General features: G+C 62.6%; 58 protein-coding genes (2 of these 58 running past the window's edge). 32 read left to right on the top strand and 26 right to left on the bottom strand.

Going from position 1 to position 55,965, the window contains the following annotated elements; translation table 11 throughout:
- The 4 genes from RA302_RS10375 to RA302_RS10360 form a co-directional block, all read left to right on the top strand.
- Window positions 1-115, top strand: partial view of a hypothetical protein gene (locus RA302_RS10375; protein ID WP_019747719.1) — the end only. Its footprint begins 422 nt before the window's first position; 115 of the gene's 537 nt are visible here — the last part of the coding sequence; the start codon falls outside the window, past its left edge; it ends in the stop codon at window positions 113-115.
- 147 nt (window positions 116-262) lie between these two features.
- Window positions 263-913 carry a serine/threonine protein kinase gene (locus tag RA302_RS10370; RefSeq protein WP_256063552.1) on the top strand — a complete coding sequence of 217 codons (651 nt, stop codon included), beginning with the start codon at window positions 263-265 and terminating at the stop codon, window positions 911-913.
- Window positions 903-1,826: a hypothetical protein gene (locus tag RA302_RS10365; RefSeq protein ID WP_020969176.1), complete on the top strand. Its 924-nt coding sequence runs from the start codon at window positions 903-905 to the stop codon at window positions 1,824-1,826. The genes RA302_RS10370 and RA302_RS10365 overlap by 11 nt, the downstream gene beginning before the upstream one ends.
- Before the next feature lie 86 nt (window positions 1,827-1,912).
- The gene (locus tag RA302_RS10360) at window positions 1,913-2,797 is read left to right on the top strand and encodes an aldo/keto reductase (protein WP_029537905.1); all 885 of its coding nucleotides are present in this window, start codon (window positions 1,913-1,915) and stop codon (window positions 2,795-2,797) included.
- A 22-nt stretch (window positions 2,798-2,819) separates the two neighbouring features.
- Here RA302_RS10360 and RA302_RS10355 read toward each other — a convergent pair whose 3' ends face one another.
- Both RA302_RS10355 and RA302_RS10350 read right to left on the bottom strand, forming a co-directional pair.
- Window positions 2,820-3,563: a 3-hydroxybutyrate dehydrogenase gene (locus RA302_RS10355; RefSeq protein WP_060938853.1), complete on the bottom strand. Its 744-nt coding sequence runs from the start codon at window positions 3,561-3,563 to the stop codon at window positions 2,820-2,822.
- Entirely contained in the window at window positions 3,560-4,936 is a 1,377-nt protein-coding gene (locus RA302_RS10350; RefSeq protein ID WP_338480502.1) for an MFS transporter, read from the bottom strand. The genes RA302_RS10355 and RA302_RS10350 overlap by 4 nt, the downstream gene beginning before the upstream one ends.
- Window positions 4,937-5,089: 153 nt before the next feature.
- Here RA302_RS10350 and RA302_RS10345 point away from each other — a divergent pair, with 153 nt between their 5' ends.
- Window positions 5,090-6,037: a LysR family transcriptional regulator gene (locus tag RA302_RS10345; protein WP_338480500.1), complete on the top strand. Its 948-nt coding sequence runs from the start codon at window positions 5,090-5,092 to the stop codon at window positions 6,035-6,037.
- On the opposite strand, the gene RA302_RS10340 is transcribed toward RA302_RS10345, so the two are convergent.
- The 3 genes from RA302_RS10340 to RA302_RS10330 form a co-directional block, all read right to left on the bottom strand.
- A complete protein-coding gene (locus tag RA302_RS10340; protein ID WP_019747714.1) occupies window positions 6,006-6,722 on the bottom strand; it encodes a GAF and ANTAR domain-containing protein in 717 nt (238 codons plus the stop codon). The two genes, RA302_RS10345 and RA302_RS10340, sit on opposite strands and share 32 nt — an antisense overlap.
- A 50-nt stretch (window positions 6,723-6,772) precedes the next feature.
- A complete protein-coding gene (locus RA302_RS10335) occupies window positions 6,773-7,315 on the bottom strand; it encodes a hypothetical protein (protein ID WP_019747713.1) in 543 nt (180 codons plus the stop codon).
- 99 nt (window positions 7,316-7,414) lie between these two features.
- Window positions 7,415-9,157 (bottom strand): glycerol-3-phosphate dehydrogenase/oxidase, encoded by a 1,743-nt coding sequence (locus RA302_RS10330; protein WP_029255014.1) that lies wholly within the window; start codon window positions 9,155-9,157, stop codon window positions 7,415-7,417.
- 108 nt (window positions 9,158-9,265) lie between these two features.
- On the opposite strand from RA302_RS10330, the gene glpK reads away from it, so the two are divergent.
- Both glpK and RA302_RS10320 read left to right on the top strand, forming a co-directional pair.
- Window positions 9,266-10,756 carry a glycerol kinase GlpK gene (gene glpK / locus RA302_RS10325; RefSeq protein WP_019747711.1) on the top strand — a complete coding sequence of 497 codons (1,491 nt, stop codon included), beginning with the start codon at window positions 9,266-9,268 and terminating at the stop codon, window positions 10,754-10,756.
- 171 nt (window positions 10,757-10,927) lie between these two features.
- Window positions 10,928-12,343 carry an MFS transporter gene (locus RA302_RS10320; protein WP_019747710.1) on the top strand — a complete coding sequence of 472 codons (1,416 nt, stop codon included), beginning with the start codon at window positions 10,928-10,930 and terminating at the stop codon, window positions 12,341-12,343.
- Here the strand turns inward: RA302_RS10320 and RA302_RS10315 are convergent.
- The gene (locus RA302_RS10315; RefSeq protein ID WP_020907047.1) at window positions 12,340-13,236 is read right to left on the bottom strand and encodes a LysR substrate-binding domain-containing protein; all 897 of its coding nucleotides are present in this window, start codon (window positions 13,234-13,236) and stop codon (window positions 12,340-12,342) included. The genes RA302_RS10320 and RA302_RS10315 overlap by 4 nt on opposite strands.
- Before the next feature lie 84 nt (window positions 13,237-13,320).
- Between RA302_RS10315 and RA302_RS10310 the strand changes: the two genes are divergently transcribed.
- Window positions 13,321-14,235, top strand: a complete 915-nt coding sequence (locus RA302_RS10310) for a CoA-transferase (protein ID WP_019747708.1) — start codon at window positions 13,321-13,323, stop codon at window positions 14,233-14,235.
- Window positions 14,232-15,017, top strand: a complete 786-nt coding sequence (locus tag RA302_RS10305; RefSeq protein ID WP_211917052.1) for a CoA-transferase — start codon at window positions 14,232-14,234, stop codon at window positions 15,015-15,017. Before RA302_RS10310 ends, RA302_RS10305 begins: the two co-directional genes overlap by 4 nt.
- Here RA302_RS10305 and RA302_RS10300 read toward each other — a convergent pair.
- On the bottom strand, window positions 14,998-16,179 hold the full coding sequence (locus tag RA302_RS10300; protein WP_060938877.1) for a PLP-dependent aminotransferase family protein: 1,182 nt from the start codon (window positions 16,177-16,179) through the stop codon (window positions 14,998-15,000). The genes RA302_RS10305 and RA302_RS10300 overlap by 20 nt on opposite strands.
- Window positions 16,180-16,359: 180 nt before the next feature.
- Entirely contained in the window at window positions 16,360-17,763 is a 1,404-nt protein-coding gene (locus RA302_RS10295) for an NAD(P)H-quinone dehydrogenase (protein WP_020969166.1), read from the bottom strand.
- A 154-nt stretch (window positions 17,764-17,917) separates the two neighbouring features.
- Here RA302_RS10295 and RA302_RS10290 point away from each other — a divergent pair, with 154 nt between their 5' ends.
- Window positions 17,918-18,388 carry a gamma-glutamylcyclotransferase gene (locus tag RA302_RS10290; RefSeq protein ID WP_003940753.1) on the top strand — a complete coding sequence of 157 codons (471 nt, stop codon included), beginning with the start codon at window positions 17,918-17,920 and terminating at the stop codon, window positions 18,386-18,388.
- Window positions 18,389-18,401: 13 nt separating this feature from the next.
- On the opposite strand, the gene RA302_RS10285 is transcribed toward RA302_RS10290, so the two are convergent.
- Genes RA302_RS10285 through RA302_RS10270 form a run of 4 tightly spaced genes read right to left on the bottom strand, consistent with a single transcriptional unit; the run spans window position 18,402 to window position 22,550 of the window.
- Window positions 18,402-19,478 carry a hypothetical protein gene (locus RA302_RS10285; protein ID WP_019747704.1) on the bottom strand — a complete coding sequence of 359 codons (1,077 nt, stop codon included), beginning with the start codon at window positions 19,476-19,478 and terminating at the stop codon, window positions 18,402-18,404.
- Between the two features lie 55 nt (window positions 19,479-19,533).
- Window positions 19,534-20,682, bottom strand: coding sequence for a M20 family metallopeptidase (locus tag RA302_RS10280; RefSeq protein ID WP_003940741.1), 1,149 nt, complete (start codon window positions 20,680-20,682; stop codon window positions 19,534-19,536).
- Window positions 20,679-21,839 (bottom strand): M20 family metallopeptidase, encoded by a 1,161-nt coding sequence (locus RA302_RS10275; RefSeq protein ID WP_020969164.1) that lies wholly within the window; start codon window positions 21,837-21,839, stop codon window positions 20,679-20,681. Before RA302_RS10275 ends, RA302_RS10280 begins: the two co-directional genes overlap by 4 nt.
- A gap of 12 nt (window positions 21,840-21,851) precedes the next feature.
- Window positions 21,852-22,550, bottom strand: coding sequence for an enoyl-CoA hydratase-related protein (locus RA302_RS10270; RefSeq protein WP_019747702.1), 699 nt, complete (start codon window positions 22,548-22,550; stop codon window positions 21,852-21,854).
- Between the two features lie 67 nt (window positions 22,551-22,617).
- Here RA302_RS10270 and RA302_RS10265 point away from each other — a divergent pair, with 67 nt between their 5' ends.
- Entirely contained in the window at window positions 22,618-23,415 is a 798-nt protein-coding gene (locus tag RA302_RS10265; protein WP_020907041.1) for a purine-nucleoside phosphorylase, read from the top strand.
- Window positions 23,412-25,004 (top strand): phospho-sugar mutase, encoded by a 1,593-nt coding sequence (locus RA302_RS10260; protein ID WP_338480484.1) that lies wholly within the window; start codon window positions 23,412-23,414, stop codon window positions 25,002-25,004. Before RA302_RS10265 ends, RA302_RS10260 begins: the two co-directional genes overlap by 4 nt.
- On the opposite strand, the gene upp is transcribed toward RA302_RS10260, so the two are convergent.
- A complete protein-coding gene (upp, locus tag RA302_RS10255) occupies window positions 25,001-25,624 on the bottom strand; it encodes a uracil phosphoribosyltransferase (protein ID WP_338480482.1) in 624 nt (207 codons plus the stop codon). The two genes, RA302_RS10260 and upp, sit on opposite strands and share 4 nt — an antisense overlap.
- Window positions 25,625-25,705: 81 nt before the next feature.
- Between upp and RA302_RS10250 the strand changes: the two genes are divergently transcribed.
- The 5 genes from RA302_RS10250 to RA302_RS10230 are packed head-to-tail and all read left to right on the top strand — an operon-like array spanning window position 25,706 to window position 28,941.
- Window positions 25,706-26,020 (top strand): type VII secretion target, encoded by a 315-nt coding sequence (locus tag RA302_RS10250; protein ID WP_338480480.1) that lies wholly within the window; start codon window positions 25,706-25,708, stop codon window positions 26,018-26,020.
- On the top strand, window positions 26,017-27,009 hold the full coding sequence (locus RA302_RS10245) for a C40 family peptidase (protein ID WP_042951361.1): 993 nt from the start codon (window positions 26,017-26,019) through the stop codon (window positions 27,007-27,009). Before RA302_RS10250 ends, RA302_RS10245 begins: the two co-directional genes overlap by 4 nt.
- Before the next feature lie 8 nt (window positions 27,010-27,017).
- Window positions 27,018-27,359 carry a hypothetical protein gene (locus RA302_RS10240; protein WP_024487457.1) on the top strand — a complete coding sequence of 114 codons (342 nt, stop codon included), beginning with the start codon at window positions 27,018-27,020 and terminating at the stop codon, window positions 27,357-27,359.
- Window positions 27,356-27,655, top strand: a complete 300-nt coding sequence (locus tag RA302_RS10235; RefSeq protein WP_338480477.1) for a YbaB/EbfC family nucleoid-associated protein — start codon at window positions 27,356-27,358, stop codon at window positions 27,653-27,655. Before RA302_RS10240 ends, RA302_RS10235 begins: the two co-directional genes overlap by 4 nt.
- A gap of 47 nt (window positions 27,656-27,702) precedes the next feature.
- A complete protein-coding gene (locus RA302_RS10230; RefSeq protein WP_020969158.1) occupies window positions 27,703-28,941 on the top strand; it encodes a hypothetical protein in 1,239 nt (412 codons plus the stop codon).
- Between the two features lie 15 nt (window positions 28,942-28,956).
- Here the strand turns inward: RA302_RS10230 and RA302_RS10225 are convergent, their stop codons facing one another.
- Genes RA302_RS10225 through RA302_RS10215 form a run of 3 tightly spaced genes read right to left on the bottom strand, consistent with a single transcriptional unit; the run spans window position 28,957 to window position 31,744 of the window.
- Complete coding sequence (locus RA302_RS10225) at window positions 28,957-30,042, bottom strand: adenosine deaminase (protein ID WP_019747695.1); 1,086 nt, start codon at window positions 30,040-30,042, stop codon at window positions 28,957-28,959.
- 9 nt (window positions 30,043-30,051) lie between these two features.
- Window positions 30,052-31,347: a thymidine phosphorylase gene (locus RA302_RS10220; protein ID WP_338480474.1), complete on the bottom strand. Its 1,296-nt coding sequence runs from the start codon at window positions 31,345-31,347 to the stop codon at window positions 30,052-30,054.
- Window positions 31,340-31,744, bottom strand: a complete 405-nt coding sequence (locus RA302_RS10215) for a cytidine deaminase (RefSeq protein ID WP_019747693.1) — start codon at window positions 31,742-31,744, stop codon at window positions 31,340-31,342. Before RA302_RS10215 ends, RA302_RS10220 begins: the two co-directional genes overlap by 8 nt.
- A 253-nt stretch (window positions 31,745-31,997) precedes the next feature.
- Between RA302_RS10215 and sdhC the strand changes: the two genes are divergently transcribed.
- The 4 genes from sdhC to RA302_RS10195 are packed head-to-tail and all read left to right on the top strand — an operon-like array spanning window position 31,998 to window position 35,393.
- Window positions 31,998-32,402 carry a succinate dehydrogenase, cytochrome b556 subunit gene (gene sdhC / locus RA302_RS10210; RefSeq protein WP_020969155.1) on the top strand — a complete coding sequence of 135 codons (405 nt, stop codon included), beginning with the start codon at window positions 31,998-32,000 and terminating at the stop codon, window positions 32,400-32,402.
- Between the two features lies 1 nt (window position 32,403).
- The gene (locus RA302_RS10205) at window positions 32,404-32,859 is read left to right on the top strand and encodes a succinate dehydrogenase hydrophobic membrane anchor subunit (RefSeq protein ID WP_003940699.1); all 456 of its coding nucleotides are present in this window, start codon (window positions 32,404-32,406) and stop codon (window positions 32,857-32,859) included.
- A gap of 15 nt (window positions 32,860-32,874) precedes the next feature.
- Window positions 32,875-34,626: a succinate dehydrogenase flavoprotein subunit gene (gene sdhA, locus RA302_RS10200; protein WP_019747692.1), complete on the top strand. Its 1,752-nt coding sequence runs from the start codon at window positions 32,875-32,877 to the stop codon at window positions 34,624-34,626.
- Window positions 34,626-35,393: a succinate dehydrogenase iron-sulfur subunit gene (locus tag RA302_RS10195; RefSeq protein ID WP_003940925.1), complete on the top strand. Its 768-nt coding sequence runs from the start codon at window positions 34,626-34,628 to the stop codon at window positions 35,391-35,393. Before sdhA ends, RA302_RS10195 begins: the two co-directional genes overlap by 1 nt.
- A 58-nt stretch (window positions 35,394-35,451) precedes the next feature.
- On the opposite strand, the gene RA302_RS10190 is transcribed toward RA302_RS10195, so the two are convergent.
- On the bottom strand, window positions 35,452-36,474 hold the full coding sequence (locus RA302_RS10190; RefSeq protein ID WP_020969154.1) for a LacI family DNA-binding transcriptional regulator: 1,023 nt from the start codon (window positions 36,472-36,474) through the stop codon (window positions 35,452-35,454).
- Between the two features lie 75 nt (window positions 36,475-36,549).
- Here RA302_RS10190 and RA302_RS10185 point away from each other — a divergent pair, with 75 nt between their 5' ends.
- From RA302_RS10185 to RA302_RS10170, 4 genes are read left to right on the top strand one after another with little or no spacing between them, the layout of a single operon-like run.
- Window positions 36,550-37,341: an SDR family oxidoreductase gene (locus RA302_RS10185; protein WP_047890271.1), complete on the top strand. Its 792-nt coding sequence runs from the start codon at window positions 36,550-36,552 to the stop codon at window positions 37,339-37,341.
- On the top strand, window positions 37,341-38,381 hold the full coding sequence (locus RA302_RS10180) for a Gfo/Idh/MocA family oxidoreductase (RefSeq protein ID WP_182262353.1): 1,041 nt from the start codon (window positions 37,341-37,343) through the stop codon (window positions 38,379-38,381). The genes RA302_RS10185 and RA302_RS10180 overlap by 1 nt, the downstream gene beginning before the upstream one ends.
- A complete protein-coding gene (locus RA302_RS10175) occupies window positions 38,378-39,244 on the top strand; it encodes a TIM barrel protein (RefSeq protein WP_020969151.1) in 867 nt (288 codons plus the stop codon). Before RA302_RS10180 ends, RA302_RS10175 begins: the two co-directional genes overlap by 4 nt.
- Window positions 39,241-40,242 carry a Gfo/Idh/MocA family oxidoreductase gene (locus RA302_RS10170; protein WP_134998752.1) on the top strand — a complete coding sequence of 334 codons (1,002 nt, stop codon included), beginning with the start codon at window positions 39,241-39,243 and terminating at the stop codon, window positions 40,240-40,242. The genes RA302_RS10175 and RA302_RS10170 overlap by 4 nt, the downstream gene beginning before the upstream one ends.
- Window positions 40,243-40,300: 58 nt before the next feature.
- On the opposite strand, the gene RA302_RS10165 is transcribed toward RA302_RS10170, so the two are convergent.
- The 4 genes from RA302_RS10165 to RA302_RS10150 form a co-directional block, all read right to left on the bottom strand.
- Entirely contained in the window at window positions 40,301-41,113 is an 813-nt protein-coding gene (locus RA302_RS10165) for an ATP-binding cassette domain-containing protein (protein WP_007727336.1), read from the bottom strand.
- 3 nt (window positions 41,114-41,116) lie between these two features.
- On the bottom strand, window positions 41,117-42,175 hold the full coding sequence (locus tag RA302_RS10160) for an ABC transporter permease (protein ID WP_003940759.1): 1,059 nt from the start codon (window positions 42,173-42,175) through the stop codon (window positions 41,117-41,119).
- Window positions 42,176-42,238: 63 nt separating this feature from the next.
- Entirely contained in the window at window positions 42,239-43,240 is a 1,002-nt protein-coding gene (locus RA302_RS10155) for a substrate-binding domain-containing protein (protein WP_007727338.1), read from the bottom strand.
- Window positions 43,241-43,400: 160 nt separating this feature from the next.
- Window positions 43,401-44,402 (bottom strand): LacI family DNA-binding transcriptional regulator, encoded by a 1,002-nt coding sequence (locus tag RA302_RS10150; RefSeq protein WP_197942089.1) that lies wholly within the window; start codon window positions 44,400-44,402, stop codon window positions 43,401-43,403.
- Between the two features lie 116 nt (window positions 44,403-44,518).
- Here RA302_RS10150 and RA302_RS10145 point away from each other — a divergent pair, with 116 nt between their 5' ends.
- Both RA302_RS10145 and RA302_RS10140 read left to right on the top strand, forming a co-directional pair.
- Window positions 44,519-45,544: a Gfo/Idh/MocA family oxidoreductase gene (locus RA302_RS10145; RefSeq protein WP_338480460.1), complete on the top strand. Its 1,026-nt coding sequence runs from the start codon at window positions 44,519-44,521 to the stop codon at window positions 45,542-45,544.
- Complete coding sequence (locus RA302_RS10140; RefSeq protein WP_338480458.1) at window positions 45,541-46,317, top strand: TIM barrel protein; 777 nt, start codon at window positions 45,541-45,543, stop codon at window positions 46,315-46,317. The genes RA302_RS10145 and RA302_RS10140 overlap by 4 nt, the downstream gene beginning before the upstream one ends.
- Here the strand turns inward: RA302_RS10140 and RA302_RS10135 are convergent.
- Window positions 46,314-47,354, bottom strand: coding sequence for a Gfo/Idh/MocA family oxidoreductase (locus tag RA302_RS10135; RefSeq protein WP_338480457.1), 1,041 nt, complete (start codon window positions 47,352-47,354; stop codon window positions 46,314-46,316). The two genes, RA302_RS10140 and RA302_RS10135, sit on opposite strands and share 4 nt — an antisense overlap.
- 80 nt (window positions 47,355-47,434) lie before the next feature.
- Here RA302_RS10135 and RA302_RS10130 point away from each other — a divergent pair, with 80 nt between their 5' ends.
- The 4 genes from RA302_RS10130 (at window position 47,435) to RA302_RS10115 (ending at window position 50,078) form a co-directional block, all read left to right on the top strand.
- Window positions 47,435-47,710 (top strand): Gfo/Idh/MocA family oxidoreductase, encoded by a 276-nt coding sequence (locus tag RA302_RS10130; RefSeq protein ID WP_338480455.1) that lies wholly within the window; start codon window positions 47,435-47,437, stop codon window positions 47,708-47,710.
- A 95-nt stretch (window positions 47,711-47,805) separates the two neighbouring features.
- Window positions 47,806-48,990 carry a phytanoyl-CoA dioxygenase family protein gene (locus RA302_RS10125; RefSeq protein WP_338480453.1) on the top strand — a complete coding sequence of 395 codons (1,185 nt, stop codon included), beginning with the start codon at window positions 47,806-47,808 and terminating at the stop codon, window positions 48,988-48,990.
- A 61-nt stretch (window positions 48,991-49,051) separates the two neighbouring features.
- Window positions 49,052-49,369, top strand: coding sequence for a hypothetical protein (locus tag RA302_RS10120; protein ID WP_046379858.1), 318 nt, complete (start codon window positions 49,052-49,054; stop codon window positions 49,367-49,369).
- A 229-nt stretch (window positions 49,370-49,598) separates the two neighbouring features.
- A complete protein-coding gene (locus tag RA302_RS10115; RefSeq protein WP_230091127.1) occupies window positions 49,599-50,078 on the top strand; it encodes a peptide deformylase in 480 nt (159 codons plus the stop codon).
- Between the two features lie 35 nt (window positions 50,079-50,113).
- Here the strand turns inward: RA302_RS10115 and iri are convergent, their stop codons facing one another.
- The 4 genes from iri to RA302_RS10095 all read right to left on the bottom strand — a co-directional run bounded on the left by iri (window position 50,114) and on the right by RA302_RS10095 (window position 55,071).
- Window positions 50,114-51,541, bottom strand: a complete 1,428-nt coding sequence (gene iri, locus RA302_RS10110; RefSeq protein WP_046378300.1) for a rifampin monooxygenase Iri — start codon at window positions 51,539-51,541, stop codon at window positions 50,114-50,116.
- Between the two features lie 121 nt (window positions 51,542-51,662).
- On the bottom strand, window positions 51,663-53,048 hold the full coding sequence (locus RA302_RS10105) for an MFS transporter (protein WP_338480450.1): 1,386 nt from the start codon (window positions 53,046-53,048) through the stop codon (window positions 51,663-51,665).
- A gap of 30 nt (window positions 53,049-53,078) precedes the next feature.
- Window positions 53,079-54,227: a Gfo/Idh/MocA family oxidoreductase gene (locus tag RA302_RS10100; RefSeq protein ID WP_020907002.1), complete on the bottom strand. Its 1,149-nt coding sequence runs from the start codon at window positions 54,225-54,227 to the stop codon at window positions 53,079-53,081.
- A gap of 106 nt (window positions 54,228-54,333) precedes the next feature.
- The gene (locus RA302_RS10095; RefSeq protein ID WP_003941006.1) at window positions 54,334-55,071 is read right to left on the bottom strand and encodes a GntR family transcriptional regulator; all 738 of its coding nucleotides are present in this window, start codon (window positions 55,069-55,071) and stop codon (window positions 54,334-54,336) included.
- A 199-nt stretch (window positions 55,072-55,270) separates the two neighbouring features.
- Between RA302_RS10095 and iolC the strand changes: the two genes are divergently transcribed.
- Window positions 55,271-55,965 carry the 5' portion of a 5-dehydro-2-deoxygluconokinase gene (gene iolC, locus RA302_RS10090; protein WP_020969140.1) on the top strand. 310 nt of this gene lie beyond the right edge of the window, so only the first 695 of its 1,005 coding nucleotides appear in the window; its start codon is at window positions 55,271-55,273; its stop codon lies beyond the right edge, outside the window.

Below are 55,965 nucleotides of genomic sequence, written 5' to 3'. Positions count from 1 at the left end.
CGTGATCAGCCGTCTTCACGGCGAGAAAGTCAGCACGAACACACATCTGGCAGCCTTCGGCCTCGCTGCCGTCGCCACCCTCATAGTCGGCTTGAAGATAGTGCTCACTCATTGACGAGCCACAAGTGCAAAAGAAGTCAGACCGGTCGTATATAACTAAGACGGGCAATTCGCAGAAACCTAACAATCGGTAATTTCGATGTGCGGTGATCGACGACTAACTCGGCCCACTTCTATCAAGTAGGCAGAGGAGCAGCCCGAAATGACAACACCACAGCCGCCGTATCCCTGGAACAACGACCCCAACCACACGACGCCTCTCCCTCCGCCCCCTCCTCCGCCGCCGGGCATCACACCCGGTCAGGCGCCGTACTCGGGACATCAGCCTGCTTACACCCCGCCCCGGCCCCCATACGGTCAAGGCACCGGATATTCGCCGATGCCTCCCCGCCCGCCGAAATCGTATGCATGGCTGTGGGTCTTACTGGGAGTTGTCACAGTCGCACTCGTCGCCGTCGTGGTCTACGTATGGGTTCTCCCTCTTGTCTTGAACGACAATTCCGACGAGAACACCGCACGCACGGAAACCGTGGTGATCACCTCACCCGCGGCCGCGCCGCAAAATGGCGTCGTCACACCCGCGCCCAACGAGTCGGTCCCTGCCAGCGCAGCGCGTTGTGGATCGGTGTTCTCGAACAACGAATTCACAACGTCCGCCGTCGGCACCAGCGTGACGTCTTGTGAGTTCGCCGAAGAAGTGCGCTACCAGTACGTGAGCCAGGGCCGACGCGGCGGCCCGGTCTCCATCAGCGCGGTCAGTCCGGTCACGGGAACTCGGTACTCGATGAACTGCGCCGGCAACAAAGTCGTCACGTGTACCGGCGGAAACAACGCGGTGGTCTATGTCTATTGAGCAGTGCGTCGAGGCTCGTAGCGGGACGCGCCGACGACTCCTGGCGGTTGCACTCGCCACTGCTTCTGCAGCAGCCCTCGCGGGCTGCACGATTCCGACGCGAGACGAGCCGTCGGAGAAGGTCGAGACGATCACCGAGATCGTCGTCGTTCCACCGGAGCCGACAGAGACTCCTGCCGCCCCGGGCAACGGTGTCGGCCCGCTCGCCGGATTCGAGGCTCTGGGCAACACCCTCGGCGGCGCCGTGGGTATCGCACTCGTGCCCGTCGGCGGCGGTCAGTCACTCGTTGCCGGCGAGTGGCAGAACGGAGTCGCCTGGTCCACCATCAAAGTCCCACTGTCCATCGCAGCCCTCCACGAAACCGACAACACACAACTCACCACGGTCGAGCAGGCGATCACCACCTCCGACAACGAATCAGCCGAAGAACTGTGGCGAGGCCTCGGCGATCCGACCACTGCCGCAGCGAAGGTCGAGTCAGTCCTCGTGGCCTCCGGCGATATGTCCACCACCGTGGAATCACGCACGCTACGACCAGAATTCAGCTCGTTCGGTCAAACACAATGGCCACTTGCCGTCCAAGCGCAATTCGCCGCCACCCTGCCATGCCGGAGCGACGCCATCGAAGTCTTCGGGCTCATGGGCAGCATCAGCCCCGACCAACATTGGGGCCTGGGAGTGATCCCAACCGCTCGATTCAAGGGTGGGTGGGGGCCTGACGACGACGGCGGCTATCTGGTCCGCCAATTCGGGATCATCAGCAGCGGCACCGGACAACTCGCTGTCGCCATCGCAGCCAAGCCGGACTCGGGCACTTTCGCCGACGGTACTGCGATGCTCAGCGACATCGGCCGCTGGGTAGGCGAACGAGCGCAGGCTTTACCCATCGGCGGCACCTGCCAACCGAGCTGAAGTACTGCCGGTTGAGGGAGGTACTGCCGTTACCCGGCTGAGCAGTCACTCCCACCGAACCAGTGGCCGCCGCTACCGTGGACGACATGAGCATCCCGAGCCTGAAACTGAACAACGGCGTCGACATCCCCGCGCTGGGCTTCGGCGTCTACCAGACCCCGCCGGACGAAACTGTCGCCGCAGTCGAGTCCGCGCTTTCGGTGGGTTATCGCCATATCGATACGGCTGCGGCCTACGGCAACGAGAAGGGTGTCGGCGAGGCGATCCGGCGATCCGGTCTCGATCGCGGTGAGATCTTCGTCGAAACGAAAGTCTGGATCACCGACTACGGATACGACGAGACCTTGCACGCCTTCGACAAGAGCGCAGGCAAACTCGGAGTCGAGCAACTTGACCTCCTCATCCTTCACCAGGCGTTGCCGAGCGAGTTCGAGCGCACCATCGACGCATACAAGGCCCTGGAAACACTTCTCGCAGACGGCAAGGTTCGTGCCATCGGAGTCAGTAACTTCATGCCGGATCACCTCACCCGACTATTGGACGCAACGTCCGTAGTGCCGGCGGTCAACCAGATCGAGGTCCATCCATACTTCAGGCAGTCGACCTTGCTCGAGGCCGACGCCGATCACGGCATTCTGTCTCAGGCATGGTCACCGATCGGCGGAATCACGTTCTATCGCGACGGCTCTCACGGCTCAACCCTCGAGGACGCCACCATCGGTGCTATCGCTTCCTCTCACGGCAAGTCTCCCGCACAGGTGATGCTCCGCTGGCACCTCCAGCAGGGCCGCCAGGTGATCCCCAAGTCGGTGACTCCCTCACGCATTGCGGAGAACTTCGACGTGTTCGACTTCGAACTCACCGCCGAAGAACTCTCCGCAATCGACGCACTCGACACCGGAGTTCGCGGTGGTCCCGAACCCGAGGTCATCACTCGCGAGAAGTTCGGAATCGAGATCCCCGAAGCGTGAAAAACCCAGCAGCTCGCGTGGTCTAGCTGGCGCTCCACCCTCCGTCGATGGTGTACGACGCCCCCGTCACCATCGACGCATCGGTCGATGCCAACCAGCCCACCAGCGATGCCACCTCCGCAGGCTCGACCATCCGTTTGATTGCGCTCTCGGTGAGCATCACCTTTTCGACAACCTCGGATTCACTGATTCCGTGAACCTTTGCCTGGTCGGAGATCTGGGATCGCACCAGTGGCGTCAGGACATAGCCCGGATTGACGCAGTTGCTGGTGACACCGTGTGAGGCGCCTTCGAGCGCAACAACTTTCGACAGTCCTTCGAGTCCGTGCTTAGCCGTGACGTATGCACTCTTGAATGCCGAAGCGCGGAGCCCGTGGACCGAGGAAATGTTCACGATGCGACCGAAACTGTTGCGGTACATGTACGGCAGGGCGGCCCGAGCGAGGAGGAATGGCGCTTCGACCATGAGGCGCTGAATCTTCCGGAAGTCCTCGACGTCGAAATCCTCGATAGGACTGACCCGTTGAATGCCGGCGTTGTTGACGAGTATGTCCGTCTCGAGTGACAGATCCACGAGTTGGTCGGTGTCGAGGAGATCGACGGCCCACGCCGTGCCGTCGATCTCCTCGGCCAGCGACTTCGCGGCGACGTCGTCGAGATCGGCGACGGTCACGTGCGCGCCGCGGGCGGCGAGGAGTCGAGCACACGCCTCGCCGATCCCGCTGGCACCACCGGTGACCAGAGCAGACTTTCCGGTCAGCGTCATACAGACACACCGGCCCGCTCGTCGGCGAGAACACGGGCGTCAGCGGCGTCGACGGACTCGAGCGAGATTCCCTTGGTCTCCCGCGCGAAAACGACTGCGACGATGGTGACCAGGGATGCCAGCAGGAGATAGATCGCGATGGGGACCGAGGAGTCGAACTTGCTCAGCAATCCGGTCGCGATGATCGGAGCCAGTGAACCCGCCACGATGGACGTGACCTGATAACCCAGGGAGACACCGGAGTAGCGCATCCGAGTCGGGAACATCTCGGCCATGATCGCGGGTTGGCCTGCGTACATGAACGCGTGGAACACGAGCCCGATGATGATTGCCGACAAGATGACTGCATTGTGCCCGCTGTTCATCATCGGGAAGGCGAAGAATCCCCACGTTCCGGCGGTGACGGCGCCGATCATGTACACCGGGCGTCGACCGATCGTGTCGGACAGTTTGCCTACCAACGGAATCACTGCGAAGTGCACGGCATGTGCCATCAGCATCCACCAGAGGATGTGCGCCGTGTCCGCATGAACGACGACCTTGAGGTAAGTGATCGAGAAGGTCACCACGAGGTAGTACATGACGTTTTCGGCGAAACGCAGGCCCATCGCGGTCAACACTCCGCGCGGGTAACGCTTGACGACCTCGAAAACGCTGTACGAGGTTGCCTTGACCAGTTCTGCTTCCTTCTGCGCCGCAATGAAAATGGGAGCATCGGTGACCTTGGTCCGAACGTAGTACCCGACCAGAACGATCACCGCGGAGAGCCAGAAGGCAACGCGCCAGCCCCAACTCATGAAGGATTCGTCCGAGAGCGTCGACGTCAGGATCAACAGCACGACCGTCGCCACCAGGTTGCCCATCGGCACGCCGGCCTGAGGCCACGACGACCAGAATCCGCGCGATCGATTCGGGCTGTGCTCGGCGACCAGGAGTACCGCCCCACCCCATTCGCCGCCGACCGCGAATCCTTGGATGAAGCACAGCGTGACCAGCATTGCCGGCGCCCAGTAGCCGATCTGACCGTAGGTAGGCAGGCATCCCATCAAGAACGTTGCGGCGCCGACCAACAGCAAACTGAACTGCAGCAACTGCTTTCGGCCGAATTTGTCTCCGAAGTATCCGAAGACGATTCCGCCGAGTGGCCGGGCGGCGAATCCGACGGCGTAGGTGATGAAAGCCGCGATGATCGCATCCAGCTCGTTGCCGCCGCCGGGGAAGAAGACCTTGCTGAAGACCAGCGTGGCCGCCGTGCCGTACAGAAAGAACTCGTACCACTCGACCACGGTGCCCGCCATCGAGGCGCCGACCACCTTCTTCAGCCCCGATGGTGGGGCTTGGCTCTCGGGCTTCGGCATGTTGTCGACGCTCATCGTGGACTCCCTCGTCTTCAGTTCGCGATTCGCCTGCTCTTCACGATCAGGAATGTGACCGCTCGCACACTTTTTGTGACTCGATGAGTATCAGTGCAGATTGATGGCACGACAATGACAAATCTCGCACCATATAGGTGCAAAAATGCAGATATGACTCTCGGACTGAGCCCGGACGACCTACTGGTGCTTCTCGCGGTCGGTCGCACCGGTCGCTTCAACACCGCCGCCGACGACCTCGGCCTCAATCACACCACCATCTCGCGCCGCATTTCCTCGCTCGAGAAGTGTCTCGGCGGCCGTGTCCTGGTTCGCTCGTCCGGCGGCTGGGAGCTGACCGACCTGGGCAGACAAGCCCTCAGCGCGGCCGAGCGCATCGAGGCTGCGGTGAACGAACTGGCGCTCGACTCCACCGGTCAGCAGCAACTCGACGGCGTCGTGCGAGTCTCGGCGACCGACGGATTCAGCGCATACATCGCGGCGCCCGCCGGCGCCGCGGTTCGCAGACGCCATCCCCGCGTCAGCGTCGAGATTGTTGTCGCAACCAGAAAGGCGTCGCAGATACGCTCGGGTCTCGACATCGAGGTTGTGGTCGGCAAGCCTCACGTTCACCGCGCCGAAGCAGTCCATCTGGCCGACTACGCGCTGGGTTTGTACGCGTCCCGAGACTATCTACGTCAGAATGCTGTTCCCGAGAGTGCCGCAGATCTGGCCGATCACTCGCTCGTGTACTTCATCGACTCGATGCTGCAGGTCGACGAACTCGATCTGGCTCGCAAGCTCACGGTTTCCATGCGCGAGGCCGTCACGTCCACCAACGTGTTCGTACACATCGAGGCAACGCGCGCGGGTGCCGGCATCGGCCTTCTCCCCTGTTTCATGGCCGAGCAGCACGACGATTTGATTCGCGTTCTACCGGCTCACATCGAGGTGAGACTTTCCTATTGGGTGGTGGCCCGTTCGGAATCCTTGCGACGCCCGGAGGTCGCAGCGGTGGTGACAGCTCTTCGAGAGACGGTGGATCGCAAGCGATCTCAACTCCTCGGCTCGACCGGGACGAACGAAGCGCTCAGTCCAGAGTCGAACGATGCTGGACGATGACCTTGCGCGCCAATTCGGCGATCTTGACGTTCATGTTTTGTGAGGTTCGCACCAGAATGTCGAAGGCCTCGTCGTCGGACACACGATGCAGTGCCATCAGCAGACCGACGGCCTGACCGATTTCGCGGCTGCTTGCCAGACCACGTCGCAGCGAGTCGGCGTCCTCGCCTCGCGTCAGCGCAGTGACGGCCACGGATGCAAATGACGCCAACATGATCGCGTGGTCGGCAACGGTTTCGGTGAAAGCCCCCGGAGTGTCCGAGAAGAGGTTGAGGGCACCGAACTTCTGACGATCTACCATCAGCCGGAACCCCATCGATCCTCGAATGGGTGTCTCCGCCACGACTTTCCGAGCGAACTCGGGCCACTGATTCGGGGTGCGAAGGTCCGACTCGAGTTGCGGCGCCTCCGTATCGAGGGCGTCGATGCACGGCCCCTCACCGGTGGCACGCTCGAGATCGTCTGCATAATCGGCGATCTCGTCGCTCGCCGCTACGGTGACGTTGGTGTTTCCACGTCGCAGCATCAGACTTGCGTGGTCGCAACCGGGAATCAACTCGACAGCCGCCGAACAGATCGCGGAGTACACCTCGGCGCTGTCTGCCGCGGAGTAGAGGATCTCCGCCAACGCCGCGAACACTGCCTTGGGTTCTGTCAGTGCTTGGTCGCGCTCAGCCATCTCCATACACCTCGGGGTCTACCGTTCATCGAATTCTTCATCGAACGGTACAAACCTTACTTACTCGACCTGATGGGGTCGCCGCCGCTCGCCGATTCCCGCCCGTCCGTCCCCTGAAAAGCCTCCGTAGCTGCGCGGTGATGCAGCGCCGTGACCGTGGTGATCTGCTTGGACACCAGGTCGTTGAGTTCGCGGTACTGCTCCTCGGTCTCCCCGGCCGGAATGTCTCGCAGGACCTCCCACATCGCACTCTTGCCGCACAGCGCGGTCCGCATGATCTCGAGCGTTGCCAACTTCACGAGGCGATTACGCCAGATGGCGTCGACATGGACGAGACGTCTGATCCGATTGACTGTCGCGTCGATCTTGGAGTACCGCGGCAGAGATATGCCCTGGGTGTCCTCGATCAGTTGCAGCAGCTGCTCGATCTCGTACTCGAGCTCGCCCGGCAACGAATCCAGCTCACCGTCGGCCCAGACGCCGTACGAGTCCGAGAGTGACCGCGAGAGTTGCAGCCCCACCATCGCCCCGCACAGGTGAGTGACCAGATAGCCGGTAGCTATGTGTTCCTCAGCAGATCGCGACCGATTACCGAACATTGAGATCCTCCTGGGCGACGCTCGACCGGTCTGTGCTGACACGGGTGGTGATTCGCCATCCGCCTACCCGCGACAGACCGGAAACAAACGACGGGCGACTCAGACCCGATCCGGCACCACGACGACGGGCTCGAGGATCTCGGCCCGCGACTCCGGCGCTGCGGCGCGCAATGCGTCCGCCGACTCGTCGTCCGGCTGGGTCTGAGACTCGATTTCCGCTTCGACACGCGCTCGGTACGTGTCGACTTCGCGTTCGACGGTGGCGGCATCCCAACCGAGAATCGGGGCAACCAATCCGGCGACCTGCTGTGCGCAGTTGACACCACGATGCGGATATTCGATTGCGATACGCGTACGGCGGGCGAGGATGTCGTCGAGGTGCAGTGCCCCCTCGGCCGAGGCGGCGTACACAGCTTCGACCTGAAGGTAATCGGGCGCGTCCGTGATGGGCTGCAACAACTCCGGTGTCTGCCGGCCGAGTTCGAGGACCTCGGTGATGAGCGAACCGTAGCGGTCGAGCAGGTGCTTGACGCGATACGGATGCAAGCCGTACTGCTCGCCCAGTTGCACGGTCTGGTTGATCAACGCGAAGTATCCGTCGGCGCCGACGAGCGGCACCTTCTCCGTGATCGACGACGCAACCCGCGCCGGAATGTCTTCTGCTGCGACGTCGACGGCGTCTTCCGCCATGACCCGATACGTCGTGTACTTTCCGCCGGCGATGGCGACCAGACCTGGAGCCACACGGGCAACGGCGTGCTCGCGCGAGAGCTTCGACGTCTCGTCGCTTTCACCGGCAAGCAGCGGGCGGAGGCCGGCGTACACACCGTCGATGTCGGCGTGCGTCAACGGCGTGACCAGGACGGAGTTCACGTGGCCGAGGATGTAGTCGATATCTGCTTTGGTTGCCGCCGGATGTGCGAGATCCAGGTTCCAGTCGGTATCAGTGGTGCCGATGATCCAGTGACTGCCCCACGGAATGACGAACAGCACCGACTTCTCGGTACGCAGGATGATGGCGGCTTCACTGACGATGCGATCGCGCGGGACGACGATGTGTACGCCCTTCGACGCTCGCACCCGGAACCGTCCGCGCTGACGTGAGAGCGCTTGGATCTCGTCCGTCCAGACACCGGTCGCATTGATGACGACGTGACCCTTGACCTCGGCGGTACGGCCGTCTTCGCAGTCCCGAACACGAACTCCCGAGACCCGATCCGCTTCCCGCAGAAAGCCGACGACCTGCGTCGACGTTCGGACGACCGCGCCGTAGTGTGCAGCGGTCCGTGCGACGGTCATGGTGTGCCGAGCGTCGTCGACGACGGTGTCGTAGTACTGGATGCCACCGGTCAGCGAACTGCGCTTGAGGCTCGGCGACATGCGTAGTGCGCCCGCCCGCGTCAAGTGCTTCTGGGAGGGGACCGACTTTGCGCCGCCCATTCGGTCGTAGAGGAAGATTCCCGCCGCCATGTACGGGCGCTCCCACACTCGGTGAGCCAGAGGGAACAGGAACTTCAGCGGCTTGACCAGGTGCGGAGCGAGCGTGGTCAGCGAGAGTTCGCGCTCACGCAATGCTTCACGAACGAGGCCGAATTCGAGTTGCTCTAGATAGCGGAGACCGCCGTGGAACATCTTCGACGAGCGACTGGACGTGCCGGATGCGTAGTCACGGGCCTCGACCAACGCAACCTTGAGTCCGCGGGTGGCCGCATCGAGCGCAGCTCCGACACCGACAACACCGCCGCCGACAACGACGACGTCGAATTGCTCGGTCTGAAGCTGTTCCCAAGCAGCTTCACGCTGCTGCGGGCCGAGAAACTGCGCACCTTGCTGCTTACTCAACCCGGTCTCCTGTAAGTCGACGACGAATCCGTTTACAGGCTAGTAGCTTGATCCACATACTGCGACAGCGCACGGATAACTGCGAACGCGCCCGAACATAGGAGCACAGTGAATCAATACATCGCCGCCATCGACCAAGGCACGACGTCGAGCCGCTGCATGATCTTCGATCACGACGGCGCCGTGGTGAGCGTTGCGCAGAAAGAACACGAGCAGATTTTCCCGCGTGCCGGTTGGGTCGAGCACGACCCGGTTGCGCTGTGGATCAACACCCGGGAGGTGGTGGCCGGCGCTCTCGCGAAGGTCGACCTCACGCGGGCCGACATCGCGGCCGTCGGAATCACGAATCAGCGTGAGACGACCGTCGTTTGGGAGCGTTCGACGGGCAAGCCGATCTACAACGCGATCGTGTGGCAGGACACGCGCACGGATCAACTGTGTGTCGAACTGGGCGGCGACGAGGGTCCGGACAAGTACCGAGACAAGACCGGGCTGCCGCTCTCGACCTACTTCGCCGGGCCGAAGATCCGGTGGATTCTCGACAACGTGGACGGCGCGAGAGCCAAAGCGGAGGCCGGAGAATTGTGCTTCGGCACCGTCGACACGTGGATCGTATGGAACCTGACCGACGGTGTTCACGTGACAGATGTCACCAATGCGTCACGCACGATGCTGATGGATCTCGAGACCCTTCAGTGGGACGAATCGATCTGCGCGGACTTCGGAATCCCGATGTCGATGCTCCCTGAAATCCGTAGTTCGTCCGAGGTCTACGGCACCGGCCGTCCTCGCGGCAATCTCGCCGGTGTGCCGGTCGCCGGAATCCTCGGTGACCAGCAGGCAGCCACATTCGGCCAGGCCTGCCTCTCCGAGGGCGAAGCCAAGAACACCTACGGCACCGGCAATTTCATGCTTCTCAACACCGGAACGAAGCCGGTGCACAGCAAGCACGGACTGCTGACGACCGTCTGCTACAAACTCGGCGAAGCCCCTGCCGTCTACGCACTCGAAGGTTCCGTCGCGGTGACCGGCTCCTTGGTCCAGTGGCTTCGGGACAATCTCGGAATCATTCAGAACGCCAAGGACATCGAGCCGCTCGCCGCGAGTGTCGACGACAACGGCGGCGCCTACTTCGTACCCGCGTTCTCCGGACTGTTCGCACCCCGGTGGCGACCGGATGCACGCGGCGTGATCGTCGGCCTGACGCGGTTCGTCAACAAGGGACACCTGGCTCGCGCGGCCCTCGAGGCGACGGCATACCAAACCCGTGAGGTCATCGACGCCATGCGTGCGGATTCGGGAGTCGAACTGTCCGCGCTGAAGGTCGACGGCGGCATGGTGGTCAACGAAACCCTGATGCAGTTCCAGTCGGACATCCTCGGAGTTCCCGTCATCCGCCCGGTGGTCAACGAAACGACAGCACTCGGCGCTGCGTATGCAGCGGGCCTCGCCATCGGTTACTGGGCCGACACCGAAGACATCCGCAACAACTGGGCCGTCGGCCAAACCTGGGAACCGGCGATGGACGAGTCCGAAAGGTCACGGCTGTACGCGGAGTGGAACAAGGCCGTCGAGCGGACGTACAACTGGTCCGAGTAATCACCCCGATCCTTCCATACCGGAAGAGCTGATCATGGTCGCCTATTGATACTCCTGAGGTATCAATAGGCGACCAAGTTGGTATTGGACGTGACCTACACCACTCTGCGAATCTCATTCAGGCGCGCCACGTTTCGGCGCCGCGAATGTTGCAGAGAAAGGTCGCCACGCATGAGTTCACCCACTCGCAGTTCCGAGGAGATCAACGCCAAGGCACGAAGAGCCGGTATCGCTTCATTCATCGGAACCACCATCGAGTGGTACGACTTCTATATCTACGGCACCGCGGCTGCCCTGGTATTCGGCGAGATCTTCTTCTCCGACACGCTGCCGAACGGAGTCGGCACGCTCCTCGCCTTCATCACCCTGTGGGCAGGGTTCCTCGCCAGGCCGATCGGCGGGATCATCTTCGGCCATCTCGGAGACCGGATCGGGCGCAAGAACACTCTGGTCATCACCTTGATGATGATGGGCGTCGCCACTGTCGGGATCGGACTCCTCCCCACCTACGCGCAGGTCGGCATGTGGGCCCCGATCGGTCTGGTCACCCTTCGCGTGATCCAAGGAATTGCGGTCGGTGGTGAGTGGGGTGGCGCGGTACTCATCGCCAGCGAGAACGCACCGAAGGGCAAGAGCATCCTCTACTCCGCGTTCGCTCAGCAGGGCTCCCCCGCGGGAAATCTGTTGGCAACCATCGCATTCTTCCTGCTGTCCTCGATGCCGACGCCGTCATTCCTTCTCTACGGCTGGCGAATCCCTTTTCTCGTTTCGGCAGGCCTGGTCATCCTCGGCATGATCATTCGCCTGAAACTCGAAGAGTCCGACGAGATGAAGGCCGTTCTCGCCCGCAAGAAGGTCGTCAAACTTCCGCTCGCCGAAGTATTGCGCAAGCATTGGGTGCTGGTTCTCCTCGGCGCCGGCGCACTCCCCCTCGCCCAGGTCACCTATTTCAAGAACACCTTCGCATTGTCCTGGGCTACAAAAGAACTCGGATACGACCGCGGCACATTCCTCGCCGCTATCGCGATCGCACTTGTCGTGCAGTTCATCGTCCAACCGTTCGGGGCCGTTCTGGTTTCCAAGATAGACATGCGGAAGGCCATGTGCCTGATGGTGATACCGGAGTTCGTTCTCATGCCCGCGATGTTCTTTGCCATCAGAACCGGGAACTTCACCATCGCAGTCGTTGCGATGTGTCTCGCCACGATCCCGCACTCGATGTTCTACGGCGCCATCGCCGGCGTTCTCGCTCGCGCCTTCCCTGCGAACATCCGTTACACGGGTCTGTCGACGGCGTATCAACTGTGTTCCCTTGTCGTCGGCGGCGGAACTCCGGTACTGGCGCAGTGGATGCTCAACACGTCAGGCAACATCGTCGGGGTCGCGATCGTGTCCGGACTGTACGCACTTGTCTCGCTGATCTGCACCCTTCTCTTGCTCCGACGTACCGGCTACAACGCAAGCGAACTCTCGACGGCCGAGCAAGCGGATTACGACGAGCTCGAACTCGAGAACGCTCTTGCCGATACTGCAAACTCGCCGAAGTCCGAAGCGGGTGAAATTCCTACCGGGAGGGCAACCGTCTAAGCCAGGGACGGCAGCGCCTGCTCGGACAATTTCAACACTTCGAGAAGAGCAGGTCTGTCGTCTCCATCTCGCCAGGCGATACGCAGTTGAAGGGGAGGAGGTGGATCCATGACGGGAACAAAGACAACATCAGGGTTCACGATGCTTTGGGCCACCGACGAAATAGTCAACGAGCATCCGATTTCCGCGGACACCAGCGCGATCAACGACATCGAATCCGGTGCCGTCTGCACGATTCGAGCCAGGAACCCTGCGTTCTTCGATGCAGTGAGCAGAGACTCCCGCAGAATCGAACCCGGCTCCGCCGGAAGCGTCACCCAATTCTCGGACTCCAATTCGATCAACCGAACCGATTCCCTCGACGCCAACGGATGGTCTTTCGACATGGCAACCAGAAAGTTCTCCTCGGCGATCAATCTCGACGTGATCCCGAGCGGCGGGACGGTCCACCGGACCATCCCGATGTCGAGGCGTCGATCGAGCAACATCAACAACGCCTCGTTCGCGAAAGCGGAACTGTCGAGCACAAATTCGATACCGGGATTCGTCTTTCTCACCAATTTCGCCCACCGCCCGACGAGTAGGTGCGACGAGGTTCCCGCGAAGCCCAGGCGAACGCGACCTGTCGTTCCCTGGCCTGCCGCGGATACCGCGATCTCGGCCATCCGGCACGCGTCCAGAATTTCGCGCGCCGGAAGCAGCAGTGCTTCACCGGCAGCAGTCAACCGCACAGTTCGAGTACTTCGATCGAACAACGGCGAACCGAGCTGTTTCTCGAATTGCCTGATCGTTCGACTCAGCGGCGGTTGCGCAATCCGAAGGCGCTGAGCCGCACGGCCGAAATGTAGCTCCTCAGCCACCGCGAGAAATGCGTTGATCTGATGAATTTCCACCCGACATTGTTGCGCCACACCGGCCGACCATGTCAAGTTTCCGAAACCGACCAAGTGCGCGAGAACGTAAGAAGAGGTACACACGTGGACAAGACGCTCTCGATGAAAGAGGCCATCGGTCGATACGTCGGCGACGGAATGACTGTTGCGTTGGAGGGCTTTTCGCATCTCATTCCATTTGCCGCGGCACACGAGATCATCCGGCAGGGCAGGAAGGACCTCACGCTGTGCCGGATGACGCCGGACATCGTTTCCGATCAACTCGTCGCCGCCGGCTGCGTCCGAAAGCTGGTCGCTTCGTTCTTCGCCAGCGGCTCCGCAGGTTCTCTGTACGAGTTACGCAGACGCATCGAGAACCAGGACCCGCTCCCCCTCGAAGTCGAGGAATACAGCCATTACGGCATGGTGTGCCGGTATCAGGCGGGAGCCGCCAGGCTTCCCTTCTTCCCGCTACGGTCGTACGCCGGTAGTGATCTACCCGCACTCAACCCACAACTGAGACTCGTCGAGGACCCGTACGGCGGCGGGAGCGTCTACGTTGTGCCGCCATTGAATCCGGATGTCACGATCATCGGCGCACAGCGAGCGGACTCGTCCGGGAACGCGCAGATCTGGGGCATCGCCGGGGTGCAGCAAGAGGCCGTGTACGCCGCGAAGAAGGCAATCGTCGTTGTCGAAGAACTGGTCGACGACGAGGTCATCAGGTCAGACCCGAGCCGAACTCTGATTCCCTCGCATGCAGTCGACGCGGTTGTCGTCTGCCCGCGCGGCGCACACCCGTCGTACGCGCAGGGATACTACGACCGCGATTGCGGCTTCTACCGACGCTGGACCGAAATCTCCAAAGACCCTTCACGGCTGAGAAATTGGCTCGACGAATGGGTGTACGCACTCGACAGTCACGGCGAGTATCTCGCCAAACTCGGAGCCGACTACTGGTCGGATCTCGAGGTCGGACCAAAACTCTCCACACCAGTCGACTACGGGAGCAGACTATGACCACCACGATCGACACCGGTAATACCACCTCCACCGAAACGATCGTCGCCGTCGCGGCACGCGAATTGGCGGGTAAGCGCCGGGTCTTCGCCGGAGTTGGGCTACCCACGCTCGCAGTCGATCTCGCGCGGCACACGTCGAATCCGGACGTCGAGCTGATCTACGAATCCGGAGTGTGCGGTGCACATCCGTCGGCAATGGCCGAGGGTATCGCGGACTCCGTGGTTGTCTCCGGTGCCGAATCCGTGCTGAGCATGGCCGCGCTCTTCGGTTACGTCCTGCAAGGTGGCAACGTCGACGTCGGATTTCTCGGGGCCGCTCAAATCGATCGAACGGGCAGTCTGAACACAAGTTTCATCGGTGACTGGAAGAACCCGACGGTCAGACTGCCCGGAGCGGGCGGGGCCGTCGAGATCATCGCGAACGCCGCCGAGATCTTCGTCGTGATGCGTCGCCACGATCTCAGTTCCTTTCCGGCCGAGCTCGACTTCTGCACCTCACCCAGCCCCGCCCGCGCCCACGCCAGCGGTAAGGGCATCATGCCGGCAGGTGCAGGAGTGACCAAGGTATTCACCAACCTCGGCGTCCTGACACACCAGGGCCCCGGCGGCGAATTGGAGTTGACCAGCGTCCACGAGGGAATCTCGGTCGATCAAGTCCGAGAGTCGACGGGATGGGACCTCGCCGTCGCCGAGCACGTCACCATCACCACCCCACCATCGAGCACGGAGATCGATCTGCTCCGCAACACTATCGACAAGGTCAGGCTGTACCTGCGGTAACACTCTTCCGGAGCCTGCCGACGGCATCGACCAGCACGGCTTCGGGATACGTCGCGAAACACAGTCGAGCGCTTCGACCGAGGTCAGCTTCGACCGCGAAGGCCGAACCTGGGACAAATGCCACGCCGTGCTCGAGCGCGGCACCCAGGAGTTCGGTGGTGTCGACGTCGTCGACGAAATCCATCCAACAGAACATCCCGCCGCGGACCTCGGAAAAGCGTGCACGCCCACTCAATTCCGTCTCGGCGGCCGTGACCAACGCCTTCGCTCTGGCGCCGTAACCCTCCCGGAGCTTGTCGAGGTGCGTTTCGAACCATTCGACGTCGGAGAAGAGGTCTGCGGCGATCTGCTGGGTGAGCGAAGACCCGCACAGGTCAGCGCCTTGCTTGATCAGTTCGACCGCCTCGCAGACCTTTCGGTCGCCGTGCAGCCAGCCGACGCGCAGCGCCGGTGCCAACACTTTGGAAGCACTGGACAGCCGAATCACCCTGTCCGACAACGCCGCCAGCGGTGCGGGCGGTTTCTCGCCGAAGTACAGTTCGCCGTACGGGTCGTCCTCGAGAACCCAGAACCCGTATCGGTCCGCCAGTGCCGCCAAGTGCGCTCGCCGCTGCGCCGAAAGCACCGCGCCCCGCGGGTTGTGGAAATTGCTCACGGTGTGCACGACTTTGGGCCGAAGACCGGCGGCGAGTTTCGTCTCGAGCGCGTCGGTGTCCATTCCGTCCTCGTCCAGCTGGACGGGAACGAGACGAGCCTGCGCCGTCCGAAAGACCTGCAGCGCACCGGTATATGCCGGTTCCTCCACGACCACAACGTCACCGGCGTCGAGGAGGACCTGCGCGAGCAGGCTCAAACCTTGCTGAGAACCGTGTGTGATCACAACTTCGGACACGTCGAGTGCCCGCCCGATCTTGGAGGATTCGCGCTCGGCGATCACCTCACGGAGGCGCCGCAGGCCTGACGTCTCGCCGTATTGAACGGACGAGGGGTCACCGAGTGCGTCGTGGGCTGCCTTCGAGATTCGTTCCCGCGGAATGAAATCAGGATCGGGTAGTCCGCCGGCCAAGCTGATGACGTCGGGTCGGGCAGTCAAGGTGAGCAGATCGCGAATTGCAGAACTACGGAGTCCGTCCATACGAGCGGACAGCGCGGCGTGTGTCATGTGAAGCTCCCAGGCACGCAGAATGAAGGTCAGAGGAAAACACCCTGAGCCGTCCTGGGTCAACGGGGCGGGAGAGCGCCGAGATACCGACCCTTGATTCGGTCGGTATCTCGACTATCTCACCAATACTTCAGTATGTGAAACAGACTTCTCACATTGTAAGAAGACTCTGGTCCGTTCTCAGTCCAGGTCGTCGTGACGCATGAGCTGACGAGCTGCCTCGGTGATCGATCCGGTCAGCGACGGGTACACCGAGAACGTCTGAGCCAGGTCGTTGACCGTCAGGTTGTTCTGCACGGCGATCGCAATCGGCAGGATGAGTTCCGAAGCGGTGGGTGCGACCACAACACCGCCGATGACCACGCCGGTAGCCGGGCGGCAGAAGATTTTCACGAAGCCGCGGCGCAAACCGGACATCTTGGCTCGCGGGTTGGTGTTGAGCGGCAACATGACGGTGCGAGCAGGCACCTCTCCGTTGTCGATCGCGGCCTGCGAAACACCCACCGTTGCAATTTCGGGGCGCGTGAAGACGGCCGATGCGACGGTCTTCAACTTGATCGGGCTGACGCCTTCACCGAGTGCGTGGTACATCGCGATACGTCCCTGCATCGCAGCCACCGACGCGAGCGGGAGCAGTCCGGTGCAGTCACCGGCAGCGTAGATACCGGAAACCGTGGTGCGCGAGACCCGGTCGACACGCAGGTATCCACCCTTGTCCAACTCGATGCCGACCCGCTCCAGGCCGAGACCGTTGGTGTTGGGGACGGAACCGACGGTCATCAAAGCGTGACTTCCTTCGACCGTGCGGCCGTCGGAGAGCTTGACGATGATGCCCTTCTCGGTGCGCTCGACGGCGTCTGCGCGGGCGTGCTTGACGAGGGTGACACCGCGCTCGGCGAGGGCGTCCTCGAGCACGAGCGCCGCATCGGCATCCTCGCCGGGCAGAACACGGTCACGACTGGACACGAGTGTGACCTTGACGCCCATCTCGGTGTAAGCGGAGACGAACTCGGCACCGGTGACACCGGAACCGACCACGACCAGGTGCTCGGGCAGCTCGTCCAAGTCGTAGAGCTGACGCCACGTCATGATTCGCTCACCGTCGGGCTCGGCTCCCGGGATGATGCGGGGGCTGGCGCCGGTGGCGATCAACACGACGTCTGCGTCGATGGTCTTCTGCTCGCCGCTTCCGAGCGTCGCGCGAACCTGGTGTGCTGCCATACCGAGGAGCGGATCGGTCAGTTCGGCGGTGCCGGAGAGAACCTCGACGCCGACCGTCTGCAACCGTGCGCGAATGTCCGAGGACTGGGACAACGCGAGACTCTTGACTCGGGAGTGGATCTTCGGCAGTGACACCGAAGCCTGCTCCGGATCCAGAGTGATGCCGAGGTCGGATGCACGACGCATGTCGGTGCGGATTCCGGTGGACGCGATGAACGTCTTCGACGGGACACAGTCGAACAGCACACACGCGCCGCCGACGCCGTCCGAATCGACCAGGGTGACCGTGGCCCCGTGCTGCGCGGCTACCAGTGCCGCCTCGTAGCCGGCGGGTCCGCCACCGATGATCACGATCCGGGTCATGTGTCCTCCAAGTCCTCGCGTGGCCGGCAGGGGTCTCCCGTCGACCAGTGTCACGCTATTCGAGCACCACGTGTCGCGCAGTGCTTGTACCAGATTACTTGCGTCCGGTGGTCCGCTTCGCCACACCCTCGGACCACGGTTTAGGCTTGCGCCCGTGTCGATTTATGCCGCCTACGGTTCCAACATGCATCCCGAGCAGATGTTGTTGCGCTGCCCACACTCGCCCATGTCCGGGACAGGGTGGCTGCGAGGCTGGCGCCTGACCTTCAGCGGCGAGGACCTCGGCTGGGAGGGGGCTCTTGCCACCGTGGTCGAAGACCCCGATTCCAGTGTTTTCGTGGTCCTCTACGACGTCCCGGAAGAGGACGAAGTGAGTCTGGACCGCTGGGAAGGTGCCGAACTCGGTCTGCACCGCAAGATCCGCGTGCGGGTCGACACCGCAGGCGATGCGGTGCTCGCTTGGCTCTACGTCATGGATGCGTACGAAGGCGGGCTGCCGTCGGCCCGCTACATCGGCGTGATGGCCGACGCCGCCGAGATTGCCGGAGCGCCGGCCGAGTACGTGCGAGAGTTGCGGACGAGAAACAGCCGCAACGTGGGTCCCGGTAACGGTGTTACCGATTAGATAGCTGTCCTGCTCAAAGCAGCAGGAAATACGCGAGCACTGCAAGTGCTGCGAGTACCACCACAATCGTCAGGCCGATGAGCACACGCTTGGAACCGCGTGACTCCGATTCGCCTGCGACAACTGCAGTTTCCGGCTCGACTGTTGCCACCCCGGTTGCAGTTTCAGCCGCCACCTTCTCACGTCCGAGAGTGTCGAACACCTCCGTCACGTCGTGTGAAGGCGGCAAACCGATCGGAACGATCGTGTGCGACGTCGAGGTGAAACCGGCAGCCAGAATTGCGGCTCCCAGCGCGGCCGACTGCTCCGGTCCGGGCCCGAGTTCACATCTGACACCGAGCTTTTCGGCGATTCCGGCCGCTATGGACATCATGGCTGCTTTGTCTGTCGCCGGTTCTCCGTCACCGGTGACGACTACGGCGTCCAGGTTCTCCGGCATCCAACCGAACGCACCCAGTGCCGTCGCGAGGCGTGAACTCGGTGAACTCCCGTCGCCGGCGAAGCCGAATGCGCGGCCGGCGGCGACGCCCGAACGCACCAGCGTGACCGCTGCCCCGGTGTCGTCGACGTGATAGATGCCGATCAGCGTGCCGGCGAGTGCCGCGATTTCCGACTCGAACCACGCCGAGACCGCCTCGGCGTCCGAGACGAGAGTGACCCGCTCGAGGCCTGCATAGACCAGTGAATCCTGCATGAGGGCCGCTGTGGACGAGTCCCAGCGCGACGGGTAGGTCGCGACGATGTCGGGCGCTCCCCCACTTCGACCACCACGATCGGGCAGCGGCTCGCATTCCTGCAACAGGCAGCGAATCGACGTCGCCACCAAATCCTCGGCGCGGTAACGGGTATCGGCCGTTCCGGAGACGCCACTCGGGTCCCCCACACGGCCGACAAAACCTGACCATGATTCCGAGAATTCACGGCCGGCACCCAATTGCTCGGTACCGCCGAGCACGGTCGTTCCGTCCTTGCGTTGATTGAGAATCGTGTCCCTGACCAACACCACCGGATCGGCCGAACCCGGATCGTTGGACGCAACTACAGCCGTCGACACCAATGTGCCGATTCGCACTCCCACACCTATGGACATGCCCGTACCTTCACTCGAACGACACGAAAAACGGTACCCCCGACGGGAACCGGAACTATCCCAGAACCAGGCTCGTCAGAACCTTCACACCGACGCCGAGTGCACGCTCGTCGAGATCGAAAGTGGGTTGGTGGATGTCGAGCTGATCGCCTTCACCCGACCACACGCCGAGCCGCGCCATCGCACCCGGCACAGTTTCGAGGTACCACGAAAAGTCTTCGCCACCACCGGATTGCGGGGTGTCCGCCAAAGCATCTTGTCCGACGGTCGCGATGGCGTCCTCGAACATCCGAGTGGACACCTCGTCGTTGACGACCGGTGGCACTCCGCGACGATAGTTGAGTTGGTAGCGAACTCCGGTGGGCGCGAGCAGTCCGTGGACGATTTCTTCCACGAGCGGTTCGAGCAACTCCCACGTGTCGTGATCGCCGGTACGTACCGTGCCCGTCATCATGCCGGTCTGCGGAATCGCGTTGGGCGCCTGACCTGCACTGACCGCACCCCACACCATCACGGTGCCGGTACGCGGATCGATACGACGGCTGAGCATTCCCGGCAGCCCGGTCACGACTGTGCCGAGTGCGTAGATGAGGTCCGTGGTCAGGTGCGGCCTCGACGTGTGCCCACCCGGAGAGTCGAGAACGACCTCGATCGTGTCTGCAGCAGAGGTGATCGCGCCCAGACGCATTCCGACCTGGCCTGCCTCGAGTCGCGGATCGCAGTGCAGAGCAAAGATTCTGGACACGCCGTCGAGCGCGCCGGCAGCGATGACGTCGAGTGCACCACCAGGCATGACTTCCTCGGCGGGCTGGAAGATCAGCCGAACCCCGACGGGAAGTTCGGGCAGCGTGGCCAGAGCCAATCCGGCGCCGAGCAGGATGGTGGTGTGGGCGTCGTGCCCGCATGCATGAGACACACCGGGGACCGTGGACGAGTACGTCGCCCCGGTCGCCTCCTGCATCGGCAAAGCGTCCATGTCGGCGCGAAGTGCGATTCGCGGCCCCTCAGGTCCGATGTCGCACGTGAGCCCGGTGCCACCGGGAAGGATCTTCGGCGACAGCCCAGCGGCGGTGAGGCGGGTCGCGACGAATTCGGTGGTCGCGTATTCGCGGCGAGCCAACTCCGGGTTGGCATGGATGTGTCGACGCCACGCGACGAGGTCGTCGGTGTGCGCGTGAATCCACGTGTCGATTGCCGCGTTCACCGGCGATCTACCCCTTCCAACAGACGGGTGCGTTGTTCTGGATCGGACGCTACCCGGACAGCAGTGCGGGCCAACGCAATTGCACCGTCGACTACCGCTCGATCTGCGGAGGTGGTGATACACGCGGCCGCGAACTCCGGCTGATGTGTCACTGCCCCCGATGAATCCAAGCCTATGACCGGGTGAATTCCCGGAATCACATTGGTCACATTACCCATATCCGTACTACCCAGTGGACGGGAGCGCTCCCATTCCGCTGCCAGTGGCACCCGCCCGAGGTCGACGATCTGTTCACGGTACGCCGCCGCCAGCCACGGATCGGGGGTCAACTCGGTGTAAGTGGGCGATACCGTGCGGATTTCGTGGGTGCATCCGGTGCCGAGTGCGCCCGAGGCGAAGCAGGCGTCGGCACGCTCGGACAGATTGGCCAACGACGCGGCCGTCTCGGCACGCAGGTAGTACAGCAGTTCGGACCGAGCCGGAACGATGTTGGGAGCAGTGCCGCCATCACTGACGATTCCGTGAATCTGTTGCCCTGGCTGGAGGTGCTGGCGCAACAGTCCGACCGCCACCTGCGCGAGCGTCGCGGCATCGGCGGCATTACGACCGAATTCCGGCGCAGCAGAGGCGTGCGCTTCGCGACCGTGATAGCTGACGGCGATGTCCGCCAGGGCCAGCGAGGTGGCACCGATGATGTCGATCGGTCCTGGATGAACCATCATGGCCGCGCCGACGCCGTCGAATGCACCACGCTCGAGCATCAGAACTTTGCCGCCACCGGTTTCCTCCGCGGGAGTACCGATCACTCGGACGGTGATCCCCAGTTCGTCGGCCACGGTAGCCAACGCGATGCCGGCCCCGACCGCGGCGGCGGCAATGATGTTGTGCCCACAGGCATGACCGATCTCGGGCAGCGCGTCGTACTCGGCGCAGATCGCGATGACCAACTCTCCGCTGCCGTAGGTGGCATCGAATGCCGTCGGCAGATCGACGATCCCGTGAGTGACCGCGAAACCGTGCTGCGCCAGCAGGTCCGACACTTTGGCAGCGCTGCGGAACTCCTCGAAGGCAAGTTCCGGATCGCTGTGAATCGAATGCGACAGCGCAATCAGATCGGCCTCTACGGACCTGACTGCGCTGTCGACATTCTGGTTCACGCGATCATTGTCTCACCCGAAGGAGAAGTTGCTCTTGTCAGTCACCTGAGCGAGGTCCGCAAGAGCATCGCGGTGGATGCCTGCCTTGATTCCCGCCAAGTTCTTGCCGTGAGTCGACGTCAGTGCCGACGCCTTGGTCACTGCTGCGGCGAGTACTCCGTCGCCGTCGACCGTTTCCTGCACGATGCCGGCAGCAAGCGCGTCGGCGCCGCCGAATCGACGCCCCGTCGTCATCGCGTCGACTGCCGTCTGCTTGGGCAGACGACTGTTCAACAGTGCTGACATGCCGACAGTGAACGGCATGTTCAGTCCGACCTCGGGGAGGCAGTAGAAGCCGCGGTCCGCGCGCATGATCTGGAAGTCGTGCGAGGACGCGAGCATGGCGCCGGCGCCGAACGCGTGCCCCTGCACCGCCGCGACCGTGGCCATCGGGAAGGTCAACAAACGGCTGTAGATGGTGTGGACCTTGTCCAGGTAGCCGGGCAGACCGTCGAGATTGCCGAAGATCCACGTCGTGTCCAGGCCGTTCGTGTAGAACTTGCCCGTCGCCGTCGTCACCAGGGCTGCGGGTCCCTCGTGCGCTTCGACTTCGTCCAACTTGCTGTGAACAGCGTCGATCCACTCAGGGCCGAAGCGGTTCTCGTTGTCCGTTTCGCCCTCGTTGCCGAGGTACAGGATGAATACGTCGCCGTCGCGTTCGAGATAAGGCATGGATGGGAGAGTAACGCCCGCCAACTCACCCGGCGAACCGACCCGACTCCTCAGTAGGGTTGCTCACATGGGAACGATCGCCGAGGCCGCCGCCGCTGCTCTGTCCGCCATGACTGGCTCTTCGTCACCGTCAGTCGCCATCGTGCTCGGGTCGGGGTGGACCGATGCCGCAGACGTGTTCGGCGACGCCGGTGCGGACGTGACAGCCGAAGTCTCGATGGCGGATCTTCCTGGCTTCGCCCCACCGTCCGCGCTCGGTCACGCGGGCACCATTCGTTCGGTGCGCGTCGGAAACACCGAAGTCCTGCTGCTGCTCGGGCGCGCGCACGCATACGAGGGCCACGATCTCGGTACCGTCGTCCACCCGGTCCGGACAGCCATTGCTGCCGGCGCCGACACGGTCATCCTCACCAATGCGGCCGGCGGTATCCGCGAAAACTACACAGTCGGTCAACCGGTGCTGATCAGTGACCACCTGAACCTGACGGCCCGCTCTCCCCTCGTCGGCGCAGAGTTCGTCGACCTGGTCGACGCCTATTCGCCGGAACTGCGCGCGCTGGCTCGCTCGATCGACCCGGACCTTGCCGAGGGTGTTTACGCCGGGCTTCCCGGTCCGCACTACGAGACTCCGGCCGAAATTCGAATGCTTCGTACACTCGGCGCCGATCTGGTCGGCATGTCGACGGTTCACGAGACCATCGCGGCCCGCGCGCTCGGCGCCCGCGTTCTCGGCATCTCCATGGTCACCAATCTGGCCGCCGGAATCACGGGCGCCCCGCTCGACCATCAGGAAGTGCTGGCGGCAGGCAAAGCCTCGGCGGCCCGGATGGGAGTGCTGCTGCGTCAACTGGTCGAGCAGCTGTGACACCACTGAACGTCACCGAGTGGATCGACGCCGATCCGGACCCAGTTACCCGCGCAGAATTAGCAGCCCTTTCCGAACATGAACTGGCCGAACGCTTTTCCGCACCACTGACGTTCGGCACTGCTGGGCTTCGCGGGCCGGTGCGCGGCGGACCCAACGGCATGAACCTCGCGGTCGTCATCCGGACCACGGCCGGTCTGGCGGCCTGGCTGACAGCTCGCTGCCAGGGCGGGTCCCGCGTTGTGGTCGGCCGCGACGCCCGGCTCGGTTCAGAGGCATTTGCTCTCGCCGCCGCCGAGGTCATGGCAGCGGCCGGGTTCGAGGTGACCCTGCTCCCCCGCCCACTGCCGACACCGCTGGTGGCGTTCGCGGTGCGCAGGCTCGGGGCAGCGGCAGGTATCCAGATCACCGCCTCCCACAATCCTGCCGCCGACAACGGTTACAAGGTGTATCTCTCGGGCGGAGCGCAACTCGTCTCCCCCGCCGATCGTGAAATCGAGAGCGAGATCGCCCGCATCGGTAGTGCCGCCGACGTCGCGCGAGCATCGGTGATTCCGGCCGACGATTCTCTGGTCGCGGAGTACATCGCCCGCATCGCGACCCTCCCGCACGGCGACGCCCGCTCGATCCGGATTGCGCTCACGGCAATGCACGGCGTCGGCGGGGAGACTGCGACCGCGGCTCTGCGAGCAGCAGGATTCGAGGACGTGCACGTCGTGGCGGAGCAGTTCGATCCCGACCCCACGTTTCCGACCGTCGAGTTCCCCAATCCCGAAGAGCCTGGCGCCGCAGACCGCCTGCTCGCCCTTGCCCGAAGTGTCGACGCGGATCTGGCGATCGCACTCGACCCGGATGCCGACCGCTGCGCCGTCGGAGTTCGCGACGGTGATCAGTGGCGCATGTTGCGCGGCGACGAAACCGGGGTGCTTTTGGCCGACCACGTACTGCACTCGGCGCCCGAAGATTCGTTGGTGGCGACGACGATCGTCTCCTCGACTCTGCTCTCGAAGTTGGCGAAAGCTCGCGGAGCCAGGTTCGCGCAGACACTCACCGGATTCAAGTGGCTCACGCGCGCCGGCGACGGACTCGTCTACGCCTACGAGGAAGCGCTCGGGCACTGCGTCGATCCGGATGTGGTGCGGGACAAGGACGGAATCTCAGCTGCCGTCCTGGTGGCCGACTTGGCTGCCACCCTCACGGGCAGCAACAGAACCCTGTTGGACGTTCTAGGCGACTATGCCGTTGAATTCGGACTGCATCGTGGGGACCAAGTGTCCCGCCGCGTCGAAAATTCGAGCGACATCGCGGAAATGATGAAACGGCTACGCGCCGATCCGCCTGGCCAACTCGCGGGTGAGCCGGTCACGACCGAGGACTTGTCCCTGGTTCGCGGCGGTATGCGCACCGACGCAGTGATATTCGACGGGCCGTCGATCCGCGTGGTTGTCCGGCCGTCCGGAACCGAGCCCAAGCTCAAGTGTTATCTCGAAGTTGTCGTCCCGGTGGCGAACCGCGACGACCTCGCGAAGGCACTAGAGCAGGCGAAGGCCCGGCTGGCCGAACTCCGAACCTTCGCCCTTTCGCTCTAGCGGGGTCCGAACTGCCGATCGCCGGCGTCACCGAGACCGGGGACGATGAAAGCGTTCTCGTCGAGTCCGTCGTCGATGCTCGCGATGACCAGACGAACCGGGTGGCCGGACGCTGCCAGCGCGTCGACGCCGTCCGGAGCGGCCACGACGCACACTGCCGTGACATCCGTCGCGCCACGCGCAACCAGCAAGTCGATGGTGTGCACCATCGAGCCACCGGTGGCGAGCATCGGATCGAGCACGAACACCGGGATACCGGACAGATCCGCAGGCAGGGATTCGAGGTACGGAACCGGCTGATGAGTCTCTTCGTCACGTGCCATTCCGACAAAGCCGACGCCGGCCGACGGAATCAGCGCACTCGCCTGTTCGACCATGCCCAGACCGGCCCGCAGCACGGGTACCAACAACGGCGGCTTCGCGAGCCGGATGCCCGTCGTCGCTGCTACCGGGGTGTCGACCGGAAACTCCTCGACCTCCGCGTCACGCATGGCCTCGTAGACCAGCATGTGCGTGAGCCTGCGAAGTGCGGAACGAAAAGTTGCGTTCTCACTGCGTGCATCACGCATTGTCGTCAAGAGGGCCGCCGCGAGCGGATGGTCGACTACGTGCGTTTGCATGACCATCAGAATAGTTCCTCGGGAACCGGAGCACCCCGCGCGGCGTCCAAGAAGGAGTAAGCGCAACGGGGGGAAGACAAGTTGACAAATCTGGATCTGGACACTGAAAGCATCGCGGAGTTCGCCACGCGGTTGGGCACTGTTGCCGACAACGTCGCGCAAGCTCGACAGGACGCGGCGGGTGGCGATCACTTGGCTCTGTCCGCTGCGCTGGGGCTGATCGGCGGCGACTTCGTCGATGTCGCGAGCCGAGCACAGCAAGCGCACATCGACGACATCGATCGACTGTCCGCTGTGATCTCCAGCGTCCAGTCAGCCACCCGCGACGCTCACGCCATCTATCTCGACTCCGAGGAATCGGTACGAACGACTCTCGCTGAAGCCGCACGCTCATGATCGACGTCGACGCACTCGCACGACCGATCATCGATCTGGTCGACATTGTCGGGACTGGCGTCCCCAGCGCAAGTGGACCCGACGTCGGCATCCGAATCGCTACGGACGCCCTCGAGATCGCATACCAATTGGGAAGCGCTGCTCTGAGCGAATTGGCGTCCTCTCAGAGCTCGTCCACGGCACTCACCGCTGCGGTGACCAAAACCGAGCAGACGCAGACGTCGACGCGAAACCTCGCCGATCGTGGGACCGACATCGCCGGCGTCGTGGACGAAGCAACAACGTCCGTGTACGCGGGAATGACCGAACTCGGTGAGATTCTCCAGTCGTTTCTGACACTCGCGATCAAGGCCGGGCCGACGCTCATGACACCGACGGGCCAATTGATGTTGTTGTCGGCCGCGTTGGAGCACCTCGGACGCGCGGTATCGGTTATCGAGCGGGTACGCGGTGAGCTGGCGGGGTCGACCGACAAGATGTCCGCACTCGTTCCGTCCGTCCCGATACCCGATCCCGCACCTGGAGTCTCCGGTTCGGTGGGTGGTTCCGGTTCCGTCGGTGGTTCCGGTTCCGTCGGTGGTTCTGGTTCCGTCGGTGGAGTAGAGGTCGAACTTCCCGACGGCTCGATTGCCACCGCACCGAACGCCGAGGCCGCTGCTGCCGTACGCAACGCGCTTACTCAACAGGGTGTCCCGTACGCCTGGGGAGGCACGACACCCGGAGTCGGTCTGGACTGCAGTGGTCTGACGCAATGGGCGTACGGCCAGGCCGGAGTCGATATTCCGAGGTTGGCTCAGGAACAGGGAATCGGGAACCAGGTCGATCAGAACAATCTGATGCCGGGCGACCTCGCGGTCTGGGACGGCCACGTCGCGATGGTGATCGGCGGCGGCCAGATGATCGAAGCCGGCGACCCAGTCGAAATCAGCGCCATCCGAACCACGAACAGCGGCATGGGCTTTCACGGTTTCTACCGTCCGACAGAATGACAGGAAACATGAACGAGAACATGCGGGAATCACCGCCGATCATCACAGCCGTCGCCGTCAACCGCGCCGAAACCATCGCGGTCCGCGCCACGGAACACGCCATTCCCGTGGACCTGCGGATCAGCCAGGAGGAACTGCGGTACGGCGGGGAACGGTTGGCGCAACAGATACTCACGCTGTGCTCGAAAGCAGCAATCGAGGCCGGCGCCCGCCATCGTGTGGAGCTCGAAGAGACCGGAGTCCCGGCAGCGATCCTCGATCGGCTCGGTCTCGCGACCCGAGACGAACTGGCCGATGTCGACGCCGCCGAGGGCCAGAACCTTCCGTCGAGCTGGATGCGTTCGATATGAGCGAGATTGATCGAATCATGGAGCTGGCGAAACACCGGACCGGACTCTTGCAGGACGCCGTCGACGGGGTCGGCGCTCTGCGGGCAGTCGTCTCGAGCGAGGGTGGGATAGTCACGGCGACTGTCGACGGGCTGGGCGCTCTGGTCGACCTACGGATTACCGACTCAATCACCGCGATGAATTCTCGCTCTGTGGCAGCATTGACGGTGGCAACAATTCACCAGGCAGTTCGACAGTCCATCGACGAACGAGAGCGACTGGTCAGTGAGCTCCGAGTGGCACTGAAACAAACGTGACGAACCCCCGCTATGCCTTTCGCTCTGCGGTGGATAGGCTTCCGCCCATGGCTGGAGACATCGTCCCTATCGAAATCGGACTCACCGACGGAGACCTCGTCACTTTGTGGGCGCCCCGCTGGCGCGAGGGCGACGACGAGTGGGAAGCATTCCTCGGCCATGAGGAAGACCTGTACGGGTTCTCCTCCGTCGCAGAACTCGCGGCCTTCATCCGAACGGACTCCGACAACGACCTGGTCGAGCATCCGGCGTGGGCCGTCGTCTCCGGACTGTCGGCAGCCGAGCTCGAACCGGAGGAGAACTTCACGTTCGACTTCGTCGGCGTGCCGGAACTGGCCGCAGGTGACCCTGAGGCACTGGCGGTCTCGGAACTCGAAGACACCTTGAACATGGCTCGCAACATCGGCGAGGTGTGCGAACTGGACGCGGTCATCCGCTTCTTCAGCGGCCATCCGGTACTCGGTGCGCTTGCGACCGGCGCCGGCACCTTCGAAGGTCGCGAAGGCCTGGAGCTGTGGGACCAGGTCGGCGCTGCGATCGTCAAGGACTGGGACGCCGTTCTCGACGCCATCGACAAGGTGGTCACCTCCCCGAAGGTCGACGCAGCCGCCGTCGCGGTCGCCGAAGCTGAACTGCTCGCTGCCGCCGAGAACACCGTCGACGCCGACGATGTCGCCGAGGAGGGCGAGGACGAGGAATTCGACGAAGACGACCTCGACGAGGAGGAAGACGAAGTCGAGACCTTCTGGGGCGAGGTCGGTGTCGACCCGATCCGCATCATCACCTCAGCCGAGACGTTCTACACTCTGCGCTGCTACATGGGCGATCAGGCGATCTTCCTCGGCAAGGACGGACTGATCACCGTCTTCCGTAGCGAGCGCGCACTCGCTCGCTACCTCGCCGACAACCACGAACACGATCTCTCGCAGGTCAGCACGTACGGCGAAATTCAGAATGCTGCCGTCGACGGTTCACTCGAAATCGAGGTCACGGACGAGAACGTCTACGTTCTGCCCGGCATCGCCGACGACCTCGCCCAGGGTCCGGACGTCGTCGACGCCGAGCAACTGGAACTTGCCGTCGAATTGTTCACCGATGCAGCAGATTTCGCCGACGACGACTCCACCGAGGAGGCTCTGTCCGCGTCGAACGAGCTGGGTTGGTACGTCTCGTACCTCCTCAACCCCGATCCGTCGCGGATGGCTCCGAGTGCACCGTTCACCAAGGAATCCGAGGCCTGGCGCGAACTCGAGCGTGAGTTCGAGGCCCGGCTGCGATCTGAGTAGTCGGGTGCACGTCAGCTAGCCGATGAGCACGGCGTAACCCGGCTTGATGACGTCGTCGATCAACGCGAGGCGCTCGTCGAACGGGATGAAGGCCGACTTCATCGCGTTGATGGTGAAGCGTTCCAGATCGGTCCAGCCGTAACCGAAGGTCTCGACCAACGCGGCCATTTCCCGGGTCATGCTGGTGTCGCTCATCAGTCTGTTGTCAGTGTTGACGGTCACGCGGAAGCGCAAGTCCGCCAACAGTCCGAACGGATGGTCCGCCAGGGCCGCTACGGCTCCGGTCTGCACGTTCGAACTCGGGCACAGTTCCAGGGGAATGCGCATGTCACGGACGTAGTTCGCGAGTCGACCCAACTCTGCCCCACCTTGGCCGGCTACATCGATGTCGTCCACGATCCGCACGCCGTGGCCCAACCGATCCGCTCCGCAGAAGGCGATGGCTTCGTGGATCGACGGCAACCCGAACGCCTCACCCGCGTGAATCGTGAAGTGGGCGTTCGCATCACGCATGTATTCGAAGGCGTCGAGGTGCCGGCTCGGCGGGTTACCGGCCTCGGCACCGGCGATGTCGAAACCGACGACGCCGCGGTCCCGGAATCGCACAGCGAGTTCGGCGATCTCTCGTGACCGGGCGGCATGCCTCATCGCCGTGAGAAGACACCCGATTCGGATCTCCCGTCCCGCGACCCTGGCAGCGGATTCGCCGGCCCGGAAACCTTCGAGAACGTGCTCGACGACCTCGTCCAAAGTCAGGCCTTGTTCCAGGTGCTGCTCGGGCGCAAAACGGATTTCGGCGTATACGACGTTGTCGTCGGCCAGATCCTCGGCGCATTCGCGCGCGACCCGCGCGAGCCCTTCGGGAGTCTGCATCACGGCGACGGTGTGGGCGAAGGTCTCGAGATAGAGCTCGAGCGAACCACTGTCAGCGGCAGTTCGGAACCATTGCGCCAGTTCGGATGCCGTATTCGCCGGCAGCTCGTCGTAGCCACACTGCTCGGCCAGTTCGAGGACAGTCTCGGGTCGGAGTCCTCCGTCGAGATGATCGTGGAGAAGAACTTTGGGTGCGCTGCGGATCGTGGTCAACTCCGGTGCGTTCATTCGCCAACGCTAACGCGAATCACCCACAATTCGCTCGATGAGCAACGGTCGCGAAACGGTGTCGGAATCGGCCCCGATCGACCAGCCTCCGCCGAGGCTCCGCCGCGCGGCATCAAATCTCTCGGGAGTGTCGGTGTGCAGTGTCATCAGCTTCTGTCCGGCGCGGACCACGTCGCCGGGCTTCGCGTGCATCTCGATGCCGGCACCGGCCTGAACGGCTTCGCCCTGTCGTTCGCGTCCGGCTCCGAGCTTCCAGGCCGCGACGCCCACCGCCATGGCGTCGAGTCGGGTCAGTACGCCGTCTCGGTCCGCGGTGACGACGTCGCTGTGCCGGGCCACCGGCAGCGTCGCGTGTGGGTCCCCACCTTGTGCGGCGATCATCGCGCGCCACCGGTCCATGGCTGTGCCGTCGGCCAGTCTGTCTGCGGGGTCGATACCGTCGATCCCAGCCGCGGACAGCATCTCCCGAGCCAGGACCAGGGTCAGCTCGACGACGTCGGACGGCCCGCCGCCTGCCAGCACCTCGACGGATTCACGCACCTCGAGAGCGTTGCCAGCCGTCAATCCCAGCGGGGTGTCCATCCCGGTGATGAGAGCACTTGTACGCACGCCGGCGTCGTTGCCCAACTCGACCATCGTGCGTGCCAACTCTCGCGCGTCGCCGAGGTCCTTCATGAACGCTCCGGAACCGACTTTGACGTCGAGCACCAGGGCGCCGGTTCCCTCGGCAATCTTCTTGCTCATGATCGAACTTGCGATCAGCGGAATGGATTCCACCGTTCCCGTCACGTCGCGCAGCGCGTAGAGCTTCTTGTCGGCGGGGGCCAGGTTCGCTCCGGCAGCGCAGATCACCGCGCCGATTTTCGGGTCCGCGAGTATGTCGACCATCTCCGTCGCCGTGAGCTCGGCTCGCCAACCTGGAATGGCCTCGAGCTTGTCGAGAGTTCCACCGGTGTGGCCGAGTCCGCGTCCCGACAACTGCGGGACTGCAAGACCACATGCCGCGACGAGGGGCGCGAGCGGAAGGGTGATCTTGTCCCCAACACCACCGGTCGAATGCTTGTCGACAGTGGGCAGCGGCAAGTCCGAAAAGTCCATCCTCCCGCCGGATTCGATCATTGCCTCGGTCCATCGGCCGGTCTCTGCTCGTGACATTCCTCGGAAATAGATCGCCATCGCGAGCGCCGACATCTGCTCGTCGCCGACGACCCCCTCAGTGAACGCCTGAACTATCCAGTCGATCTCGGTTCCCGACAACTCGCGGCCGTCACGCTTGGCGCCGATGATGGAAACTGCGTCAAACATGGCGGAGCCCCTCTGCTTGTTCCGGCCCGAAAGCATCAGGCAACAGCTCGCTCAGCGGCTTGAACCCACTGCTCGTGTCGACAAGCATCTCACCCCCGCCGTGCTCGAGAAGAAGCTGTCTGCACCTGCCGCATGGCATCAGAATCGAGCCCTTCGCGTCGCAGCACGTGAAGGCAACCAGCCGCCCGCCCCCGGTGGCGGCTAAGTTACCGACGAGTCCACATTCGGCACACAGGCTCAAACCGTATGAGACATTTTCCACATTGCATCCTGAGACGATCCGACCATCGTCTACCAGGGCAGCTGCACCCACTGCATAGCCCGAGTACGGTGCATAAGCCTGGCGCATGACCACTTGCGCGTTGTGCCGCAACAACTTCCAGTCGATGTCACCCATGGTTCGTTATCCAATCACGCCGACTGAATGGATGCAGAAACCACGCCGAAACCGGCTACGTGAGATTGGAAAGGCAAACCTTACAAAGAGTTTGGTACGCGTACGAATCCCGCATCTGATTAGTTCCCGGTTTCACATAGGTTTAGAGTCTGAGTCAAGTCGGTTCAGGATCCCGTCGAGCCCGGGCTGAGGTACATCGAAGCTCTCTGCAGGCTCGACGCGTCCACCAATGACGTTGGAGGCACAGCACTCGATGAGTACTACGACTGAAGCCGCTCCTCAGAAGGAGCGCACGAGGTCGCTTTACCGGGGCGACCCCGGAATGTGGTCCTGGGTTCTACACCGGATCACAGGCGTCGCTACTTTCTTCTTCCTATTCGTACACGTTCTCGATACGGCACTCGTTCGGGTCAATCCCGATACGTACGACGCCGTCATCGACACGTACAAGAACCCCCTCGTCGGCCTCATGGAGATCGGCCTCGTCGGCGTAGTCCTCTACCACGCCCTCAACGGCGTGCGCGTGATGTTGGTGGACTTCTGGTCGAAGGGCCCGAAGTACCAGCGCGTCATGCTCTGGACCATTCTGACGATCTGGTTCCTGGTGATGATCCCAGGCGCCGGACGCATCCTCATCAACATGTTTGCGGAGCACTGACATGGCGACTACTCACGGACCCGAAGCCAAGAGCCTGGGCACCTCATACGACCGTCCCGCAAGCCTGGACAACCCGCGGTCCCCGCGCGCGAAGGCTCGGAACAACTTCGAGTTGTACGCATGGCTGTTCATGCGCTTCTCCGGCGTCGCCCTGATCGTTCTGGTCCTGGGCCACATGTTCATCATGCTGATGCTCGACGGTGGCGTTCACCGTCTGAACTTCGCATTCGTCGCAGGTCGCTGGTCCAGCCCGTTCTGGCAGTTCTGGGATCTGACGATGTTGTGGCTGGCACAGCTGCACGGCGGTAACGGCCTGCGCACGGTCATCGCGGACTACTCCCGCAAGGACTCCACGCGCTTCTGGCTGACCACGATCCTCGTTCTCTCGATGATCCTGATCATGGGCCTGGGCACGTACGTCATCTTCACCTTCGACCCCAATATCTCGGCGAGCTAGGGGAGCACAGACTTCATGCAGGAACATCGTTATGACGTGGTCATCGTCGGCGCCGGCGGCGCAGGCATGCGTGCGGCAATCGAAGCTGGCCCCCGTGCCCGCACGGCCGTACTGACCAAGCTCTACCCCACCCGCAGCCACACCGGCGCGGCCCAGGGCGGCATGTGTGCCGCACTGGCGAACGTGGAGGAAGACAACTGGGAGTGGCACACCTTCGACACCGTCAAGGGCGGCGACTACCTCGCCGACCAGGACGCCGTCGAGATCATGGCCAAAGAGGCCATCGACGCGGTGCTCGACCTCGAGAAGATGGGTCTGCCGTTCAACCGCACGCCCGAAGGCAAGATCGACCAGCGTCGATTCGGTGGCCACACACGTGACCATGGCAAGGCACCCGTCCGCCGTGCGTGTTACGCAGCCGACCGCACCGGTCACATGATCCTGCAGACGCTGTACCAGAACTGCGTCAAGCACGACGTCGAGTTCTTCAACGAGTTCTACGCGCTCGACATCGCCATCACCGAGACCGAGGACGGCCCGGTTGCCACCGGTGTCATCTGCTACGAGCTCTCGACCGGCGAGCTGCACATCTTCCACGCCAAGTCGATCATCTTCGCGACCGGCGGCTCGGGACGTATGTACAAGACGACGTCCAACGCGCACACCCTCACCGGTGACGGCATGGGCATCATCTTCCGCAAGGGCCTGCCCCTCGAGGACATGGAGTTCCACCAGTTCCACCCGACAGGACTCGCCGGTCTCGGCATCCTGATCTCGGAAGCCGTCCGTGGTGAAGGTGGCATTCTCCGCAATGCCGACGGCGAGCGCTTCATGGAGCGCTACGCCCCCACCATCAAGGACCTCGCTCCGCGTGACATCGTGGCCCGTTCGATGGTCCTCGAGGTTCTGGAAGGCCGCGGCGCCGGCCCGAACAAGGACTACGTCTACATCGACGTGACGCACATCCCCGAGGAAGTTCTCGACGAGAAGCTCCCCGACATCATGGAGTTCTCGCGCACCTACCTCGGCGTGGACCCCGTCAAGGAGCCCGTGCCCGTCTACCCGACGTGCCACTACGTCATGGGCGGTATCCCCACCAAGATCAACGGTGAGGTTCTGCGCAACAACGACGAGGTCGTCAAGGGCCTGTACGCCGCCGGCGAATGTGCCTGCGTTTCCGTGCACGGTGCAAACCGCCTCGGCACCAACTCGCTCCTCGACATCAACGTGTTCGGCCGCCGCGCCGGCATCGCTGCCGCCGAGTACGCGAATTCCACCGAGTTCGTCGACCTGCCGGAAACCCCGGCTGCGATGGTCGAAGACTGGGTCGGCGTCATCCTTTCCGATCACGGCCACGAGCGCGTTGCGGACATCCGCACCGAGCTGCAGCAGTCGATGGACAACAACGCCTCCGTCTTCCGCACCGAAGAGCGCCTCACCCAGGCACTCAAGGATGTGCGTGCTCTCAAGGAGCGCTACAACCACATCACGGTCCAGGACAAGGGCAAGCGCTACAACAGCGACCTGCTCGAGGCCATCGAGCTGGGCTTCCTCCTCGAAATGGCAGAGGTCACCGTCGTCGGCGCCCTCAACCGCAAGGAATCGCGCGGCGGCCACGCTCGTGAGGACTTCCCGGATCGCAACGACGCCGAGTACATGAAGCACACGATGGCGTACAAGGAGGGTGACGGTCTGCTCTCCGACATCCGTCTGGACTACAAGCCGGTGATCCAGACCCGCTACGAGCCGATGGAGCGTAAGTACTGATGTCTGCGCCTGCTGTAGATGCACCCAAACTCCCCGCTGTTCCCGAGGGGGCCGTCATGGTCACTCTCAAGATCGCGCGGATGAACCCCGAATCGGGCGAGGGCCAGCACTGGGACAGTTTCCAGGTCCCGGCACTGCCCACCGACCGTCTGCTCAACCTGCTGCTGTACGTGAAGGGTTACCTCGACGGCACCCTCACGTTCCGTCGCAGCTGCGCACACGGTGTCTGTGGATCGGACGCCATGCGGATCAACGGTGTGAACCGTCTGGCCTGCAAGCTGCTGATGAAGGACATGCTGCCCAAGGACGGCAAGCCGGTCACCATCACGGTCGAGCCCATCAAGGGCCTGCCCGTCGAGAAGGACCTGGTTGTCGACATGGAACCCTTCTTCGACGCATTCCGCGCCGTGAAGCCGTTCCTCATCACCAGTGGCAACGAGCCCACGCGTGAGCGCATCCAGAGCCAGCACGACCGTGCTCGTTTCGACGACACCACCAAGTGCATTCTCTGCGCATGCTGCACCACGTCGTGCCCCGTGTACTGGAGCGACGGCAGCTACTTCGGTCCCGCTGCCATCGTGAACGCACACCGGTTCATCTTCGACAGCCGTGACGAGGCCGCTTCCGAGCGTCTCGACATCCTGAACGACAAGGACGGCGTGTGGCGTTGCCGCACCACGTTCAACTGCACCGACGCATGCCCCCGCGGCATCCAGGTGACAAAGGCAATTCAGGAAGTCAAGCGAGCTCTGCTCTTCGCTCGATAGTCAGGCCTTCGGCCCTGTGCGCGGTTAGGGAGTCTCCGGACTCCTTAACCGCGCACAGCTATGTCGGGGGCATGTTGAGCGGTGTCACGACTTGAACCGGTGACGTCGTAAAGCCGAAGTGAGCGCCCATGGCGCCGTGTTCTTTCATGACCACCTGACAGGCAGTGCGAACATCCGCACGCAGATCGTGGTGGAGCACCGCTGATATTCGCCTCTCCCCCAGCAACTTTCGATTGTCACCGTCGAGATCGTGGGCGATGAAGACACTGCACTCCCGGTTCAGTTCTTCGAACGCGTCGACCGTGGCCAGGTTGCCACCACCGATCGAATAGACAGCCCGGATCTGCGGATCGGATTCGAGTGCCGCTCGCACCAGTTTCCTACTCGTCTGATCCAGACCGTCACTGTTCGGAATGTCGATCAACCGTCGATGCGGAGCCGCGACGCGCATAGCGGAGCGAAATCCCATCTCCCGTTCTTCCTCCCCACGGAAGAATCCGCTACTCATGCTGACCAGCACGTTGCCGTCCCGATCCCCCAGCCACTGATCTATCAAGTACGCGGCGGTGGCTCCGGCGGCTCGGTTGTCGATGCCGATGTAGGCGGCTCGCCTGCTACCGGGAACATCGGTCACCAACGTGACGACCGGAATCTTTGCCGCCACCAACCGGTCGATCGCCGCCACGACTTCCGGAGTGTCGGGAGCCTTGACGATGACTCCGTGGGATCCGCGTCGGCGAATCTTGTCGAGCGTCGACGTCATCGCTTCGACCGAACCGGTTTCACGAAAGTGGAACCGAGAACGAACAACAGCAGGCGCAAGGGTCGGCAGTTCAGCCTCGAGCGCGTCACGGACGGCGTCGGAAAACCTTGCGGGGGTTTGCAACACGACGTCGACGATGAACGTACGCCCGACCAGTTTCAGTTGCGAGCGTTGACGTTCCAGGTCCGTGATCGCCTGGCGAACCTCCGATCGTGTGCCCTCACGAACTCCAGGACGGTCGTTGAGCACCCGGTCGACGGTGGCCTCACTCAGGCCCGACTGCTGAGCGATCTCCCGTACTTTGAATCGATGCGCCACAACTACCTCACGATGATGGATATTTGATGGTTTTTCGCTGTTGCTCGAGGTCTTCGTCACAGCCAGACTAAACCCATGACTTCTCCGCCGGGCGTAACCAGGCCCGCACTCCTAGCCGACACCGTCGTACTGGTCAGTGGCGGCTCGCAAGGCGTCGGCGCCGGCGTCGTTCGCGCCGCAGTCCGTGAGGGCGCTCAGGTGGCTTTCACCGGCAGACGCCCGGACGTCGGAAAAGCTCTCGAGGCAGAACTTCCGGGAACCCACTTCATCGAAGCCGATGTGGCGCAGACCGATTCCGCGCTCGCCAGCGTGGCCGAGACGATCTCACATTTCGGCCGCGTGGATGCCCTCGTCAATTCTGCCGGACTCACCTCGCGCGGCACGCTGCTCGACACCACCGAGGAACTCTTCGACCAGCACATCGCGGTGAACCTTCGCGGTCCGTTCTTCACGATGCAGGCAGCGGTCAAGGACATGCGCGAGCGTGCGGTCCCCGGCTCCATCGTCAACATCATCTCCACGTCCGAACTCGGCGGGCAACCGTATCTCGCGCCGTACGTGGCAGCGAAGGCCGGGCTGGCGGGGCTGACCCGCAACGCCGCCCATGCGCATCGCTGGGATCGTATCCGGATCAACGGTCTCGACATCGGGTGGACACAGACCGAGGGAGAAGACCTCACGCAGAGAGCTTTTCACGACGCTGGTGACGATTGGCAGGAACGTGCGGGCAGCACCCTCCCCATGGGCAAGCTCGGACAGGTCGACGAAATCGCCGACTTCGTCGTCTTCCTGCTCTCCGATCGCAGCGGAGTCGTGACAGGTTCGATCATCGACTGGGACCAGAACGTCTTCGGAGGGCTGGACTGATGGGCGCTCGTATCGGAGTCATCGGCCTCGGACGAATCGGCAGCCACCACGCCCGAAACCTGCTGACGACGGACGGCGTCGACGCACTGGTTGTCACCGACGTCGACGCACGTCGAACCTCGGACGTGGCAAGCGAACTCGACGTGGAGTCCGCTGCCGATCCCGACGCGCTTTTAGCGTCAGGCATCGACGGCGTTCTGATCGCCGCGTCGTCGAGTTCGCACGCCGACCTGATCGAAGCCGCTGTCCGCCGAGACATCCCGACGTTCTGCGAAAAGCCGGTAGCCGACTCGATCGAATCCTCGGTTCGTGTCCTCGCGACTGCCGAGCAGACGTCGGTACCAGTCCAGATCGGATTTCAGCGCCGATTCGACCCGTCATTTGTGGCGGCGTACAACGCAGTTCGATCCGGAGAACTCGGTTGGATCCACACTCTCCGATCGACCACCCTCGACCCCGCTCCCCCGCCGATCTCGTACATCGAACACTCCGGCGGCATCTTCCGCGACTGCTCGATCCACGATTTCGACATCGTCAGGTGGGTCAGCGGCCGCGAAGTCACCACGGTTTTTGCCACCGGCTCGAATCAGGGTGATCGCGGGATCGCCGATGCCGGTGACGTCGACACCGCCGCAACGGTTCTCACTTTCGAAGGCGGAACCATCGCGGTCGTGTCAAATACCCGCTACAACGGCCGCGGCTACGACTGCCGACTCGAGGTACTCGGCTCGGCGGACTCCGTCGTTGCCGGGCTGGACGACCGCTTGCCACTCCGCTCGCTCGACCCCGGAACATCGTTCCCCTCGCAGGAGCCGTACACGTTCTTCATGGACCGCTTCACGTCCGCCTACCGTGCGGAACTCGAAGCATTCCTCGGCGTTGTCGCCGGGCGTCGGGAATCACCGTGTACGCCCACAGATGCGGTCGAGTCGGCCTGGATCTCCGAAGCTGCAACGCACTCTCTGCGCGAGGGTCGGCCCGTCACGATCACCGAAGTCAAAGATCTGTTCCTTCACGACAAGAATGAGGCACACACATGAGCACTCCTCGCATCGCCGGCGCACCGATCTCCTGGGGCGTGTGCGAAGTCCCGGGCTGGGGCTACCAACTCGACCCTGCGCAAGTCCTCCGGGAAATGCGCGAAGTCGGTCTGGCGGCAACGGAAATCGGACCGGAGGGCTTTCTGCCGACAGCACCTGCCGAGATGGCCAAGGTGCTCGCGGATCACGACCTGAGCGCAGTCGGCGGGTTTGCACCAGTACTGCTGCACGATGACGATCATGATCCGGTGCCCGGCATCTCCCCCATCCTCGACGGTTTTGTCGCCTCAGGTGCCGAGGTTTTGGTTCTGGCCGCCGCGACGGGTTCCGACGGCTACGATTCACGCCCAGAACTGGACGAGCAGAGTTGGAAAACCCTGCTACACAATCTCGATCGCCTCACCGACGCCGCGGCCGAGCGTGGAATCAGGGCAGTTGTCCACCCTCACGTCGGAACGATGATCGAGCAGCGCGACGAGGTCCTGCGAGTGCTCGACGGCTCGGCCATCCCACTGTGCCTGGACACCGGCCACCTGTTGATCGGCGGCACCGATCCGGTCGACCTGGCGCGTCAAGCTCCCGAGCGCATCACCCACGTGCATCTCAAGGACGTCGACGATGCCCTCGCATCACGCGTTCGCAGTGGTGAGCTCACCTACACCGACGGCGTGAAGGCGGGAATGTACCGTCCGCTCGGTGGCGGCGACGTCGACATCGCCGGTGTCACAGCCATATTGCAGCGCCACGGTTTCGACGGGTGGTACGTGCTCGAGCAGGACACCATTCTGGCCGAGGCTCCGTCCGACGAGGGACCGGTGCGCGATGTGCGAGCGAGCGTCGAGTATCTGCGGTCGGTTCTGTGACACCTGCCCCGCTGCGGATAGGCATTCTGGGAGCCTCACGCATCGCCGAGAACGCGATGATCAAACCTGCAACGGCCACCGGGCACCGCCTGGTGGCCGTTGCCGCACGCAGCCCCGAGCGGGCCAGAGCCTATGCAGCCCAGCATGGGATCGAACGGGTGGTCGGTTCGTACGCCGAGCTGATCTCGGATCCGGAGGTGGACGTCGTCTACAACGCGCTGCCCAACAGCCTGCACGGACCGTGGAATCTCGCCGCCGTTCAGGCCGGCAAGCACGTGCTGACGGAGAAACCGTTTTCGAGCAACGCGGTGGAAGCGCGTGCTGTAGCCGAAGCAGCACGCGTGAGCGGAGTGACGCTTCTCGAGGGGTTCCACTACCTCTTTCATCCGGTGAACCGGCGCCTGCTGGATGTGGTTCGGAGCGGCACAGTCGGCGCGGTCACTCGGGTGGAAACCGTACTGCGGATGCCCAAACCATCCGAGAACGACCCGCGGTGGGAGCTCGCCTTGGCAGGCGGGTCACTGATGGACCTGGGCTGCTACGGGTTACATGCTTCCCGGATGCTGAGTGACGTCTGTGGTGGTGCGCCGGTGGTGACCGAGACCCGCCACGAGGAATACGCTCCGGGGGTCGATTCGTGGTTCGACATCGAACTCGAGTATCCCGGCGGAGCGCGGGCATCCGTTGTGACAACGATGTTGGACGAGCAGTACCACTTCACCTTCCGGGTCTTCGGAACCAACGGAGACGTCCTGGTGCACAACTTCCTCCAGCCGGACGTCGACGACCGTGTCTCCGTCACTGTCGATGGGCGCACGAGTATCGAGCATCTGGGCACGAAGTCGTCGTACACCTGGCAACTCGAAGCGTTCGCCGATCATCTGTCCGGGGTCTCGGCGCTGCCGATCGGACCGGGCGACGCGGTAGCCAACATGACGATGATCGACGAGGCGTACATGCATTCCGGCCTCGGGGTTCGGCCGACGACCATCCTCTGACGAAACGACTACAGCCTCGGTTCGATTCGAACCGAGGCTGTAGTCGCGAGGTTTTGATCTAACGGCGAAGCTCGTGGGTCAGTGTCTCGAGCTCGTCACCGCCCGCCATCTCCTTGGTCAGTTCTTCGAGTGAGATGTCGTCGTACTTGGCGTCGAGCTTCTGCCTGCCTCGGTTGAGGAGCACGAAGTGATCGCCGACCATGTACGCGTGGTGCGGATTGTGCGTGATGAAAATGACGCCGAATCCCTGTTCCTTGGCAGCGGTGATGTAGCGCAACACCATTCCCGACTGCTTGACGCCGAGCGCTGCTGTCGGCTCGTCGAGAATCAGCACGCGGGCACCGAAGAAGATGGCGCGGGCGATGGCAACACACTGACGCTGACCGCCCGAGAGACTACCGATCGGTGCGTCGACGTCAGGCAGTTCGATGCCCATCTTCGACAGTTCCGAAAGAGTCGTCGCGCGCATGGCGTTGGCGTCGAGCGACTTGATCAGACCACCCTTGCGCAGTTCCTGCCCGAGGAAGAAGTTGCGCCACACCGGCATCAACGCAACAACGGCGAGGTCCTGATAGACCGTCGCGATGCCTTTGCCAAGCGCCTCTTTAGGCGAGTGGAACGTTGTCGGTTCGCCGTCGACGAGTAGTTCACCTTCGCTCTGCTGGTGCAGACCGGCGATGATCTTGATCAGCGTGGACTTGCCTGCGCCGTTGTCACCGAGCACACCGGTCACTTCACCCGCACCGACGCGCAGGTTGATTCCCTTGAGCGCGATGATGTTTCCGTATTGCTTACCGACGTCCTTGAGCTCGATCAGTGGCACGTTGCCGCCCGAGTTCGAGAGAGCGGGAACTTCAGCTGTGGTACTCATGTGTCACCTTTTCGCAGCGTAGTTGCGGAATGCGTTGTTGGCGATGACCGCGAACAGCAGCATGGCGCCGAGGAAGAACTTGAACCAGTCCGGGTTCCAGCCTGCGTAGACGATGCCCTGGTTGGTCATACCGAAGATGAATGCGCCGATCGCAGCACCGATCGCGGTTCCGTAACCACCGGTGAGCAGGCAACCGCCGATGACTGCGGCGATGATGTACAGGAACTCGTTACCGACACCCTGACCGGACTGAACGGTATTGAACGAGAACAGCAGATGCATGCCCACGAACCAGGCAGCAAAGCCGACGGTCATGAACAAACCGATCTTGACTGCGGTCACCGGCACACCGATCGCGCGGGCACTGTCCTGATTACCGCCGACCGCGAAGATCCAGTTGCCGATCTTGGTCTTGAACAAAACAAATGTTGCAATCGCGGTGAACAGCAGCCACCACACGACCGTGATCTTGACGGACACCCCGAAGACCGAGAACGACGACGCGAATACCTTTTTCGCGGAATCGAATCCGGCCATGTCGGAGACGCTGGGTGTGGCAACCTGACCACTCACGAGCTTGGTGACGGCCAGGTTGATTCCGGTCAACATCAGGAACGAGCTCAGGGTGATGAGGAAGCTGGGAATCTTCGTCTTCATGACGAGGTAGCCGTTGAAGAATCCGACAGCGAGCGAAACGACCAGCGCCAGAATCGCACCCACCCACAGATTGAGGTGCAGGTTGTAGGCGATCATCGACGCGGCGAGCGAGGACGTGGTGACTGCGACGCCGGCGGAGAGGTCGAACTCGCCGCCGATCATGAGCAGGGCGACCGCACAAGCCATGATGCCGATCGTGGAGCTGGAGTAGAGCACTGTCGCAAGCGCTTCCGGCGTACGGAACGGTGCCGCGACGATACAGAAGAAGATGAAGATGGCGATGGCGCCGACAAGTGAACCCATCTCCGGGCGGAGCAGTAGGCGCTGAATGCGCTTTTGCTCCTTCACCCGTTCATCGGTCACGACTTTGTGGGCGGCAAGGTCGAGATCTGCCTGAGTGGACATGATTTCCCTTCCGTGCTGGACAGGCGCACGGAGGGCGGACTCTCAGCCCTCCGTGCGCCTGGATCAGCGAGTTCCGTTCTTGGCGTACTCGGCGACCGAGTCGATGTTGGTGTTGTCGATGAACGCGGGTCCGGTCAGGGTCGGCAAGCCGCCACCGATCACGTTGCCGTTGTTGAGGTAGAGCCACAGCGAATCGATGGCGAGGTAGCCCTGCAGGAAGGGTTGCTGGTCCACTGCCCACTGCACGTCACCGGATTTGATGGCGTCGACGAGCGCCGCGTTGGTGTCGAAAGTGACGACCTTCGCCTTGCTGCCCGCATTGCCGACCGACGTCACGGACGTCAAAGCAAATGGAGCACCGAGTGCGAGAACTCGATCGATTGCCGGGTCCTGTTGAAGTTTCGCGGTGATGGTCGATTCCACCGACGGCATGTCCTTGCCGTTGACGTTGAGAATCTCCGTCGTTCCCTTGAACGACTTCTTCACTCCGGCACAACGTGATTCGAGGCTCACGTTGCCCTGCTCCTGAATGACGCACAACACCTTGGTGGCACCTTCGGTGTTGAGTCGCTCGCCGGCAGCTTCACCGGCAATCGACTCGTCCTGACCGAAGTACTCCTTGACACCCATGTCCTTCCAGGTTTCGAGGCCGGAGTTGAGGGCGACCACCGGAATGCCCGCAGCGGTGGCACTTTGGACCGCGGCAACCATGGCGTCGGGCTTCGCGAGGGTCACGGCAATCCCGTCGACCTTGCTGTCGATCGCACTCTGAACCAAGTTGGCCTGATTCGGCGCCTCGGGATCGGCGGAGTACCGAAGCTCGATGTTGTCCTTGGCCGCTGCGGTTTCGGCTCCCTTGCGCACCAGATCCCAGAACGTGTCACCGGGAACTTCGTGAGTGATCATCGCAATGGTGGCGCGGGGCGTGTCCGCCGTACCCGCGCCCATTCCGGATCCGGAAGAATCCGGCTTTCCGCCGGTGCTTGAACAGGCGGCCAGACCCAAGACCACGACTGAGGCTCCGGCCAGTACGGCAACGCTCTTGCGTCCCGTGAGAAACGACATGTGAACTCCCTCTCGACATCAACCAACGGCCCGCGAACGGATGGTGCTCGGTTGTATGTGAAAGATGTAATACCCGTCACAGTCGAATGTCAATAGTTTGTTCTGACATTAGGACTGCTTATCAAAGACCAGACAAACCGATTGAAGTCGAAACTGCAGGTCAATGCCCTGCGGGTCCAGTTGAACCTCGAACCACCAGTTGCGGCTGCGCGACAATGTCCTTGCCCAACGGCCCACTTCCGCCGTCGAGGCGTTCGGAGATCCGCTCCACCGCGGCGCCGCCCAGAAACGCCGTGTCCTGCCCGACACTGGTCAGATCGATGTGCGCCAAGCCTGCCAATGCACTGTTGTCGAATCCGATCACGGAAACGTCGCCAGGCACCGAGATCCCGGCACGCAGGAAGACGTCGAGAACTCCGAGCGCGCAGCGATCGTTGAAAGCGAAGACCGCCCCGGGTAACCCACCCTCGACCATCGACCTGGCGGCAGCTGCGCCGAACTCCTCCGTGAGACCGCCGGGAAGAATTCTCGGCTCCAGACCGGCCGCTCGCATGGCCTTGCGGTAGCCCTGACGCCGTTCCTGGGCGCCCGGGCCTCGCCCGCCGTCGACGTGGGCGATCGAGCGGTGCCCGAGTTCGACAAGGTGATTCACGGCTATCACCGCGCCCGCCTCGTCATCTGTTCGGACAACATCCACGTGCACTGACGACATCTTCCGCGCGATTACGACAACGGGAACCTTGTCGGCCAGGTCGACGATCTCTGCTTCGGGCGCCTGTGAACCCAACAGCAAGATCGCCTCACACCGGTCGTCGAGCAGGGTCCGCGTTGCACGAGAATCCGGCCGTCGCTCCGAGACCGCACTGAGGACGACGTCGTAGCGCGACCGTTCGGCGGCCACATAGATTTCGTCGAGCAGCTCCGCGTGAAATGTTTGCGCTGCAACGTAACTGACACCGATCAGGCGGCTGCGATGTTGGCGCAGCAGTCGCGCCGCGTTGTCGGGTCGATAGCCGAGTTCGTCCGCGGCCGCCTTGACCCGTACCCGCGTCGCATCGCTGGCACCCGGGACATCACGAATGACGATGGACACCAGAGCGCGTGACACACCAGCCAGGTCTGCTACGTCTTGCAAGGTGGGGCGTCGACTGTTCACCTCCACAGACTAGATCGTTCCAGCGAATACGCACCGAAGCATTGACGCGCGTCGCAACCGGCGCTTTACTGGCATGGACTAGAACGATCTAGTTCCTCATTCTCACTCCGAACGGAGCCCCCATGTCTGCCTCTGTTGCAGTCGGCCTCATCGGCGCCGGATGGATCGGCCGCTTCCACGGCGAGTCCGTTGCGCTGCGTATCCCCGGCACCCGTCTCGTCGCCGTCGCCGATCCTGCGCCCGGCGCTGCGGCGTCATTGATCGAACGTGTCAGTCCCGACGCCCGCGCGTACACCGACGCCCTTGAGCTGATTGCCGATCCGACCGTCGAAGCGGTGCTCATCAGCACGCCCGCATCAACTCACACCGATCTCGTGGTGGCCGCCGCGGAGGCCGGCAAACATGTCTTCTGCGAAAAGCCGATGGCCTTGACACTCGAGGACGCCGATCGCGCGATCGGCGCATGTGCCGCGAACAACGTTGCGCTGCAAGTCGGTTTCAACCGGCGCTTCGCCGCCGACTTCACCGCGGCCCACGACGTGATCACCGCCGGCGGGATCGGAACCCCACAGCTACTTCGTTCTCTGACCCGCGACCCAGGAATCACCGCCGACGTCGCCTCCCGAGTCAAGCCGTGGACCATCTTCAACGAGACGCTGATTCACGACTTCGACGCTCTGCTCTGGCTCAACCCCGGGGCACGCGTCGTCGAGGTGTTCGCGCAGGCCGATGCTCTCATCCATCCGCAGTACAAGGAGCAGGGGTACCTCGACACGTCGATGGTTCAGTTGCGCTTCGACAACGGCGCCCTCGCGTCGGCCGAGGCCAACTTCCAAGCCACCTACGGTTACGACGTGCGCGGCGAAGTTTTCGGTTCCGGTGGAATGGTGAGTGCAGGCGAGGTCACGCGGACCGCGATGCGTCATTACAGCTCACCGGGCGTTCTGGCCGACACACCTCGGGTGAACATCGAACTGTTTCACGACGCCTATGTCGCCCAGTTGGCGCACTTCGCAGACTGCATCCGCTCCGGCAGCGCGCCGTCGGTCGACGGTCTGGGTGCCCGCAATGCGCTGGAAATTGCATTGGCCGCAAAGGAATCCGTGGAAACCGGACTGCCCGTATCATTGCTGGCGGTGCCGCAGTGAGCCCCTTCGATTTGGCGGTCTCTGCCGAGATGACGTTCACCGAACTCCCTGTCGTCGAGCGTGTTCGGCGGATCTCGGAGGCGGGGTTCGCAGCTGAGATCTGGAGTTGGCAAGACAAAGACCTCGATGCTCTGGTCGCCACCGGAGCTCGGGTCTCCTCGATGACCGGCTACCTCCACGGCGATTTGTTCGATGACGCCGGCAGCGCCGAACTGGTACGTACAGCGGCGCTATGCCTCGCTCCGGCAGCGAAACTCGGCGTTCCCCGGCTGAACTTCCATACCGGCGAGCTGATCGACGGACAGGCTGCGCGCCCGCAGTATCGAACTACGGGAGCGATGTGGCTGACGGCCCAACGCGCTCTCGAGAAGATCGCGAGACTGGGCGAAGAAGCCGGAGTCGTCTTCTGCCTCGAGAATCTCAATACGATCGTCGATCACCCCGGCGTACCGATGGCCCGCGCCAAAGACACTCTGGCACTGGTGGAATCCGTCTCACACCCCAACCTCAAGATGATGCTCGACCTCTACCACGCACAGATCGGCGAAGGAAACCTCATCGAACTCGTGCGGCGTTGTGGTGACAACATCGGCGAGATTCAGGTGGCCGACGTACCCGGCCGATGCGAACCCGGAACCGGCGAGATCAACTACCCCGCCATCGCACGCGTGCTCGCCGACCAGGGTTACACCGGCACGATCGGTTTGGAGGGCTGGGCATCCGGAGACAGTGACACCGCACTCACTGCTTTCCGGAAGGCCTTCACGCTCTAGCCCTCACCCGGGAACGTGATCCCCACCTGACGGCGGATCTCGTCGAGGATGTCGAGCGTCGCAATGGCCGCGCCGAGCGGATGGACCGGCGACTCGATATCCCCGGCGGTGATCCGCCGCGCCGCCTCGGCCGCCTCGAACGCGAGACCTCCGACATATCCGTCGACCGGATCGTCGTAGCGCGCAGATCTTCCGTCACCTAGCCGGACAGTGAAGGACCCGGGCCGGTAGAACGTCGAGTCCAGAACGATCATCCCCTTGTCGCCGCAGATCGAGGCCATGTTGGGCGTGTCAGCAAGGATCGTGGTGTTCAGACTGGCCTGAGCAATGCCTGCCCAGGACAGAACCGCTGAGATCTGGCCGTTCACCATGTCATTCGCCGGTTGACCGAGCGCGACCACCGTACTCGGAACACCTAGTAGCCGGTGCGCCAGACTGACCGGATAGGTCCCGAGGTCGAGAAGTGGCCCGCCCGCCAGCGCTGGATCGTAGATACGATGATCGGTCTCGAACCGTTCGCCGTGATCGGCCAGAACCGTACGTATGGTTCCCAGCAGTCCAGCCTCGAGGATCTGGTCGATCACGTCGAACTTGGGCAGGAACGACGTCCACATCGCCTCCATGCAAAACAGTCCGAGCGCAGCCGCCCGCTCCTGAATCGCCCGTCCCTGCGCTCCGTTCAAAGCCAGCGGCTTTTCGATCACGACATGCTTGCCGTGATCCAATGCCGCCATCGCGCAATCGAAATGAGCAGTGTGCGGTGTTGCGACATAGACGACGTCCACATCCTCGGAGGCAAGCAAAGCGTCGTAGCTACCGTGAGCGTGTCGGATCCCCCAATTGTCCGCGAAGGCCTGAGCGCGGGTGAGTCCGCGCGAAGCGACGGCCGTGACTTCCTGCGCTGTATTTCTCTGGAGTGACTCCACGAAGCGCTGTGCGATCCAGCCAGGCCCGAGGATCCCCCAGCGCAAAGTCGGAGCGTCGACCGGATCGGGGACCCTGGTGCGAGGGAGTTCCAGAACTGTAGAAGAAGTCATGCCTCGAACTGTAGAGTCGAAATTCGTAATATGTAAGGACATTAGGTTGTCCGTTTCAATCCTCTGAAAGTAGGAACCTCATGTCGATTCGTGTCGGTGTGATCGGAACCGGCGTCATGGGCGCCGACCACGTCCGCAATCTCCACTCCACGGTCTCCGGGGCAACGGTCTCTGTGGTTGCAGACCTCGATCAAGAGCGAGCAAAGTCCGTAGCGTCCGCAGTCGGCGCACGGTGGGTGACCGATCCGTTGAAACTGATCAACGACGCCGGTGTGGACGCCGTAGTCATCGCTTCCCATGATTCAACGCATGCCGACCTCACGCTCTCGGTCGAGCCCGTGGGGGAAAGTTTCTGAGGTCTTTTTGATGGATTTCAGGGGTAGTTTCGATGGGTTCTCCTTGGCAGTCTTTGAGGTACAGCGCATCTTGAACACCGCAGGAAAGGCCCCGAATGACTCCATCACTGACCAACCACACCGTGCCGTCCGCAGGTAGGTTGCACCGAGAAGACTGCAACATCGACGACTTCGCCGCTTTGGTCGCGCACGACACCGACCTTGCCGATTACCCGTACGCCGATTCAGTGGCCGACGGGGTTCTTCTGTACCGCTCCGAAGCATTGGTAGAGCAATCGTCGAATCCTGAAACCCGGGCCGAGATCCAAGACGAGATCGCCCGGGCGTTACTCACCGGCCCCGGCATCACAGTCTTTCAAGGCGCGTTCGACGCGGAGATACTGGATCGCGCCAGCGCAGTCTTCCGTGAACTCATTGCACGCCAACACGAATCCGGTGCAGCGTCCGGAGATCACTTCGCCAAACCTGGTGCCAATGACCGAATCTGGGGCGCACAACTGAAGTTGGCGCTCGAAGATCCCAAGGCTTACGTCGACTACTACGCAAACAGCATTGTCGCTTTGGCTTCGGAAGCGTGGCTCGGCCCCATGTATCAGGTGACGTCGGACGTCAACGTCGTCAATCCCGGTGGCGCCGCACAGAATCCACATCGCGACTACCACCTCGGTTTCATGTCGAGCGACGTAGCCGCGAAGTTTCGGGCGCATGTTCACCGCTTGACCCCTGCCCTCACCTTGCAAGGTGCAGTCGCCCACGTGGATATGCCGGCCGAGACGGGGCCGACGAAGTATCTGCCGTACTCGCAGCAATTCGAATCCGGATACCTCGCGTTCGAGCGTCCCGAGTTCAAGGAGTTCTTCGAAGCCAACTACGTCCAATTACCTTTGAAGAAGGGAGATGCCGTCTTCTTCAACCCAGCCCTGTTCCACGCGGCAGGCCACAACAAGTCCGCCGACGTCCTGCGTATGGCAAATCTTCTCCAGGTGTCGTCGGCCTTCGGTCGAGCCCTCGGAACCATCGACCGGGAGGCACTCGTCAACGCGATCTATCCGGCACTGCTCGCTCTCAGCGAGTCGGGGTCCGACGAGGCAGTTCGGTGCGCCGTCGCCGCCTCGGCCGAGGGCTACGCCTTCCCGACCAATCTGGACCGAGACCAACCGATCGACGGCCTCGCGCCTCAGACGCAGGCCGAACTCGTGACGGAGGCGGTTCGCGAGCGGATCTCACCTGGTCGACTGGCCGATCTACTGAAGGCACAGTCCGAGAGACGAATGAGCTGAGGGACGGCAGCACTGAAGAGACTTGTGCCGCTTGATGCCGATCGGTCGGTACGCTCGAAGCATGGGGTGGGACTTGTTAGTGCTGTTCGCCATGATCGGCCCGTTGGCGACATTCGGGTGGGCGGCTGTTCGGGCGAAGCGCCGCGGACTCGGTGGCTCGTTCGTGGGGCCGTTTCAGGAAATGTTCGATCCTGGTGCGGCGCGAGCACAGACGGTCATCGAACAGATCGCGGAACTGCCGGATCCTGCGGACTCCGGCGACCCGGACAACGATGACGATGTGCCGTACACAGTCACCTATGAGGGTGTTCGGCTCCACATCAATCCCGGTAGGGCTCGACAGCGTGGAGGCGAAGGGACCGTCAAGCACGCTGACTGAAAGTTGCACCAGATCCAATGTTCAGACAGCGGTCCGGGCGACGCGGGAGAGTAAACCGGCGCTGCACGGCGGTGAGGAACGTAGCGGTCGAACGCGAACACTCTCGTTGCGTTGGGCAGGAGCAGAGCGGAACATGAACCTCATGCCTGTCTCCGAACTTCTCCGCCTAGGTACCGCGCAACCGATCATTCGCTGGGGCACCCCTGTCCTTCATACGCCAGCTCGGCCAGTGACTGAATTCGGCAGCGATCTCCAAGATCTGCTGGCAGACATGTTCGCTACCAACACCGCCGCAAACGGCGCAGGACTCGCAGCTCAACAGATCGGCGTCGACCTCGCGGTGTTCATCTACGACTGCACCGACGAGGTAGGGACGCAACGCACCGGCGTCGTCTGCAATCCGGTCGTTGACCTTCCTGAAGGAGTCGACCGGCAGCTAGTCGACTACTGCGAAGGCTGTCTGTCCCTACCCGGCGCCTACACAGACCTCGCGCGACCCGACTTCTCGACCTGTCGCGGAAACGATCAATACGGCAACCCGATCGAAATCACTGCAGGTGGCACCCTCGGGCGCTGCTTCCAACACGAGACCGACCACATCAACGGCATTGTCTTCGGCGACCGACTTCCAACGCGCAAACGCAAACAGCTCTATCGCGACCACGACGAAGTATCGGATCAATACACAGCCCATTGGCCGGCGTGTTAAGCGACCAGTCGGCTTAGAGGTGGAACCAGATAGCCCTACGCCGTTGGCCGGCCGAACCACTTAAACAGCTGAGTATCCAACTCCGCCTGTGTATCCCCGACCCATGCCACATGACCGTCCGGCCGAAGCAGGACAGCCGGAACTTCCAATTCAGCGCTTGTGTCAACGATATGGTCGGCTCGATCGCTCCAACCATCGACGGACAGTTGGCCACCCTGGTCGAGAAGAAGTCCGCGGCCGGATCGCATCAGGTCGTACAGGTTGCCGCGGGTCAACGCGATGTTACGCAGCCTCCGACCGAGTAGGTCGTCGCCTTCGCCGAAATCGTAGCGAATCGAGATCGCAGTGATCTTCTCGGTCAAATAGCGCTTGACGTCTTCGAATTCCATCAGCTCGGAGATCAAGCGCCGCACCGCTTGTGGTCCGGCAGCGGTGGAGATCAACTCGGCCTGGGCGCGCGTGTTGTCCAGAACGTCGGCAGCCACCGGACGCCGTTCCGATTCGTACGTGTCGAGCAGGCCCTCCGGTGCCCAGCCGTTGATCTCGGCGGCGAGCTTCCAGCCGAGGTTGAAGGCGTCCTGCACACCGAGATTGAGACCTTGACCGCCCATCGGTGGGTGGATGTGTGCGGCGTCGCCGGCGAGAAACACCCGGTCGCGCCGGTAGTGCTCCGCCAGACGAGTGGCGTCGCCGAAGCGCGAGAGCCACCGCGGCGAGTGCACACCGAAGTCGGTACCGGCAATGGCCAGTAGCTGTTGTTTGATGTCGTCGAGGGTGGTCGGTGTTGCGCGACCGTCGGCAACTTCGGCTGCAGGGACCACGACACGAAAAGCACCATTGCCGGCGGGACCGACTCCGAATCGTTTGTGCGTTTCCCGGATTTCGGCGACAACGGCGGCCAGTTCATCAGCCGGCATGGTCACGTCCATTTCGCCGATCAACGTGTCGGCGCTCGACGGCTCGCCGGGAAACCCGACGTCGATCAGCTTCCGAACAGTGCTGCGGCCGCCGTCGCAGCCCACGAGGTAACGCGCGTGAAGTGTTGTGCCGTCGGATAATTCCGCTGTGACCTTGTCGGCGTCTTGACGGATCGCGACGACACGCTTCCCTCGCTGAATTTCCGCGCCGACTTCGGTGGCATGTTCGGCAAGAATCCTGTCGATCTCGGGCTGAGGTATTCCCAGTACGTACCCGTGCGCAGTATCAAGGTGCGCAGGTGCCGGCTTGCTGATCCCCGCGAAGAATCCACCGAGCGGATACTTGCGGCCGTGCGCGAGGAACTTGTCCAGCAACCCGCGCTGCTCCATGATTTCGATGCTGCGCACATGGATGCCGAGGGCACGGACGAACTGAGTCGGCTCCTCGTCCTTGTCCACGACGACGACATCGACGCCCTGTAGCCGGAGCTCACCTGCCAGCATCAATCCAGTTGGTCCAGCACCGACAATGATGACGTCACTCATGCGATCCCCTCCTTCGGGCAAGGCTTTTGCTTGCTCGCAGCAGACGAGTGTGCACCATCACCGGGGCCTTGCCGCAAGCCCCGGGTCCCGCGTTATGATGAAGGTGGCGGAAGACGCTTCATTATCGGCGCACCAACACCACAGCACCTGTATCGCGTGGGAGCCGCCAACTCTCGATCACCGTCGGCACCAGCATGGCCCCGAGAACACCCAGCGTCAGAGAAAACGGCACTCCGCCGCTCAGATCCTCCGACTCCGCCAACGGTGTGCAGAGCGTGATCACCAACGCGGACAGTGCAATACCCAGACCGGATGCCAACTCTTGCAGCGTTGCATGCAGAGTATTTGCATCGGTCAGCTCACCCGAGTCGACATCGGCGAACGCCAAGCTGTTGTACGCGGTGAACCCGATGGATCGCAACGCGCCGCTGACAAACAGTGCAACAGCGATAACGACGTCCGGTGTCGTCGACGAGATCAGTACCAGCGCACCGAAGCACACCACCGACAGAACTCCGTTTCCCACCAGAACTCGTCTGATCCCGAATCTACGCATGAGCGGAGTGGTGAGCGGTTTGATCGCGATATTCCCCGCGAACAGAGCCATCACCAGCAGACCGGCCTTGAACGCCGACATTCCGAATCCCACTTGGAACAACAACGGCAGCACAAACGGCACGCCCATGATCACGAGCCGGTACAGCGAGCCGCTCGACGCGACGAGCCGAAACGATCGAAGTCGGAGGACGCGGAGCGCGATGAGCGGGTGATCCGACCGGATGAGGTGAATGACGGCCAAGCTCAACAAGATCAGAGCCGCAATGATCCCGAGGCCCACTCGTAGCCAGTCGGTTCCGGCACTGTGCACGCTGTCGAGCGCCACGACAAGCACTGCGACGCCTGCTCCGATCACCACCAATCCCAGCCAGTCGAGGCTCCGTTTCTGTGTTTGCCGAATGTCGGGCACCATGCGCAATGCCAGCAGAAACCCGACGATCCCGATCGGAACGTTGATCAGAAAGATCCAGCGCCACGAAGCGATCGACACGATGGCTCCACCCACAGCGGGCGCAAGAACCGGCGCTGTGAGCGCCGGCCACGTCAAGTAAGCGATAGCCCGTACGAGTTCCGCCTTCGACGTCACCCGCAATACTGCGAGCCGCCCTACCGGCACCATCATGGCGCCGCCTACCCCTTGTAGTGCGCGCATCCCCACCAGCATCGGGAGGGAGGTGCTCAGTGCACATCCCACCGACGCCGCCGTGAAAACGGCTATGGCAGAGATGAAGACACGTCGCGTTCCGAACCTGTCGGCCATCCATCCGCTCGCCGGGATCAGGACGGCCAACACCAGGAGGTACGAAGAAACGGCGACATTGACGTCGACGGCGTCAACTCCGAAGGATTGGGCGATCGACGGCAGTGCGGTTGCGAGAATCGTCGCGTCGAGCATCTCCATGAACAGTGCTGCTGCCACGAGCAACGCCAGTCCGCGGGGAAATCTCACTGCACCAGAGCCTTTCGGAGCGATTCTCGATCAGCCGAGACAAATCCAGCCACCGGAGGAGACCGAGGCAACCATCGCGTCCAGAGCCTGCGCCGACGCGACAGCATCAGCGATGGTCGCGCCCTGCGGCGCTCCGTCCACGATCGAAGAGACGAAATTGCGAGCCTCGATGACCTTCAGGTCGTCATAACCCATGGCGTTGGCCGCGCCGGGTTGGAAGCGTCCGAACTCACCTGACTCGGGGCCGACCAAAACCGTCGTGACGGATTGGTCCTGGTACTTCGAGCCGAGGCTGGTGCCCAGTTCACCCATCCGGCGGTAATCCCAGAACACGGCACCCTTCGTACCGTGAATCTCGAATCCGTAGTTGTTCTGCTCTCCCACGGCGACTCGGCACGCTTCGAGGGTGCAGCGGCCGCCCGAGCCGAGCCGCAGCAGTGCGCTGACGAAGTCTTCGTTCTCGACAGCTCCCATCTCCCCGCCGCTGGCTCGGGCATGTCCACTGGTAGCGGCGGACGGACGCGCACGCTCCGGGATGAAGATCGCAGTATCAGCAACGAGAGCGTCGACGTCACCGAGAAGATGACGAATCAGATCGATGCCGTGCGAAGCCAAGTCGCCCAGAACGCCGGCGCCGCCGCGCTCACGCTCGTATCGCCAACTCAAAGCGCCTTCAGGGTGGGCCGCATAGTCGCTGAGGAAGCGAAAACGCGAGTGCGTGATCGTGCCCAACTCTCCTGAGTCGATCAGGCTTTTTGCCAGGGCCACAGCCGGCGCGTTTCGGTAGTTGAAGCCGACGGTCGACTGCACACCGGCCTTCGAGACTGCTGCGGCAACAGCTTTGGCGTCTTCCGTGGACAACCCGACGGGCTTCTCGATCCAGATGTGTTTGCCGGCCTCTGCCATTGCGACGCCGATTTCACGGTGCAAGAAGTTCGGGGCCGTGATGCTCACCGCGTCGATGGCCGGATCGGCTGCGATATCGCGCCAGTCCTGGGTGAAAGCTTCGAAACCGAATTGGTCCGCCGCTTCCTCCCCTCGGCCCGGCACCTCGTCGGCGACGGCGGCCAGGCGGATCACGGGAAGCTGGGGATAGTGCTGCCGCAGACGCAGATACGCCTGCGTGTGTACGCGGCCCATCCATCCGAATCCGGCAACTGCTACTGAAATGCCTGTCATGAGGCTCCGTTCGGGTCAAATGATCGAAGGATCGCAGAAATGCTGGGATCACAAATCACCCCCACTGACTCGGTCAGGCGGGTACTCGTGTCACCGGGATCGAGATCTAGCGGTCGACCACGGTGGTGTCGAAGTAGTAACGCGACGCTCGGTAGCAGTGGCTGCCGTACTCGACGGCACTACCTGAATCGTCAAATGCAGTGCGGCTCATGGTCAAGAGGGCAGCACCCACTTTCTCGTCGAGCAATCCTGCTTCTTCGCGAGTCGCCGCCCGAGCGCCGATTCGCTGCCGCGCCACACGGATGTGAACGCCGCGAGTTCGCAAGGTTTGGTACAGCCCTTGCGTCTCCAACTCCTCGGGATCGGGTGCGATGTCCACCGGAATGTAGTTGGTCATCACTGCCAGCGGTTCGCCGTTGGTGCTTCGCAGACGCCTGATGGTGGCCACTTCGGCGTCAGGTTCGAGGTTGAGTTCCGCGGCAACGTCCTCGGCGGGAACTCCCACCGTGAACTCGAGCAGCTTGGTCGTGGGCGCCTGGCCGGCCCTCGCAAGGTCGTCGAACAGGCTGGTGAGCTCGACCGGGCGGTGCACCGGACTTTGCACCACCTGAGTTCCGACTCCCCGCTTACGAACAAGTAGGCCCTTGTCCACCAGTTCCTGGATCGCACGTCGAGTTGTCGGACGTGAGAGATTGAGCCGTTTGGCCAACGCCAGTTCGTTCTCGAAGCGATCACCTGGGGCAAGTTCGCCACCGAGAATAGCGCCCTCGATTGCCTGGGCCAGCTGAAAATACAGCGGCACCGGGCTCGAGCGGTCCAACTCGACGGCGAGTGCTGCGACCACGGTCAACTCCGATCTGTCTTGGGAAGGCGCCGTATCGACGCTACTTCTCTCGGCAGTGTATGCGAACACTAACATTCACTTGACCGCAAGTCATAATGTCCAGACAAACTATTGACAATTGCTGTGTCGCGGCGCACAGTTTCAGTCATACAACGGTGCCCTGCGCGGGCAGCCCACCACGAACTCTCGGGAGTCAGTCTTGACAAGCATCAACACTCACCAGAGCGGGTCACACATCCCTGACGCACCATTCGACGTGCTTGCCATCGGCCGATCGGGGGTGGACATCTACCCACTTCAAACCGGTGTCGGACTCGAAGACGTCGAGACCTTCGGCAAGTTTCTCGGCGGCAGCGCGGCAAACGTCTCGGTGGCGGCTGCACGCCTCGGCCGGCGAGCAGCACTGATCTCCGGCGTAGGCAGCGATCCCTTCGGAAAGTTCGTCACACGCGAGTTGGCACGTCTGGGCGTCGACAACAGGTTTGTCGTCACCAATTCCGAGTACCCGACACCGGTGACGTTCTGCGAGATCTTCCCCCCTGACGACTTCCCGCTGTACTTCTACCGCAAGCCGCATGCGCCCGATCTTCGGATCACCCCGGAAGATATCGACCTCGACGCCGTTCGAGGAGCGTCCCTCTACTGGTCGACTGTGACGGGACTGTCCGAAGAACCGAGTCGCAGTGCACACTTCGCTGCTTGGGAAGCCCGCGAACGACGCCCGCTGACGGTCCTCGATCTGGACTACCGCCCGATGTTCTGGTCGACACCCCAAGAAGCGACCACTCAGGTGCAGCGCGCTCTCGCGCACGTGACGGTAGCCGTCGGAAACCGCGAAGAGTGCGAGATCGCGGTCGGTGAGACCAACCCGAACAAGGCCGCTGACGCGCTTCT

Source organism: Rhodococcus sp. DN22, assembly GCF_036669995.1.
Classification (GTDB): domain Bacteria; phylum Actinomycetota; class Actinomycetes; order Mycobacteriales; family Mycobacteriaceae; genus Rhodococcus_F; species Rhodococcus_F erythropolis.
Note: the sequence above shows the minus strand (reverse complement) of the source record. Positions and strands in the feature narration are given on the sequence as shown.

Excerpts from the sequence above, each read along its gene's own strand:
- RA302_RS10135 (WP_338480457.1), bottom strand. The coding sequence starts at position 47,354 with ATGACTTCTTCTACAGTTCTGGAACTCCCTCGCACCAGGGTCCCCGAT.
- iri (WP_046378300.1), bottom strand. The coding sequence starts at position 51,541 with ATGAGTGACGTCATCATTGTCGGTGCTGGACCAACTGGATTGATGCTG.
- RA302_RS10340 (WP_019747714.1), bottom strand. The coding sequence starts at position 6,722 with ATGGAGATGGCTGAGCGCGACCAAGCACTGACAGAACCCAAGGCAGTG.
- upp (WP_338480482.1), bottom strand. The coding sequence starts at position 25,624 with ATGCAAACGCACGTAGTCGACCATCCGCTCGCGGCGGCCCTCTTGACG.
- RA302_RS10175 (WP_020969151.1), top strand. The coding sequence starts at position 38,378 with ATGAGCACTCCTCGCATCGCCGGCGCACCGATCTCCTGGGGCGTGTGC.
- RA302_RS10155 (WP_007727338.1), bottom strand. The coding sequence starts at position 43,240 with ATGTCGTTTCTCACGGGACGCAAGAGCGTTGCCGTACTGGCCGGAGCC.
- RA302_RS10300 (WP_060938877.1), bottom strand. The coding sequence starts at position 16,179 with ATGACACACGCCGCGCTGTCCGCTCGTATGGACGGACTCCGTAGTTCT.
- RA302_RS10145 (WP_338480460.1), top strand. The coding sequence starts at position 44,519 with ATGTCTGCCTCTGTTGCAGTCGGCCTCATCGGCGCCGGATGGATCGGC.
- RA302_RS10130 (WP_338480455.1), top strand. The coding sequence starts at position 47,435 with ATGTCGATTCGTGTCGGTGTGATCGGAACCGGCGTCATGGGCGCCGAC.
- RA302_RS10230 (WP_020969158.1), top strand. The coding sequence starts at position 27,703 with ATGGCTGGAGACATCGTCCCTATCGAAATCGGACTCACCGACGGAGAC.
- RA302_RS10285 (WP_019747704.1), bottom strand. The coding sequence starts at position 19,478 with ATGTCCATAGGTGTGGGAGTGCGAATCGGCACATTGGTGTCGACGGCT.
- RA302_RS10320 (WP_019747710.1), top strand. The coding sequence starts at position 10,928 with ATGAGTTCACCCACTCGCAGTTCCGAGGAGATCAACGCCAAGGCACGA.
- RA302_RS10100 (WP_020907002.1), bottom strand. The coding sequence starts at position 54,227 with ATGACAGGCATTTCAGTAGCAGTTGCCGGATTCGGATGGATGGGCCGC.
- RA302_RS10245 (WP_042951361.1), top strand. The coding sequence starts at position 26,017 with ATGATCGACGTCGACGCACTCGCACGACCGATCATCGATCTGGTCGAC.
- RA302_RS10225 (WP_019747695.1), bottom strand. The coding sequence starts at position 30,042 with ATGAACGCACCGGAGTTGACCACGATCCGCAGCGCACCCAAAGTTCTT.
- RA302_RS10270 (WP_019747702.1), bottom strand. The coding sequence starts at position 22,550 with ATGCCTTATCTCGAACGCGACGGCGACGTATTCATCCTGTACCTCGGC.
- RA302_RS10240 (WP_024487457.1), top strand. The coding sequence starts at position 27,018 with ATGAACGAGAACATGCGGGAATCACCGCCGATCATCACAGCCGTCGCC.
- RA302_RS10335 (WP_019747713.1), bottom strand. The coding sequence starts at position 7,315 with ATGTTCGGTAATCGGTCGCGATCTGCTGAGGAACACATAGCTACCGGC.
- RA302_RS10215 (WP_019747693.1), bottom strand. The coding sequence starts at position 31,744 with ATGGGTGACATCGACTGGAAGTTGTTGCGGCACAACGCGCAAGTGGTC.
- RA302_RS10165 (WP_007727336.1), bottom strand. The coding sequence starts at position 41,113 with ATGAGTACCACAGCTGAAGTTCCCGCTCTCTCGAACTCGGGCGGCAAC.
- RA302_RS10345 (WP_338480500.1), top strand. The coding sequence starts at position 5,090 with ATGACTCTCGGACTGAGCCCGGACGACCTACTGGTGCTTCTCGCGGTC.
- RA302_RS10195 (WP_003940925.1), top strand. The coding sequence starts at position 34,626 with ATGTCTGCGCCTGCTGTAGATGCACCCAAACTCCCCGCTGTTCCCGAG.
- RA302_RS10355 (WP_060938853.1), bottom strand. The coding sequence starts at position 3,563 with ATGACGCTGACCGGAAAGTCTGCTCTGGTCACCGGTGGTGCCAGCGGG.
- RA302_RS10305 (WP_211917052.1), top strand. The coding sequence starts at position 14,232 with ATGACCACCACGATCGACACCGGTAATACCACCTCCACCGAAACGATC.
- RA302_RS10365 (WP_020969176.1), top strand. The coding sequence starts at position 903 with ATGTCTATTGAGCAGTGCGTCGAGGCTCGTAGCGGGACGCGCCGACGA.
- RA302_RS10265 (WP_020907041.1), top strand. The coding sequence starts at position 22,618 with ATGGGAACGATCGCCGAGGCCGCCGCCGCTGCTCTGTCCGCCATGACT.
- RA302_RS10350 (WP_338480502.1), bottom strand. The coding sequence starts at position 4,936 with ATGAGCGTCGACAACATGCCGAAGCCCGAGAGCCAAGCCCCACCATCG.
- RA302_RS10125 (WP_338480453.1), top strand. The coding sequence starts at position 47,806 with ATGACTCCATCACTGACCAACCACACCGTGCCGTCCGCAGGTAGGTTG.
- RA302_RS10235 (WP_338480477.1), top strand. The coding sequence starts at position 27,356 with ATGAGCGAGATTGATCGAATCATGGAGCTGGCGAAACACCGGACCGGA.
- RA302_RS10370 (WP_256063552.1), top strand. The coding sequence starts at position 263 with ATGACAACACCACAGCCGCCGTATCCCTGGAACAACGACCCCAACCAC.
- RA302_RS10120 (WP_046379858.1), top strand. The coding sequence starts at position 49,052 with ATGGGGTGGGACTTGTTAGTGCTGTTCGCCATGATCGGCCCGTTGGCG.
- sdhA (WP_019747692.1), top strand. The coding sequence starts at position 32,875 with ATGCAGGAACATCGTTATGACGTGGTCATCGTCGGCGCCGGCGGCGCA.
- RA302_RS10360 (WP_029537905.1), top strand. The coding sequence starts at position 1,913 with ATGAGCATCCCGAGCCTGAAACTGAACAACGGCGTCGACATCCCCGCG.
- RA302_RS10185 (WP_047890271.1), top strand. The coding sequence starts at position 36,550 with ATGACTTCTCCGCCGGGCGTAACCAGGCCCGCACTCCTAGCCGACACC.
- RA302_RS10295 (WP_020969166.1), bottom strand. The coding sequence starts at position 17,763 with ATGACCCGGATCGTGATCATCGGTGGCGGACCCGCCGGCTACGAGGCG.
- RA302_RS10180 (WP_182262353.1), top strand. The coding sequence starts at position 37,341 with ATGGGCGCTCGTATCGGAGTCATCGGCCTCGGACGAATCGGCAGCCAC.
- sdhC (WP_020969155.1), top strand. The coding sequence starts at position 31,998 with ATGAGTACTACGACTGAAGCCGCTCCTCAGAAGGAGCGCACGAGGTCG.
- RA302_RS10205 (WP_003940699.1), top strand. The coding sequence starts at position 32,404 with ATGGCGACTACTCACGGACCCGAAGCCAAGAGCCTGGGCACCTCATAC.
- RA302_RS10160 (WP_003940759.1), bottom strand. The coding sequence starts at position 42,175 with ATGTCCACTCAGGCAGATCTCGACCTTGCCGCCCACAAAGTCGTGACC.
- RA302_RS10220 (WP_338480474.1), bottom strand. The coding sequence starts at position 31,347 with ATGTTTGACGCAGTTTCCATCATCGGCGCCAAGCGTGACGGCCGCGAG.